This is a genomic window from Streptomyces sp. NPDC006655 (assembly GCF_040703965.1).
Lineage (GTDB): Bacteria > Actinomycetota > Actinomycetes > Streptomycetales > Streptomycetaceae > Streptomyces.
Genome location: NZ_JBEYJU010000005.1, coordinates 1 through 57671 on the forward strand (window position 1 = coordinate 1; position 57671 = coordinate 57671).

43 protein-coding genes, 1 tRNA gene and 1 pseudogene (1 of these 45 running past the window's edge) are annotated in these 57671 nt (G+C 71.5%); 11 read left to right on the forward strand and 34 right to left on the reverse strand.

Going from position 1 to position 57671, the window contains the following annotated elements; genetic code table 11:
- Nucleotides 1-121: 121 nt before the first annotated feature.
- Nucleotides 122-1255 (reverse strand): DUF2786 domain-containing protein, encoded by a 1134-nt coding sequence (locus AB0958_RS03960; RefSeq protein WP_366888708.1) that lies wholly within the window; start codon nt 1253-1255, stop codon nt 122-124.
- A 138-nt stretch (nt 1256-1393) separates the two neighbouring features.
- On the opposite strand from AB0958_RS03960, the gene AB0958_RS03965 reads away from it, so the two are divergent.
- Nucleotides 1394-2173, forward strand: coding sequence for a Clp protease N-terminal domain-containing protein (locus AB0958_RS03965; RefSeq protein WP_366888709.1), 780 nt, complete (start codon nt 1394-1396; stop codon nt 2171-2173).
- A gap of 68 nt (nt 2174-2241) precedes the next feature.
- A complete protein-coding gene (locus AB0958_RS03970) occupies nt 2242-3933 on the forward strand; it encodes a bifunctional 3'-5' exonuclease/DNA polymerase (protein WP_366888710.1) in 1692 nt (563 codons plus the stop codon).
- On the opposite strand, the gene AB0958_RS03975 is transcribed toward AB0958_RS03970, so the two are convergent.
- The 6 genes from AB0958_RS03975 to AB0958_RS04000 form a co-directional block, all read right to left on the reverse strand.
- Nucleotides 3934-7224: a BTAD domain-containing putative transcriptional regulator gene (locus AB0958_RS03975; RefSeq protein ID WP_366888711.1), complete on the reverse strand. Its 3291-nt coding sequence runs from the start codon at nt 7222-7224 to the stop codon at nt 3934-3936.
- A gap of 494 nt (nt 7225-7718) precedes the next feature.
- Nucleotides 7719-8612, reverse strand: a complete 894-nt coding sequence (locus AB0958_RS03980; RefSeq protein WP_366888713.1) for a glycosyltransferase — start codon at nt 8610-8612, stop codon at nt 7719-7721.
- 145 nt (nt 8613-8757) lie between these two features.
- The gene (locus AB0958_RS03985) at nt 8758-9825 is read right to left on the reverse strand and encodes a sugar ABC transporter substrate-binding protein (RefSeq protein ID WP_366888714.1); all 1068 of its coding nucleotides are present in this window, start codon (nt 9823-9825) and stop codon (nt 8758-8760) included.
- A gap of 87 nt (nt 9826-9912) precedes the next feature.
- A complete protein-coding gene (locus tag AB0958_RS03990; protein WP_366888715.1) occupies nt 9913-11175 on the reverse strand; it encodes a sugar ABC transporter permease in 1263 nt (420 codons plus the stop codon).
- Between the two features lie 14 nt (nt 11176-11189).
- On the reverse strand, nt 11190-11969 hold the full coding sequence (locus tag AB0958_RS03995; protein ID WP_366888716.1) for an ATP-binding cassette domain-containing protein: 780 nt from the start codon (nt 11967-11969) through the stop codon (nt 11190-11192).
- A gap of 35 nt (nt 11970-12004) precedes the next feature.
- Nucleotides 12005-13093, reverse strand: a complete 1089-nt coding sequence (locus tag AB0958_RS04000; protein ID WP_366888717.1) for a substrate-binding domain-containing protein — start codon at nt 13091-13093, stop codon at nt 12005-12007.
- Between the two features lie 289 nt (nt 13094-13382).
- Here AB0958_RS04000 and AB0958_RS04005 point away from each other — a divergent pair, with 289 nt between their 5' ends.
- The 4 genes from AB0958_RS04005 (at nt 13383) to AB0958_RS04020 (ending at nt 18868) form a co-directional block, all read left to right on the forward strand.
- Entirely contained in the window at nt 13383-15914 is a 2532-nt protein-coding gene (locus AB0958_RS04005) for a SpoIIE family protein phosphatase (protein WP_366888718.1), read from the forward strand.
- Entirely contained in the window at nt 15911-17014 is a 1104-nt protein-coding gene (locus AB0958_RS04010; protein ID WP_366888719.1) for a substrate-binding domain-containing protein, read from the forward strand. The genes AB0958_RS04005 and AB0958_RS04010 overlap by 4 nt, the downstream gene beginning before the upstream one ends.
- A gap of 521 nt (nt 17015-17535) precedes the next feature.
- On the forward strand, nt 17536-18510 hold the full coding sequence (locus tag AB0958_RS04015; RefSeq protein ID WP_366888720.1) for a DUF1648 domain-containing protein: 975 nt from the start codon (nt 17536-17538) through the stop codon (nt 18508-18510).
- A 1-nt stretch (nt 18511) separates the two neighbouring features.
- Nucleotides 18512-18868, forward strand: coding sequence for a GntR family transcriptional regulator (locus AB0958_RS04020; protein ID WP_366888721.1), 357 nt, complete (start codon nt 18512-18514; stop codon nt 18866-18868).
- On the opposite strand, the gene AB0958_RS04025 is transcribed toward AB0958_RS04020, so the two are convergent.
- The 7 genes from AB0958_RS04025 to AB0958_RS04055 all read right to left on the reverse strand — a co-directional run bounded on the left by AB0958_RS04025 (nt 18781) and on the right by AB0958_RS04055 (nt 24405).
- Nucleotides 18781-19746: a sporulation-delaying protein SdpB family protein gene (locus AB0958_RS04025; protein ID WP_366888722.1), complete on the reverse strand. Its 966-nt coding sequence runs from the start codon at nt 19744-19746 to the stop codon at nt 18781-18783. The two genes, AB0958_RS04020 and AB0958_RS04025, sit on opposite strands and share 88 nt — an antisense overlap.
- Nucleotides 19740-20342, reverse strand: a complete 603-nt coding sequence (locus AB0958_RS04030; protein ID WP_366888723.1) for an SdpA family antimicrobial peptide system protein — start codon at nt 20340-20342, stop codon at nt 19740-19742. The genes AB0958_RS04025 and AB0958_RS04030 overlap by 7 nt, the downstream gene beginning before the upstream one ends.
- A gap of 89 nt (nt 20343-20431) precedes the next feature.
- Entirely contained in the window at nt 20432-21061 is a 630-nt protein-coding gene (locus AB0958_RS04035; protein WP_366888724.1) for a hypothetical protein, read from the reverse strand.
- A 1129-nt stretch (nt 21062-22190) separates the two neighbouring features.
- The gene (locus AB0958_RS04040) at nt 22191-22598 is read right to left on the reverse strand and encodes an ATP-binding protein (protein WP_366888869.1); all 408 of its coding nucleotides are present in this window, start codon (nt 22596-22598) and stop codon (nt 22191-22193) included.
- Between the two features lie 174 nt (nt 22599-22772).
- On the reverse strand, nt 22773-23621 hold the full coding sequence (locus tag AB0958_RS04045; RefSeq protein WP_366888725.1) for a helix-turn-helix transcriptional regulator: 849 nt from the start codon (nt 23619-23621) through the stop codon (nt 22773-22775).
- Nucleotides 23622-23636: 15 nt separating this feature from the next.
- Nucleotides 23637-24170 carry a DUF6879 family protein gene (locus AB0958_RS04050; RefSeq protein ID WP_366888726.1) on the reverse strand — a complete coding sequence of 178 codons (534 nt, stop codon included), beginning with the start codon at nt 24168-24170 and terminating at the stop codon, nt 23637-23639.
- Nucleotides 24139-24405: a hypothetical protein gene (locus AB0958_RS04055; protein WP_366888727.1), complete on the reverse strand. Its 267-nt coding sequence runs from the start codon at nt 24403-24405 to the stop codon at nt 24139-24141. Before AB0958_RS04055 ends, AB0958_RS04050 begins: the two co-directional genes overlap by 32 nt.
- A 177-nt stretch (nt 24406-24582) precedes the next feature.
- On the opposite strand from AB0958_RS04055, the gene AB0958_RS04060 reads away from it, so the two are divergent.
- Nucleotides 24583-26628, forward strand: a complete 2046-nt coding sequence (locus AB0958_RS04060; RefSeq protein WP_366888728.1) for a tyrosine-type recombinase/integrase — start codon at nt 24583-24585, stop codon at nt 26626-26628.
- A gap of 128 nt (nt 26629-26756) precedes the next feature.
- Here AB0958_RS04060 and AB0958_RS04065 read toward each other — a convergent pair.
- The 11 genes and pseudogenes from AB0958_RS04065 to bldG form a co-directional block, all read right to left on the reverse strand.
- Nucleotides 26757-26830, reverse strand: a tRNA-Thr gene (locus AB0958_RS04065).
- A 118-nt stretch (nt 26831-26948) separates the two neighbouring features.
- Entirely contained in the window at nt 26949-28511 is a 1563-nt protein-coding gene (locus AB0958_RS04070; protein ID WP_366888870.1) for an alpha/beta hydrolase, read from the reverse strand.
- 180 nt (nt 28512-28691) lie between these two features.
- A complete protein-coding gene (locus AB0958_RS04075; RefSeq protein ID WP_366888729.1) occupies nt 28692-29897 on the reverse strand; it encodes a DNA polymerase III subunit delta' in 1206 nt (401 codons plus the stop codon).
- Between the two features lie 185 nt (nt 29898-30082).
- Nucleotides 30083-33397 carry a dTMP kinase gene (tmk, locus tag AB0958_RS04080; protein WP_366888730.1) on the reverse strand — a complete coding sequence of 1105 codons (3315 nt, stop codon included), beginning with the start codon at nt 33395-33397 and terminating at the stop codon, nt 30083-30085.
- 157 nt (nt 33398-33554) lie between these two features.
- The gene (topA, locus tag AB0958_RS04085) at nt 33555-36401 is read right to left on the reverse strand and encodes a type I DNA topoisomerase (RefSeq protein WP_366888731.1); all 2847 of its coding nucleotides are present in this window, start codon (nt 36399-36401) and stop codon (nt 33555-33557) included.
- A gap of 254 nt (nt 36402-36655) precedes the next feature.
- Nucleotides 36656-36854, reverse strand: a pseudogene (locus AB0958_RS04090) (hypothetical protein).
- A 250-nt stretch (nt 36855-37104) separates the two neighbouring features.
- Nucleotides 37105-38634: a methyltransferase gene (locus AB0958_RS04095; RefSeq protein WP_366888732.1), complete on the reverse strand. Its 1530-nt coding sequence runs from the start codon at nt 38632-38634 to the stop codon at nt 37105-37107.
- A 90-nt stretch (nt 38635-38724) separates the two neighbouring features.
- Nucleotides 38725-39354 (reverse strand): small secreted protein, encoded by a 630-nt coding sequence (locus tag AB0958_RS04100; protein ID WP_366888733.1) that lies wholly within the window; start codon nt 39352-39354, stop codon nt 38725-38727.
- A gap of 279 nt (nt 39355-39633) precedes the next feature.
- Nucleotides 39634-42039 carry a sodium-translocating pyrophosphatase gene (locus AB0958_RS04105; RefSeq protein ID WP_366888734.1) on the reverse strand — a complete coding sequence of 802 codons (2406 nt, stop codon included), beginning with the start codon at nt 42037-42039 and terminating at the stop codon, nt 39634-39636.
- Between the two features lie 332 nt (nt 42040-42371).
- A complete protein-coding gene (locus AB0958_RS04110; RefSeq protein WP_366888735.1) occupies nt 42372-42806 on the reverse strand; it encodes an ATP-binding protein in 435 nt (144 codons plus the stop codon).
- A gap of 235 nt (nt 42807-43041) precedes the next feature.
- Nucleotides 43042-43383 carry an anti-sigma factor antagonist BldG gene (bldG, locus tag AB0958_RS04115; protein ID WP_010986038.1) on the reverse strand — a complete coding sequence of 114 codons (342 nt, stop codon included), beginning with the start codon at nt 43381-43383 and terminating at the stop codon, nt 43042-43044.
- A gap of 81 nt (nt 43384-43464) precedes the next feature.
- Here bldG and AB0958_RS04120 point away from each other — a divergent pair, with 81 nt between their 5' ends.
- Entirely contained in the window at nt 43465-45915 is a 2451-nt protein-coding gene (locus AB0958_RS04120; protein WP_366888736.1) for a DEAD/DEAH box helicase, read from the forward strand.
- 32 nt (nt 45916-45947) lie between these two features.
- Here the strand turns inward: AB0958_RS04120 and AB0958_RS04125 are convergent, their stop codons facing one another.
- The 7 genes from AB0958_RS04125 to ssd all read right to left on the reverse strand — a co-directional run bounded on the left by AB0958_RS04125 (nt 45948) and on the right by ssd (nt 50880).
- Nucleotides 45948-46295: an Rv3654c family TadE-like protein gene (locus AB0958_RS04125; RefSeq protein WP_366888737.1), complete on the reverse strand. Its 348-nt coding sequence runs from the start codon at nt 46293-46295 to the stop codon at nt 45948-45950.
- Nucleotides 46292-46606, reverse strand: a complete 315-nt coding sequence (locus tag AB0958_RS04130; protein ID WP_366888738.1) for a TadE family type IV pilus minor pilin — start codon at nt 46604-46606, stop codon at nt 46292-46294. Before AB0958_RS04130 ends, AB0958_RS04125 begins: the two co-directional genes overlap by 4 nt.
- 28 nt (nt 46607-46634) lie before the next feature.
- Nucleotides 46635-46814 (reverse strand): DUF4244 domain-containing protein, encoded by a 180-nt coding sequence (locus tag AB0958_RS04135; protein ID WP_366888740.1) that lies wholly within the window; start codon nt 46812-46814, stop codon nt 46635-46637.
- A gap of 115 nt (nt 46815-46929) precedes the next feature.
- Complete coding sequence (locus AB0958_RS04140) at nt 46930-47727, reverse strand: type II secretion system F family protein (RefSeq protein ID WP_366888741.1); 798 nt, start codon at nt 47725-47727, stop codon at nt 46930-46932.
- Complete coding sequence (locus tag AB0958_RS04145) at nt 47724-48584, reverse strand: type II secretion system F family protein (protein WP_366888742.1); 861 nt, start codon at nt 48582-48584, stop codon at nt 47724-47726. The genes AB0958_RS04140 and AB0958_RS04145 overlap by 4 nt, the downstream gene beginning before the upstream one ends.
- On the reverse strand, nt 48584-49786 hold the full coding sequence (locus AB0958_RS04150) for a TadA family conjugal transfer-associated ATPase (protein ID WP_366888743.1): 1203 nt from the start codon (nt 49784-49786) through the stop codon (nt 48584-48586). The genes AB0958_RS04145 and AB0958_RS04150 overlap by 1 nt, the downstream gene beginning before the upstream one ends.
- Nucleotides 49783-50880: a septum site-determining protein Ssd gene (ssd, locus tag AB0958_RS04155; RefSeq protein WP_366888744.1), complete on the reverse strand. Its 1098-nt coding sequence runs from the start codon at nt 50878-50880 to the stop codon at nt 49783-49785. Before ssd ends, AB0958_RS04150 begins: the two co-directional genes overlap by 4 nt.
- A gap of 606 nt (nt 50881-51486) precedes the next feature.
- Between ssd and AB0958_RS04160 the strand changes: the two genes are divergently transcribed.
- Nucleotides 51487-52311 (forward strand): HAD family hydrolase, encoded by an 825-nt coding sequence (locus AB0958_RS04160; protein ID WP_366888745.1) that lies wholly within the window; start codon nt 51487-51489, stop codon nt 52309-52311.
- Nucleotides 52312-52688: 377 nt separating this feature from the next.
- On the opposite strand, the gene AB0958_RS04165 is transcribed toward AB0958_RS04160, so the two are convergent.
- Nucleotides 52689-53513, reverse strand: a complete 825-nt coding sequence (locus AB0958_RS04165; RefSeq protein ID WP_366888746.1) for an oxidoreductase — start codon at nt 53511-53513, stop codon at nt 52689-52691.
- 100 nt (nt 53514-53613) lie between these two features.
- On the opposite strand from AB0958_RS04165, the gene AB0958_RS04170 reads away from it, so the two are divergent.
- Nucleotides 53614-54594, forward strand: coding sequence for an ATP-binding protein (locus AB0958_RS04170; protein ID WP_366888747.1), 981 nt, complete (start codon nt 53614-53616; stop codon nt 54592-54594).
- Here the strand turns inward: AB0958_RS04170 and AB0958_RS04175 are convergent.
- Nucleotides 54584-55855, reverse strand: coding sequence for a hypothetical protein (locus AB0958_RS04175; RefSeq protein WP_366888748.1), 1272 nt, complete (start codon nt 55853-55855; stop codon nt 54584-54586). The genes AB0958_RS04170 and AB0958_RS04175 overlap by 11 nt on opposite strands.
- 617 nt (nt 55856-56472) lie before the next feature.
- On the opposite strand from AB0958_RS04175, the gene acs reads away from it, so the two are divergent.
- On the forward strand, nt 56473-57671 hold the 5' portion of the coding sequence (gene acs / locus AB0958_RS04180) for an acetate--CoA ligase (protein WP_366888749.1). It continues 760 nt past the right edge of the window; only the first 1199 of its 1959 coding nucleotides appear in the window; the start codon lies at nt 56473-56475; its stop codon lies beyond the right edge, outside the window.

Below are 57671 nucleotides of genomic sequence, written 5' to 3' on the forward strand. Positions count from 1 at the left end.
GCCCTGATCCACGTACTGGACGTACGTGGGTCAGGGCCCGGTGCGGCGAGTGGGGCCCCCGGCCGGAGGCTGGGGGAGCGTGCATGGCGTCGCGCGGCAGGCGGGAATTGACAGACAGGCCCTACTGCCCGAGTCGGGGGCGGGACCTGACCTGTGCTCGGTCGGCCGCTCTCGTGCCCTCGGTCCAGCCCGCCTCGTCGGTCACCCCGCGCAGGCGGGTCGTGGTCGTCTCCGGGAACATCTGCTCCATGCGGTCCGTCACGGCCAGCTCCCTGCTCGCCAGGACCGGGAGCAGGTCCGCCGTCGCCGCGGTCCCGGTCACGGCCGACTCCGCGACGGCGGCCAGCCGGTCGCCGACCCGGTGGGCGTAGGCCGCCAGGAAGGACTGCCGGAAGGTCTTCGTGCGCCTGCGGCCGCCCGCCCGCTGTGCCGCCTCCGCCTTCGTCATCGCGTGTGTGGCCTGCACCAGCAGGGAGGTGTAGAGCAGTTCGACCGCCTCCAGGTCCGCCTCGAACCCGACGACCGTGGAGAAGGCCAGCGGCTCGTTCCACACCGCACGGCAGTGGTTGGCGGTGGCGACCGCGTCCAGCAGCACCGCCTTGGCCTGCTCGTACGGCGGCTCCACCCCTATCCGGCAGGCGCCGGGCGCGTGCGGTGCGGGTGCCCCCGCGGCGAGCAACGCCTCGTCGACGCTGTGCCGGGCCATCAGCTCCTGCGCCTTGGCGCTGAGCGCCTCCGCCTCCTCCGGGTAGCCGGTCGCCTCGGCCTTGGCGAGCAGCGCCCGGATCCGGGTGAGCATGCGGGACTCCGGCCGGTGCGGGTCCGCGCGGGAACCCGGCTCGTCGAGCGGCTCCAGGGTGGGCAGCCGCAGCAGCAGCCGGTACAGCTCCAGGACGGCGGTGGCGTGCGAGAAACGGTCGCCCACGCGCGCGGTGCCGTCGGGCAGCGCGTCGAGCTGGGCCTTCCAGCGGGGGCCGCGCGGGCGGTCGTCCGGCACCTGCGCCCTGATCAGCCCGGTGACGAGGCGGACGTGCGGCTCGTCCAGCTCGCGTCGTACGAGTCGTACGACGTCGGCGGGCTGCCAGCCGCGCCGCCAGGCCGCCGCGACGAACTCACGGCCCCGGCGCTCCAGTTCCGCGTCCGCGGCGGAGTCGGCCGCGAGGAGGGACGCGCCCGTGTCGAGGCCGGAGTCGGTGCCGTCGTACAGGGCGGTCTGGAAGGCTCGGTCGACGGTGCTGGGCTCGCTGCTGGTCACGTGTCGATCGTGCCATGCGGCACGGACAGCGGACCGCGGTCGTCCACACCCTGTGGACAACGACGGCCGCACCGCCCCCGGCCCGCGGAATGTCAACTCCGGGTTGACACCCCTCGGGTGTCAACTTACGGTTGACATATGGCGACCAACCCGAACATCACGGCATCCGTACGCCTCGACGACCTCATCGCGGCGATCAAGAAAGTCCACCCGGAACCCCTCGAGCAGCTCCAGGACGCGATGCTCGCCGCCGACCACCTGGGCGACGTGGCCGACCACCTGATCGGCCACTTCGTCGACCAGGCCCGCCGCTCGGGCGCGTCCTGGACCGAGATCGGCAAGAGCATGGGCGTGACCCGGCAGGCGGCCCAGAAGCGCTTCGTCCCCAAGGAGTCGGCCGAGCTCGACCCCAGCCAGGGCTTCAACCGCTACACCCCGCGCGCGCGGAACGTGGTCATGGCGGCGCACAACGAGGCACTCGCGGCCCGCAACCCGGAGGGCCGCCCCGAGCACCTGGTCCTCGGCCTGCTCGCCGAGCCGGACGGCCTCGCGGCCAAGGCGATCCTCGCGCAGGGCGTCCTGCTGGACACCGTGCGCCAGACGGCGACGGCCGCGCTCCCGCCGGCCGCGGACGAGGTCCCCGACCTCGTCCCGTACGGCCCGGAGGCCAAGAAGGCCCTCGAACTCACCTTCCGCGAGGCGCTGCGCCTCGGCCACAACTACATCGGCACCGAACACCTGCTGCTGGCCCTCCTGGAACACGAGAACGGCGAAGGCGTCCTCAGCGGCCTGGGCATCACCAAGCAGGCGACCGAGGCGTACATCGCCCAGGTGCTGGCCCTGGTGGTGGAGCAGCGCGACGGGGCGGCGGAGGCGACGGACGGGGCGGCCGGGCCCCAGGGGGGCGAAACCGGCTGAGAGCCCGCCGAGGACCACCGAACCCGCAGGTCAGGTTCCTTGTCAGTGCCGCCTGCCACACTCTCGGCATGACCGACCGGTGGGCTCTCGCTCCGGCCGAGGACGGTGGCGTGGATCTCGCCCCCCTCGGCCCGGACGGGCTGCCCGCCGGCCCGGTGCGGCGGGAACCCGATCTCGCCGCGGCGGTCAGGGACCGCCCGGAGGTCACACGCTGGGTGTGGCGGTCGACCGCCGAGGTCTACCCGCGCCTGCTCGCCACGGGGGTGCGAGTGGAGCGGTGCTACGACATCGAGGACGCCGAGACACTTCTGCTGGGCCACGAGGGACGGTCGGGTGAGCCACGCTCGGCCGCCGCCGCCCTGGCCCGCCTCCGCGGCGGTCCGGTACCGTCCGATCCGCCCCTGCGTGCGGCCGAGCCCGGCGCCCAGTCCCCGCTGTTCGAGCCGCACGGCACCACGACCCCGCTGACGCTCGGCGACCTTCTCGCCGTCTACGCCGAGCAGCAGCGACGGCACGACCGGGCCGAACACCCGGACCGGATGCGGCTGCTGACCGCCGCCGAGTCGGCGGGGATGCTGGTCGCCGCGGAGATGAACCGCGCGGGCGTGCCCTGGAGCGCCGAGGTCCACCGCGAGGTGCTGCGCGAACTGCTCGGCGAGCGGTACGCGGGCGGCGGCGAACCGCGCCGGCTCGCCGAACTGGCGGCCGAGGTGTCGGCCGCGTTCGGCAGGCGGGTCCGCCCGGACCAGCCCGCCGATGTGGTCAAGGCCTTCGCCCAGGCCGGGATCAAGGTGAGGTCGACCCGCCGCTGGGAGATCTCGTCCGTCGACCACCCGGCGGTGAAACCGCTCCTGGAGTACAAGAAGCTGTACCGGATCTGGGTGGCGCACGGCTGGTCCTGGCTCCAGGACTGGGTGCGCGACGGCCGGTTCCGCCCCGAATTCCACGCGGGCGGCACCGTCACCGGGCGCTGGGTGACCAACGGCGGGGGCGCGTTGCAGATCCCCAAGGTGATCCGGCGGGCGGCGGTCGCCGACCCCGGCTGGCGGCTGGTCGTCGCCGACGCCGACCAGATGGAACCGCGGGTGCTGGCGGCGATCTCCCGCGACCCGGGGCTGATGGAGGTCGCGGGCCGGGAGGCCGACCTCTACCAGGCCGTCTCCGACCGCGCGTTCTCCGGCGACCGCCAGCAGGCCAAGCTCGCCGTCCTGGGCGCGGTCTACGGCCAGACCTCGGGCGACGGCCTGAAGAACCTGGCCGCGCTCAGACGCCGCTTCCCCAGGGCGGTGGCCTACGTCGACGACGCGGCGCGCGCGGGCGAGGAGGGCCGGCTGGTGCGCACCTGGCTGGGCCGGACCTGCCCGCCCGCGGCCGGGGCGGGCGACGGCACGGAAGAGGGCGGTATGCCCCAGGAGGAGACGGAGGAAGCCTCGGCCGACGGCTGGGTGCCCGGCCACACCTCCACCGACTCCCGTGCCAGGGGCCGTTTCGCCCGTAACTTCGTCGTCCAGGGCAGCGCCGCCGACTGGGCCCTGCTGATGCTGGCGGCGCTGCGCCGGGCCTGCGCGGACATGGCGGCCGAGCTGGTCTTCTTCCAGCACGACGAGGTGATGGTGCACTGCCCGCAGGAGGAGACCGAGGCGGTCGTCGCGGCCATCCGGGAGGCGGCGGACCTGGCGGGACGGCTGACGTTCGGGCCGACGCCGGTCAGGTTCCCGTTCACGACGGCGGTGGTGGAGTGCTATGCCGACGCCAAGTGATCAGTCCCGCGCGGCCAGCAGCGTCCTCAGCTCGGCCAGGACATCGGCTTCGTCCGTGCCGTCCAGGGCCGTGAGGGCCTCGCGCCACACCTCGTACGCCTCCCCCGTACGCCCCAGCTCGCGCAGGAGCAGACCGAGTTGGTGGCGGGCGAGACCTCCGGTGTAGCGGTCGGCGCGGACGTCGGCGCGCCGCAGGAGTTCGGTGCACTCCCGGTGGGCGCGGTCCGGACGGCCCAGCCCGCGCAGCGCGCGGACCAGGCCGAGCCGGCTCTGGGACTCGCCGTGCCAGTCGCCGTGCCCGCCGAGGATCCGCAGGCTCTCCTCGAAGTGCACGACGGCCGCGGCCGGTTCGCCGAGGGTGAGATGGGCGAAGCCGATGTTGCAGTGCGCCGAGTGCTGCACGATGACGGCGCCGATCGCGTCCCCGATCGCCAGTGACCGCCGGTGCTCCTCGATGGCGGCCCGCGGGTCGGTGTGCTCGTAGAGGTTGCCGAGGTGGCTGCGGGTGACGGCCTCGCCGTAGGGGTCGTTCAGCAGCCGGGAGTGGTCGAGGCTCTGCCGCAGCGCCTCGCCCGACTCCTCGTACCGGCCCAGCCCTTCGAGGAGCAGGCCCCGGTTGTTCAGGCAGCGGCGGATCCAGGACGTCACGTCCAGCCGCCGCCAGATGGCGAGCGCCCGGTCGGTCAGGGCCAGGGCCTCCCGCTGGCGGCCGGTCAGGAAGCGCAGCCCGGCGAGGTCGCCCAGGGCGTAGGCCTCGGCGGGTTCGTCACCGAGGCGGCGGGCGGCGGCCAGGGCGGCCGTGCCGAGCACCTCCGTCTCGGCGACCCGGCCGCTGCGCAGGACGTACGGGAAGAGCAGCCGGACGAGCGTGGAGAGGTGGGCGCTGATCCGCGCGTCCGGCGTGTCGGCGTACCGGGCCACCAGGGCGACGATGTTCTCCAGCTCCAGATCGCCCCAGGCGAAGGCGTGCTCGGCGCGTTCGAAGGGCGGCAGGGAGGCGGCGTACGGCTGGTGTTCGGGGGGCTGGGCGGTGGTGGGGCGGCGGCGGTCGCCCCGGTCGAGGCCGGGTTCGAGGATGGCGACGAGGACGAGATCGGCGACGGCGGCGAACCAGCGCAGGGCGCGGAGCGCGGTCTCGGTGCGGTCGGTGTCCTCGGCCAGCTCCCGGGCGAAGTCCCGCACCAGGTCGTGCGGGGTGTACCGGCCGTACGCCGTCTCCTCCAGGAGGGCCACGTCCACCAGCCGGTCCAGGGCGGCCTCGGCCCGGCCCTCGTCGGTGCCGGTGAGCTGCGCGATCAGGGGGGCGCCGTAGGTGGACAGGTCGAGGGCGCCGATGTGGCGCAGGGCGTCGGCGGCGTCCCGGTCCGACAACCGGTCGGCGGCGGCGAGGGCGTCATGGGCGACGGCGAGGGACCGCCGGACGCTCAGGTCGTCGTACTCCAGGTGGTGCAGCCTGTCTTCGGTGGCCGCCAGTTGCCCGGCGAGCACGTCGGGGGTGAGGGCGCGGCGGGCGGCCAGCCGGGCGGCGACCACACGCAGGGCGAGCGGCAGCCGGCCGGTGAGTCCGACGAGCGGGTGACCGGCGCCGATCTCGTCCCGCCCGCTGACCGCGCGCAGCAGCGCCGCACTGTCCTCGCCGGTCAGCGGCCCGAGCGGGAAACGGCGGGCGCCGTCGAGCGTGGTGAGCGGCGACCGGCTGGTGACGATCACCGCACAGCCGGGACCCCCCGGCAGCAGCGGCCGTACCTGCGCGGCGCTCGCCGCGTCGTCGAGCAGCAACAGGGTGCGGGTCGGCGCCAGCAGGGAGCGCAGCAAGGCGGCGGCCGCGTCGGGGTGCTCGGGGAGGTGCCGGGGGTCGACGCCGAGGTCCCGCAGCAGCGCGGCGAGCGCCTGACCAGGGGTGAGCGGGGGCACGCCCGGGGTGGCGCCGTGCAGGTGGAGGTGGAGCTGGCCGTCGGGGAAACGTTCCCTCAGCTGATGGGCCACGTACAGGGCGAGCGCGCTCTTCCCGACCCCGGCCATACCGCTGACGACGGCGAGGGCGGGGCCGGGCGGCGAGGCGAGGGCGGCGCACAGCTCCGCACGGACACCGGTGCGCCCGGTGAAGTGCGCCGGGGGCGGCGGGAGTTGGGCGGGCGGGGGCGTCGGGGAGTCGCCGCGCGTAGAACCGGGGCCGGAGTCAGCGGGTGCATCGAGGTCCGCGCCTTCCGGCCGACTGTTCACGGACGCGTCCCAGGGGGGTGCGGGGAACCGCCCGACCGGCCACGACGCACCCGCACCACCGTCGACCCCCACGCCTGCACCGGCGTCACCGACACCACGGTCACGGTCATCGTGGCCGCCGTCGCCGTCGCCGTGGCCGCCGTCGCCGTGGCCGCCGTCGCCGTGGCCGCCGTCGCCGTGGCCGCCATCGCCGTGGCCGCCATCGCCATGGCGGCCATCGCCATGGCCGCCATCGCCATGGCCGCCATCGCCATGGCCGCCGTCGCCGGTCGCGGGCTCCGGTGCGCTCCCGTGCGACGCGTCCTCCCCCACCGCCCCGCTCCCCCGCAACACCTCCACGTGGGCCTCCCGGACCGCCGCCCCCGGCTCGATGCCCAGCTCGTCCCTCAGACGGTTGCGCAGGTCCCGATGGACGGCGAGTGCCTCCGCCTGCCGGCCCGTCCGGTGCAGGGCGAGCATCAGCTGACGGTGGTAGGCCTCCCGGAGCGGATACTCGGCGACGAGCGCCGCCAACTCGGGTACCAGGGCCGCCGGGCGGTCCTCGCCGAGGGCGAGCTCCGCGTCGTAGCGCCACTCCAGCAGGAGCAGCCGGGCCGCCTCCAGACGCTGCACGAAGGCGTAGCCGCCGAAGTCCGCGGGAAGTCCGCTGAGCGGGGTACCGCGCCAGAGCGCGAGCGCGTCGGCGCAGGCACGCAGCACCGGCACCCACTCCTGTCGCCCGTGCGCCGCACGCGCCTGTACGACCAGCGCGTCGAACAGGTCGACGTCCAGCTCCCCCTCGTCCAGCCGCAGCAGGTACCCGGGTGGTACGGCACGCAGCCGCTCCGGGTCGTCGAGGAGCCGGCGCAACCGGGTGACGTGGTTGTGCAGCGAGGCCTGCGCGGACACCGGGGGCGCCCCGCCCCACAGCGCCTCCTTGAGCGACTCGACGGAGACCACCCGCCCGGCGTCGAGGAGCAGCGCGGCGAGCAGCGCACGCACCTTGGGGCTGCCGATGGACCGGACGCCGTCCGCGTCGATGAGAACAGGGGGCCCCAGCAGTCCGAACCGCAGCTCGTACCGCCGCATCGCTCCGCCCCATCGCCTTCCCGCGCGGTCATGGCAGACCGCGCCGCACGGCGGAACCGCCCGCCGGTCCCTGGATCCTGCCCGTGGATCGTGGCGGAATCCCATCCAGTCGGGGTCGGATTCCCGCCATCTTCTCCGTGCCGGTCGGAGCCGGAATCCGCAGGGATTCCGGCTTGCATCCCGGAGTTCTACGGCGGCTTCGCGCCAACTGGTCGGCGACCGCCGGGAGAACCGCTGGCCACATGTTAGCGATCCGTTGGCGAGCCTTGATGTGATCTTCGTATCGGATCGGGCCCGACGGCGCGAGCGCATGGCGCGCTGACTCGGGGGAGTGTCGCCGCAGGCCTGGATCCGGGGACGCGAGAGGGCTCCGGTCGGCGGAGGTGAACGACCGGGGCCCTCGTCCCGCTCTCCGCTCCCCGTTCTGCGTTCTGCGTTCTGCGTTCTGCGTTCTGCGTTCTGCGTTCTGCGTTCTGCGTTCTGCGGAGCGTTTCTCAGATGATCGGTGGGCGTCCGAGTCGCGTGAGGTGCCAGACCGTGCGCCAGCGCATGGGGCGCCGCTCCCCCGCCGGCTCGCGCAGGCCCTCCGCGAAACCCGCGCACCAGGCCTTCAGCCCGCCCGCCGAACGGGTGCGCAGCAGGGTGATGAGTGTCCAGACCCCCAGGTGGACCGGGATCAGCGGGAGCGGCAGCCGACGGCGGGTCAGCCAGACCCGGTTGCGAGCGGTCACCCGGAAGTAGACGGCGTGCCGGGCCGGCGAGGTACGGGGGTGCTGGAGCAGCAGCTCGGGCGCGTAGAGGATCCGCCAGCCGGCGTCGGCGGCCCGCCACGCGAGGTCGGTCTCCTCGTGCGCGAAGAAGAACTCCGCAGGCCAGTCGCCGATCTCGGCCAACATGTCCATGCGCAGGGCATGACCGCCGCCGAGGAACCCGGTGACGTACCCACCGCGCAGGGGGTCGGCGTTGCCGACGCGCGGCACGTGCCGCCGTTGGGTGGCGCCGTGTTCGTCGGCGATCCGGAAACCGACGATGCCGAGGCGGGGGTCGGCCGCGAACAGGTCGCGGACGTGCCGGAACACCTCGACGTCGACGAGCAGTCCGTCGTCGTCCAGTTCGACGACGACGTCCACGTCGCCGAAGGCGCGCAGCCGGGTGAGGGCGACGTTGCGGCCGCCCGGGCAGCCGAGGTTGTCCTCGACCTCGATCAGGGTCACCTCGCCGGGCAGGTCGAGGCGGCGGGCGACGTCGGGGAGCCGGCAGCCGTTGCCGACGATCACGATCCGGGCGGGTGCGAGATCCTGCTTGGCGACGGACCTGAGCAGGGCGTCGAGTTCGTCGGGCCGGTTCCCCATGGTCACCACGGTCACCCCGAGCCTCGGCTCCACCATGCCCCTCACCCCATCCGGCCGACGGCGGTGCCCGTGCCTGACCGCACGCCACTCACCGTTCACCAAGATGTTGCCCCAGGTGCGGTGCCGGTCCTGACTTCGGTCTGATTCACACCTTCTTCTACAGCGTTTTCCCACCCTCAGGTCAGTCGAGATTGTTGCCCCACAGAGACGTGTCGGTGCTCTTGAGGCTGGGGACGCCGCCGTACGTGCCGCCGTCGACGGTGACGAGCGGGGCGGAGAGCTGGTCCTCCAGAAGTCCGTCGCGGACCCGCACGATGGTGCTCTGGTGGTCGGTCCTGCCCGGCTTGAACGTCTTCCCTTCGATCGCGGCCTTCAGGTAGTACAGGGCGTACTTGGCGTAGAGGTCGACCGGCTGGGACACGGTGGCGTCGATGTCGCCGTCGGAGATGTCCTTGAGCTCCCGGGGAATGCCGTCGTTGGAGACGACGAACACGTGCTTCGGGTCCCTCGGGCCGACCAACAGCCCCTGCTGCCTGAGCACGTGGAGCGTGCTGGACAGGGCGAAGCTGGCCTGCATGTAGATGCCCTTGACGTCCGGGTCGGTGGTCAGGTCGGTCTGGAGCTTCTGCGCGGCGACGTCCCCGTCCCAGTTGGTGACCTCTCCGAGCACCTTGATGTCCGGGTAGTTCGCCTTCATGCATGCGTCGAACCCCTCGGTGCGGTCACGACCGTTGACCGATGCGAGGTCGCCCTGGAGCATCACGACCTTGCCCTTGCCGCCCAGCTTGGTGCCCAGGTACCGGCACGCCTTCTCGCCGTAGGCGCGGTTGTCGGCACGGACCACCATGGAGACCTTGCCGGTGTCGGGGCGGGTGTCGATGGTGACGACCGGGATCTTCGCCGCCTGCAACTGCGCCAGGATCGGCGCGATGGCAAAGGTGCTCTGCGGGGCCAGCGCGATGCCCTTGGCGCCCCGGAGGATGAGTGTCTGCGCGTTGGCGGCGAGCTTGGCGACATCGTTCTGCGAGTTGGTGGTCTTCAGCGAGAGGCCGAGTTGCCTGGCGTACTCCGGCGTGTACTTGATGTAGGCGTTCCAGAAGTCCGTGTCGGAGCGCGGGTAGTCGACGCCGACGACCGGCTTGTCGCCGCTCGACGCGGCCGTGCTGCCGGAGCCGCCGTTGCAGGCGCTGAGCAGCACCAGTGCGGAGAGGGCGGAAGCGGTGCAGCGGAGGACGGGTCTGGGCCTCATCGGTACTTCCCTCGCGCCTCCCGGGCCACTCGGACCAAAATGTCCCTTTTGTTCAATATACCCACCCTCTGTTCCCGGCCGTCGCCGTCAGGCGCGCCCGTGCGCCTGCTGGGTGTGCCGGGACAGTGAGTCGAGGACCACCGCGACGAAGAGCACCCCGCCCGTGATCACCAGCTGGACGGCGGTGGGCGTGTCGGTGAGGGCCATGCCGGAGGCGATCGACTGGATGACCAGGATGCCGAGCACCGCGGACCAGGTCGTACCGCGCCCTCCGAACAGACTGGTGCCGCCGATGACGGCGGCGGCGATCGCGTTGAGCAGCAGGACCCCGGAACCGGAGTTCTGGCTCACCGACGTGATGCGCGAGGCCAGGAACAGACCGCCGGTCGCCGCCAGGGTGCCGGAGACCGCCAGCACGGCCGTCTGTACGGCGGTCACGTTGAGGCTGGCGCGACGGGACGCCTCGACACTGCTCCCCAGTGCGTAGACCTGCCGGCCGTAGTGCGTGCGCCGGAGCACGACGTCGAGTCCCGCCACCGTGACGAGGAAGATCAGCAGAGCCAGCGGCAGGCCCTGGAACTGGTTCAGCAGATAGGCGGAGCCGAACGCGATCACCGCCACTGCTCCCGTGCGCACCGCGATGGTGTGCAGCGGACGGTGCGGCATGCCGACGGCCCGGCGGCGGCGCCTGTCCAGGTAGGAGGCGAGGAAGACCAGGGCCGTGGCGAGGGCCGCCACCGCGTAGCCGACGCCGTCGTCGGTGAAGTAGTAGCCGGTGAGGTGAGCGACGAGCCCGTCCTCGTGGAGGTTGATGGTGCCGCTGGTGCCGAGGATGGCGAGCATGAGCCCGTTCCACGTCAGCAGCCCGGCGAGGGTGACCACGAAGGCCGGCACCCGGGTCCTGGCGACGGAGTACCCCTGGACGGTTCCCGCCGCGGTGCCCGTGAGCACGGCGGCGATCAGGGCGAGCCATTCCGGCACGCCGTTGTCGACGTTGAGCACCGCGAAGACCGCGGCGGCGAACCCGCTGACCGAACCGACCGACAGGTCGAGTTCACCGAGCAGCAGCACGAAGACGATGCCGACCGCGATGAACCCCGTGCCCACGATGTCCACACTGAGGTTGGACAGGTTCCGGGGCGAGAGAAAGGTGGAATCCAGGCCCTGGAAGATGATCCAGACCGCGGCGAGGACCAGGGTGACGGGCAGGTAGCCCAGCTCACCGGCGCGCAGCCTGCGCCGCCGGACGGCGATCCAACCCGCCACGGCACGGCTGACGGCCCGCCCGGCACGGCGCTGACGGGCTCTCGCGGTGGCCGCCGTGGGATCGGCCCGCGTCTCGTCCGGCATGTCGCGTATCCCTTTCACCACTCGGCCTCTCGGTGGGCCGGCCGGCGGGGCACGTTGCTCGTGGCACCCGTGATGGAGGAGACGATCTGCTCCTGGGAGGTGGTGCTCACGTCGAAGAAACCGTTGTTGCGGCCGAGCCGCAGCACGGCGGCCCGGTCCGCGAGGGCCTTCACGTCACCCATGTTGTGGCTGATGAGCAGAATCCCCAGGCCTTGGTCGCGGAGGCGGTCGACGAGGTCGAGGACCTCGGTGGTCTGCTCGAACCCCAGCGCCGCGGTCGGTTCGTCCAGCAGGAGGACGCGCGGGTCGCCGAGGAGCGAGCGCGCGATGGCGACGGTCTGCCGCTGCCCGCTGGACAGTGACACCAGGGGACCGCGCAGATCGGGGACGCTCCGGGTCAGGCGCTCCAGCAGCTGCGTGGTGCGGCGCTCCATCTCCACCTCGTCGAGGAAGCCGAACCTGCGGATCTCCCGCCCGAGGAACAGGTTGCCGACGACGTCGAGGCTTCCGCACAGCGCCAGGTCCTGGTAGACGGTGGCGATGCCGAGGTCCCGGGCGTCCTGCGGACGCCTGATGTGAACGGGCCGGCCCTCCCACTCGATGCTCCCCTTGTCGGCGGGAACGACCCCGGAGATCACCTTGACCAGAGTGGACTTGCCGGCTCCGTTGTCGCCGAGCAGGGCGACGACCTCGCCGGCGTGGATCTCCAGCTCGATGTCCCGCAGGACCTCGACGACTCCGAAGCGCCTGCACACGCCGTGCAGGGCGAGCAAGGGGGGCGGCAAGAGAATCATCTCCTTCCGGGGCCTGGGACGGCCGGTCCCGCCTGTCAGGTGAGTCCGACCCGATGACAGTCGCGCGCGAGCGGCGGGGCGCAGATCTGTCCGATCGTGTACACACCGTCCTTCACCAGGGTGTTCTTGACGGTGGCCAGGGTCACGGACACCGGGGTGAGCAGCACGGCCGGAACCTCGGCGCCCCCGCGGGTTCTCACCCGCCCGGTGGCCACCTCGTCGAGGGGCCGGCCGCGCGCGGCGGCCACGGCCATGGCGCCGCCCGCGGCAGCCTCGGGTCCGAAGGGCTTGTAGACCGTCATGTACTGGTCGCCGCCGACAATGCGTCGTACGGCCGCGAGCTCGGCGTCCTGCCCGGTGACGGGCGGCAACGGGCTGACCTTGTCGGCCTTGAGGGCGGCGATACTGCCGGCCGCGAGCTCGTCGTTGGCCGCGTAGACGCCGTCGATGCTGCCGGCGCCCAGGGTGGAGATGGCCGCGGCCATGTTCTGGTCCGCCGTCTCCGCGCTCCACTGCGGGGTGTCGTACTCCTTGGCGATCGTCACCTTGCCCCGGAGTTCGGACAGCGCGCCCTGCTTGAACGACAGCGCGTTGGGGTCGCCGGGGTCGCCGTTCATCATCACGATCCGGCCGCCGTGCGCCTGGGCGCCCAGGGCCGTCAGCAGCGCCTTGCCCTGCAACCTGCCCACCTCCTCGGCGTCGAAGGAGACATAGCCCGCGATCGGGCCCTCGGCGAGGCGGTCGTAGGCGATGACGGGGATGTGCGCGGCGGCCGCTCTTCCCACCGCGGCGGCCATGGCCCTGGCGTCGACGGCCGCCAGCACGATGGCATCGACCCCGTGGGCGATCGTCGAGTCCATCTGTTCCTGCTGGATGGCCACGTCACCTTTGGCGTCGGCGTGCTCGATCCTGCAGTCGGCGCACAGCTGCCGGATCTTCTGTTCCAGCAGGGGCCTGTCCTGCTCCTCCCAGCGGGGGGTGGTGGAGTCCGGCAGCAGCAGGCCGATCGTCCGGGTGCTCCCCGAGCCGGGGGTGTCCCCGGCGCCCGATCCGCAGGCGGTGAGGGTCACGGCCGTCGAGACCACGGCCAGGGCAAGGGCGGTGTCCCGGACGCAGGTGTTCATGCGCGAGGCCTCCCTCCTCCCCAAGGCCGTGCGGCTGCGCCCGCGGTGCAGCGGCGTGGCCCGCCGGAGCGAGGCGAGGTCTCGGCCCGCGCTCGCCCGTATCGGGTGAAAGCGGCAAAACCACCGCCTCGCCAGTCTGACACCGGCCACGGTGAACTGCGAACGCGGTGCCACGCGACCGACCTGACGGCAATCTGTACCTTCTGTCCCTCTATGCGATTCTGGGGAGAAGGAGTGCGCAGTGGCAGCAGGTCGGCACCCCCGGCACGGACGGGAGGTGGATGCGGACATGCCTCAGCACGGCAGCGCCCGGGCCGGGCTCTCGCGGCCGGGTACGTCCGGGCCCGGCGTCGCGGGCACCGGCCCGCCGCCGGAGCCGGGGACCCCCGCGGGCATCCGCGCCCTGGCCTTCGCCGGAGCGGCGCTGGTCGTGCTCTACGTGCCCGACGCGGGAGCCGACGCCCTGCGCTCGGTGGACACGGCCGGCTGCGCCCCTGCCGAGTACGGACTGCCGGAGCGCCTGGCCCTGTCCGGCGGCTCGCCTGCGGCCCGCGCCTTGCGCGACTCGCGTCCCGTGTGGCTGACCCCCTCGGCACTCGCCTCCTGCCCCGAGGGGTGTCCGGCGCCGCCGCGCGCCCGGACATCCCTCGGGGCGTTGCCGCTGGGCACCGGGGACGGACGCCTCGGCTGCCTCGTCGTCGTGAGCGCCGGCGAGAACGGTTTCGAAGCCGAGCAGCAGCGCTTCCTGGAGCGCTACGCCACCGTGGTCGCCGGTGTACTGGAGGCGGGGGCCGCGGGAGGGCCGTCGTCGGCACCCCTGGCGTACGCCCTGCGCCGCATGCGCGTCGGCTCCTTCGTCCTGGTACCGGAAACCGGCGTCATCGACGCGGACGAGACGCTGCGCGAACTGGTCGGCATCGAGCCGGACGACTTCGACGGCAAGGCGGACTCCCTGCTCGCGTACGCACTGCCGGAAGACCTGCCCGCCCTGATGTCGGTGCTGGAGCCGTCCACCCGGACGTTCGGCCGACGCGAACTGGACTTCCGCGTCCGCTGTCCCACCGGTGAGATGCGCTGGCTGAGCCTGAGGTGCCGCGTGGCCGCGGGTGCCGACGGCAGGCCGGAGCAGGTGCTGGGTGTGGTGACGGCGACCTCGGTCCTGCACCGGGGCGCCGACGACGTCTCCCGGATCCAGTGGCTGACCGCCGCGCTCGACAAGGCCACCACCGTGCGCGACGTCAGCCAGGTGGCCGTCACCGCCCTGCGCGAACCCCTGGGCGCCGACCGGGTGGCACTCGCCGAGTTGCAGGACGAACGGCTCCAGGTCACGCTGCTCGACCCGCCGCAGCCCGCCGCCTGGCCGCGGACATGGCGCCCCCAGTGGCGTTCGGAGTGGCCCGACGCACCCCTCAGCGCCCTGCCCACCCTGCGGGCGGCTCTGCGTGACGGACGTGTGGACCTGCGGCCGGCAGGCGCCGCCTGCGAGCCGGGCCTCGACGGCATCGGCCCAGGAGGCCTCGCCGTCCTGCCGCTGCCCGCCAAGGGCCGGGCCGTCGGCGTGTGCCTGATCGGCTGGGACCGGCCGCACGAGTTCCTCCCCGAGGAACGTTCACTGCTCACCGCCACCTCCTCACTGGCCGGCCAGGCCCTCACCCGCGCCCACGCCCACGACGCGGAACAGGAACTCGCGACGATGCTGCAGCGCAGCCTCCTGCCGCGGCGTCTGCCCGAGCTCCCCGGCGGGATCGCCGTCGCCCGCTACCTGCCCGCCCGTCGGGGACTGCAGGTGGGCGGCGACTGGTACGACGTGATCGCCCTCTCCGAGGACCGGGTGGCGCTGGTCATCGGCGACGTGCAGGGCCACAGTGCCGCAGCCGCGACGATCATGGGACAGATGCGTACCGCGGTCAGGGCGTACGCGGTGGAAGGCCACCCGCCCGACGTGGTCGTCTCCCATGCCAACCGCCTCCTCGTCGGCATGGAGACGGATCTGTTCGCCACCTGCTGCTACGCCGAACTGGACATGGACGAGGGCGACGTCCTGTTCGTCCGGGCCGGGCACGTCGCACCGCTGCTGCGCCATCCCGACGGCGGCACCGAGGAGGTCGAGGTCGAGGGCAGCCTTCCGCTGGGCATCTCCATGGACGCCGAATTCCCGATGACCGCGGTGGCGCTGACGCCCGGAATGCTGCTCGCCCTGGTCACCGACGGGCTGGTCGAGGCCGCCGACCTGTCCCTGGACGAGGGCATGCGCCGCGCCCTCGCCACCCTCGCCGCGACCGATCCGTCGGATCCCGGACGGGTGGCCGACGAACTGCTGGGCGACCACGGTCGTCGTGAGGACGACGTGGCGCTGCTGCTGCTGCGCTACGACGGCATGAAGACCCGGCCGATCCGCTCGGGCTGGGCGGTGTGGCGGCTGCCCGACGCCGTCATGCACGCCCGCCGCTTCACCGCGCGCACCCTGCGCCGCTGGAAGGTCGAGGACGCCACCGACCCGGTGCTGCTGGTGGTGTCGGAACTCGTCACCAACGCGCTGGTGCACACCCAAGGACCGGTCCGGCTCGACCTGACGCTCCGCGGCGGCCGGGTGCGCGTCTGCGTGAGCGACTCCTCTCCCCGGGCGCCCGCCAGGCCCGTGATCGTGGACTGGGAGTCGACCGGCGGCCGGGGGCTGCTCCTGGTCGAGGCGGTGTCGGAGTCCTTCGGCACCGTGCCGATGGCCGGCGGCAAGCAGGTGTGCAGCGAGATAGCGGTACCGCGCCGTGAACCCGCTTCCGTGGGCGCGGACCCGGGCGCCGAGGACGGTGACCGATCATGACGTATCGCAGGCAACGCGTGGCGTCTCGTGCGCGGTATGTCGCCGGCGCGCTGGTCGCCGGCGTGCTGGCCGTGCCCTCGGCCGCCTGTACCGGGGACGGAGCAGCCACCACGGACAGCTTCACCGTCGGTCTGCTGCTGCCGAGCCGGGTGGTGCCCCGCTGGGAGAACTCCGACAAGCCGCTGATCGAGCAACGGATCAAACAGCTCTGCCCGCACTGCGACGTCGCCTACGCGAACGCGAACGACGACTCGACGGCCCAGCGGCAACAGATGATCGCCATGATCACCAAGGGGGCCAGGGTCATCGTCCTCGGCGCCGCGGACAACAGGGCGCTGCGCTCCACCGTCCAGGAGGCGCACGACGCGGGCGTCCCCGTCGTCGCCTACGACAGGCTCGCCGACGGCCCGGTCTCGGGCTACGTCAGCTTCGACGGCGTACAGGTCGGCACGTTGCAGGGCCGGGTTCTCCTCAAGGCCATGCCCGCCCCGACCAAGAACAGGACCATCGTCATGATGAACGGCGACCCGACCAGCACCAACGCCGCGACGTACAAGAGGGCCGCACTGTCCGTCCTGCGGGGCAAGGTGAGGATCGGCCGCTCCTACGACACCTCGGGCTGGAGCACGGACAACGCGAACGCCAACATGTCCGCCGCCATCTCGGCCCTGGGCCCGGGCCGGATCGACGGCGTCCTGGCCGCCAACGACGCCATGGCCGCAGGCGTCATCTCCGCGCTCAAGACCGCCCACGTCCGGCGCCTTCCCCCGGTCACCGGCCAGGACGCCGACCTCGACGCGGTCCAGCGCATCGTCGACGGCGAGCAGTCCATGACGGTGTACAAGTCCTTCCGCGCCGAAGCCGAAGCGGCCGCGGCCATGGCCGTCGCCCTGGGCCGCGGCGAGAAGCTGCACACCATCGCCACGACGACGACGGACAGCCCCACCACCCGCCACATCCCGTCCGTGCTTCTCAACCCGGTCGCCGTGACCACCGCCAACATCAAGCAGACCCTCGTCAAGGACGGCGTGTACACCATCGCCCAGATCTGCACACCGCAACTGCGGGCCGCCTGCGCGAAGGCGGGGCTGACGCGGTGAAGAGGCCGACCGAACCGCACACCGATCAAGAAAACGACAAAGGCCCAGATCAGATAACGTGACCTGGGCCTTTCCGAGAGAGCCGCTTTCGGGATTCGAACCCGAGACCTACGCATGACGAGGGCCTGCAAGATCGTGCCGGGTGGTGCTCACTGATCGCGTTCGGTCCTGTTCTCCCTGGTCAGAGACTTGCTGGCCGCCCGTACATGACGTCACATTAACTGGCTGCTTCCCCGTCCGCTCACGCATCGCTCACGCAACCCGGCTGCTCTCAGCTTCAGGACCCGGCTCCGAGTTGCTTCTGCATCTCGGCGATACGGCGACGCGTCGCCTCAGCCTCCCGCTCTTCGCGCCGGAGCTTCTCCTGAGCAGCCAGCCCGGGCGACCGGCGGCTGCCGTCTCACACAGCGCAGCCAGGCCCTCGCTGCGGATGTGGCCAGAACACGGCGGACAATGTCGAGGCGATCGACCTATCATCTAATTGTTCTAGTCCTAATCGAATAACTACATGAGGAGGCGGAATGGATCGCCCCTACCGGAGTTCCCATGGCCAGCAGCCGGGTCCGTTGCAGTGGTTCGCCGGGCTGCCCTGTCTGGTGGCCGCGTTGGTGGTTGCCGTGGTGTTCGCCGTGTCTTGGTCGGACCTGCCGGATCCCATGGCCGTGCACTTCGGCGAGGGGGGAGATGCCAACCGCTCCGCGTCCCCGGTGGAGATGCTGCTGATCTCCGAGCTGACCTTGCTCACCCTCGGCTTGGGGCTGTCCCGGGGTGCGGTACGGGGATCGCTCGCTCTGCGGTCGATCTACGCCACTTCTGCGGCTGCGGCCGTCTCCCTGGGGTATCTCTTCACGGTGGCGGTGCTGGTGAACGCCGATGCCAGCACCTCTGACGAGGTGCGCATGCCGTTGTGGCACCTGGCCGTTGCCGCGGCCCTGGCCGTGGCCGCTGCTGGCGGGGTGCGGGTGCTGATGTCTCGGGAGCACCCCACTGACACAGGTCAGTCGGCAGCCTCTGGAACCGTGGGCCTGCGGCCGGGTGAGAAGGCCGTATGGGTCCGTAGTGTCGGTCCACAGTGGCTGATAGCCGCTGGGGTGCTCGGCTCGGTCGTCGCCGTGGCCGCGGGTGTTCTCAGCTGGGTACTTGGTTTCTGGCTGTGGCCGGTAGGGCTGTTGTTCGCGGCGCTGGCCGGCGCCCGGGTCATTGTCGACGGCGGCGGGCTGACCATCCGGCCGCCACTGCTTCCCGTGCCCCGGATCCACATCCCGCTTCAGCGGATCGACAAGGCATGGGCCTCCCAGGTCCGGCCGTTGCCGGACCTGGGAGGCTGGGGATACCGGATTACCAAGAGCAGGCGCGGACTTGCGCTGCGGTCCGGACAGGCGCTGTGGCTGGAGCTGGATGACGGCCGGGAGTTCGTGGTGGCTGTGGATGACGCCGCGACGGCGGCCGGGCTGCTGAGCGACCTGCTGGCCAGGGACGCTCGACGGGACCGCTGAGATGCTGATTCGTATCGACGCCGGCTCTGCCGTCCCACTGGGGGAACAGATCGCCACCGCCGTACGGCGGGCGCTGGCCGAGGGCGGCCTGGGCCCCGGCGACCGGCTGCCCGCCGCCCGGGAGGTGGCCCGGCTACTAGAGGTCAACATTCACACCGTCCTGCGTGGTTATCAGCAGCTGCGTGACGAGGGATTGATCGACCTCCGTCGCGGCCGGGGTGCCGTGGTGATCGCCGTCCCGGCGCAGGCGCGACTGCGTGAAGCCGCGTTTCAGCTGGTGGCCGCGGCTCGTGAGGCCGGTTTCTCCGAGTCCAGGGCAGTCGCCTTGCTGCGTTCTTGCTGGTCGGAGGATTCGTGACCGGCGGGCCGCTTGCGCATGCGCAACTCCCCGCCCAGCGGCAGGCACAGGAGCAGCAGGCCCGCCCACATCGCCAGCGCGAAGCTCCACAGGCCCATCATCACGGCGATGCACAGATGGAAGCTCATGCCAGCCGCAAGGAGCACGTATCGGACGCGCTGCGGTACCAGCAGTGCAGCTGACAGGGAGATCTCGATGAACAGCGGCGTCCAGGTCAGCGCGGCGACGCCGACGGGGTTGGCGAGCACCGGGCCGACCAGTGGATGCAGCCATCCAGGTGCCCCGAAAGCCAGGCTGTTTCCCCAATACCACATGCCGGTGCCGTCCGCCCACTCTGCGTGCGGAAGTTTCGACACACAGGCTTGGAAGTACGCGACCGACATCTGCAGCCGCACGACGATCAGCGCGCTCGCACCGGCCAGCAGCAGCCAGCGCGGGTGCTCGGCGGCGGAGTCGGCAGTGCTCCAGTGCCATCGCCGACGGTCACCGAGAGCGGGGAGTATCAGCAGCAGGGTCAGGACGGCGGTCATCTGGTCGCCGCCGTCACCGATCGCGATGCCGGTGAAGACGCTGAAGCTGATGTAGGCGTGGGGAAGTGCGGTCAGCTGCGGCCGCCAACCGCTGGCCACGACGAGCAGGACCGCCACGCAGGCCCATCGCATGACGTCCAGATCATCGCGGGGGATGAGGCAGAAGGCACCGCCGGCCTCGACCCCGTGGCACGTGGGGTGGTTGCCCTGGAAGGCCACCGGGCGGAACAGCGTCGCGGAGTCGCTGAAGGCCAGGGTGAGGAGGGTGCCGAGCGCGAGGAGGGTGCGGGTGAGGCCGTAGATGTTCGTCCAGGGGGAGGGGGCATGCACTGGCGTGCGGCTCAGCATGTGACGTCCAGGACGGTGAGGCGGTCAGGGGTGTGGGTGGTGTGCATGATGTCGCGCCAGGCGAAGGGCACTGGCTTCTGCTCCACAAGCGCCACCCGGCCGCAAAGGGTCGGTTCGGGAACCCGGTTGGCGACCTTGCCCGGCCCCTTCGCCTGGCCCAGGCACGCCGCCAGGTCGCGGTCGCATTTCGTCCAGCGCAGCCCGTGAGCCTCCGCGAGGACCAGCGCCATCTCGATGCCCTGGGAGCGCGAGCGGCGGTTGAGCCCAAAGGCGTTGTGCGGGGCACCGTGCGGGGCCAGCAGCCGATCCTCCCAGGCACCGTCACGTAGAACGTAGGGCTGCAGTTCGCTGTCGCGAGGCGACTTGGTGAAGAAGCTCCAGCCCTGGGGAACCAGCCGGCTGACGGTGGGCGCAACAGTGGTCTGCCCAGGGAAGGTAAGGGTGTTGCCCGGGAGGTGAATCTGAATCACGTACAGCGCGGGCAGCAGCCAGGCCACGGTGGTCAGCATCACCCAGCGCCGGGAGAAGCCGACGCTGGAACGCGGCTGTTCCACCGTCAGCGGTAGTCGGTCTTGCCAGTCCTTCTGCCTCGGCATACCCCATGTGTCCTTCCAACTTCGCCCGGGGTGGGCGTGGCGTGCGGCAGGCAGCCGGGAAGCCGCCTGCCGCACGGTGGTGAAGTGGGTCAGATCGTGCGCAGTTGCTTGGTGAAGGCGGCGATCTGCTCATCGCTCTTCACCGGGGCGAGGTCACCGGCTCGCGCCGACCACCAGAAGTTCAGCTCGAGCACCACGTTGGCCTGGGAGGCCACGTTGATTCCTCCCACGACGTTGACGAACGCCACGACGTTCACGGTGACCGCGCAGGTGCCGGTGCCCGTACCGTCGTCCGACTGCACCTTGGCGATCTTCTCGATCTGGGCCGTGCCGGCGTCGACGGCGTCCTTGACCCGGAAGGGATTGCCGCTACGGACGTCTGCCGAGAACTGGGAGAAGAAGCTGGGAGAAGCCTTGTCGATCGCAGCCGCCAGCTTTGTGATCGCATTCCGCGCCTCGGGGGTTCCGTTCTTCTTCAGCTGACCGGTGCGGTCCCCGATGAAGGCGTCGCTCTTCAGCAGTTTCTCGCCGACCGTCCCTTGGCCGAAGTACAGGCCGGTGAACAGCGCCTTGCCGTCTGCGCGCGCTTCGGCCACGTGCACCGGAGCCGACGCTCTCACCGCCGGGCTGGCGGGTGCGTCAGCCGCATGGGCGGCCGTGATGGCACCGCCAGCCAGCAGTGCCCCTGTGGCTAAGGAGACCAGAATGGCTCTCTTCACTTTGCATACCTTTCTCCGCGTATGTCCGTCAGTTACTCAGCCCGGCCTCCGCCTTCAACTCCGGAGGCTTCCTCACGCCCCTCGCCGTCGCGCAGACTCAATCTCCGGCAGCACCGTCAGCGGACTTTGACCTGGGCCGTTCTGGTTTCGGAGCCTCCACCAGGCCGGGTGCCGTCGCAACCATCACGGCGACCGTGGCAGTAGTGACGACGAAGGCGGTTTCGCATTCTCCGGGCATGCCGAAAACCCCGCGCCCGGGTAGCCGAATGCATCAACTTCCCCTCGGCCGGAAGACAAGCAAGCTGACCCCAGCGGTTGCTGAGGTCTCACAAGTTGTCATGCGGACGTCATATGCACACGGGCGGGAATCAGTCCCACCGGTTTCCAGGGATGAAAGCAGACATCAACACGCAATTCGCCGCGCCCGGCGGGCGGAATTATCCATTCTGTTACCGCTTTTTGGTGTCGCACCGGCTGGAACGATTCGATCTGCCGTCTCCCCGGACGGCCCCGCGGACCTGCCGTACCTTTTCAGTCACGTTCGAACATCGTTCGATACCGTGGATAGAGAGCGATTACCCTCGCTCACCTGCGGGCTTGGCGAAGAAATGCCTCGTGACAAGTTGTCTCAGAGGTTGTACCCGCCTTGTGAGGAGCGCGTGCATCCTCTTTGCTCACTGCACACTTGTGGCTTTCCGGCGTCGCAAGAATGCAGAGGCCATCCATTACGGACGCCCAGGCGTCGCTGTCACTGCCCTCGCGTCCTCGCGCTCGGCGGATCCTGGCCGCACCCGCAGTGACCCACTCCGGCGCGCCCTTGGCGCCGGCCGTCATGGCCTGGTGGCGGAGGAGCTTTCCGACTTGGGCAAGCCCGTGGATCTCGTGGCGTCGCCCCTCGGCATGCCGCGCACCGTGTTGTCCTCGCCATGCGGTCTTGGCGCGCATGACTTCGGTGCGGACAACCGCCAGCGCAGGTCGGCTTCCGTGCGGAGCCGTACGAGGTAGGCGGGTGTCAGGCGCGGGACGCGGACCTCGATGGTGCCCTCGGTGCGGCGGGGTACGGCCAGCTCCACGCATTACTCCGGATCGGCGATGCCCACCGGTTCGCCTTCCGGCAGCGGCAGTCAGGTCAGCACGCCGCGACCGCCAGCTCCGCCCAGACGGTCTTGCCCCAGCGCATCTGGTCGTAGCCCCAGCGGTGTGACAGCCCGTCGACGAGTGCGAGGCCGCGCCCCGTCTCATCGCCGTCGGCGACCCGATCCATAGTCGGCAGAGCGTGGGATTTGTCGGTGACGCCGATCCGTACGAGATCGTCTGTGACGCGCCGGACGGAGACCCGGATCAGACGGCAGGAGGTGTGGCGGATCGCGTTGCTCACCAGCTCAGAGACGATCAGCGTGCCAGCATCGGTCAACTCGCCTATGCCCCAGGTGTTCAGCGCGACCGTGACAAGGCGTCGGGCACGACGGGCCATCTCGGGCTCGCACGAGAGAGTTTCGGTATAGCCGGGCGGGCCCACTGCGGCGGGTCTGGTCATGACGCTCACGGGGGTCGTCTCCTTTGAGCCGGGACGTCCCGCCCGCAACGGGGGAATACGGGCGGGACTCTCCTCCACTGTCGCCGAGGGGAGCCTGGACTTGCCCGGCGACGCCAACGACCGTACGGAGGGCCGGAGTTTCACCTCAACGAAATTGCGGAGAATTGCGCGACGTCATCCGAGGAAGGTGATCGCCGTCTCGATCAAGGCGCGGGCGGCGTTGCCGTGGACGGCCATTTTCGTCAGTTCCCCGAACGCTTTGCGGTAGTCGGCGAGTTCGCGTGGTTGCACCACGTTGACCTCGGCCGTGAGGGTCTCCACGACGCTGTGGGCGCCGTCGTGGAGGTAGAACGCCTCCAGCGGCCACATCGTCCTTTGCGCGGTGAAGGGAATGACGCCTAGCGAGACAGAAGGAAGCGGCATCACTGTCAGCAGGTGCCTGAGCTGTCCGGCCATCGTGTCGGCATCGCCGACGCGGTAGCGCAGAACGCACTCCTCCATGAGCACGACGAACCTGTGACCGCCCTCGTACAGGAACCGGCTCCGGGCGACACGGGCCGCGACGGCCTCGGAGACATCGTTGGGAGTGCCCTGGAAGTCGGTGATGGCCTCCATCAAGGCCGTGGCGTAGGCGGGGGTCTGGAAGAAGCCGGGCACGACGTTGGAGACGTACGCGCGGGTGACGCCGCTGTGCGCGTAGCGGTCGTAGATGTCCTCCTGGGTCTTGCGCATGCCGGTCCGGTGGCTCCTGCGCCACTCCACGTACATCGAGTCGACGGCGCGGGCGGTGGCGTTCAGGTCGTCGGCCTGGTCTGCGGCACCACAGGCGGTGCACCAGGCGCGGATGTCCCCGTCGGTTGGCTGCACCTCGGCTTTTTGGATGCGGGTGGTTTTCGCAGGGTGCCAGCCGCACCGGGCGGAGAGTTCTTTTCCGGTGAGGCCGGCGTCCTTGCGCAGGTGCGTCAGGCGTACGGCGAGCGCTTCACGGGCTGCCTGGGCGCTGGAGGAAGGGGAGGCGGGCATGGAGTGAGGTGCGGATCAGACGGTGTACTTCTCGTGGTCGACGGCGCGCTCCCATACAGCCTCGAAGGCGTCGGAGCAGAGCTTGACCACGGCGGGGTCCTCACTGAATTCCTTGGGCGGATCCGCCCAGTCGCCGTCCCCGGTGAAGATGTTGAACTGAACCAGGCGGTCGTCGAAGAGCCAGAAGTCGGCCCCCGGCAGGGCAATGTCCACGGCCCGCCGGCGAGGCAGCCAGCGCACCAGCTCTCCCGCCTCGACGTTCAGCGGGGTGGCGGCGTGCTCCCAGCGGATGTAGTCCGTCACAGGCTCGGACACGATCCGGGCCCGGCGCATCACCACTCCACGACCGACAGCCTCCCGTACGGTGCCCAGCCATCCGGGCCACCACCGTGCCGTCGGATCGAGATCGACGTGACCGGTGCGCTTGAACTGCTCGAACTCATCAGCCTCGTCACCGACGCCGTACGCGTCACGCATCTCCAGATGCACCGCGCTGCGGCGCGTACCAGCCAGCAGCTCAGCGAAGACCGGCACGCCGTTCTGCGACATCGCACGCCTCCCTCAGAATCGGCACCAGGCGGGCGGGGATACGGATCACCGTCTCATGGGCGGGGATTCCCACCGCGTGACCGGCGACCCACTCCGTACCACTGACCAGTGCCTCCAGCGCTTCCTCGGCCTTGATGCCCTGGAGGACCAGGTCGGCCGTCTCCTCCTCCACCCACACCGTCGGCGACCCTTCGCCCCCGGTGTTGGGGTCGATCCCAATGAACTGTAGGTCCACGATGCCCTCCCGGATCAAGCGGGTTGCGTGTTCTTGCGTGCGACGTTTCCGAAGGGTGCGAGGGTCGTCAAGGGCGCGGGGTGGGTTCGAGGCGACGTTGGCTTGAAGCCGCCAACTCGCCGCCGCGAAGCCGCGGGGTGCGGGACGCACCCCGCGCGACGGCCACCGGCTCGGTCGGTGCTGCCCTTGGGGAGGCAACGTAGTGACCGCTGCAGGCTGATCGTTTCGGGTCGGCTGGGCAGGGATCGAGCCCACCATGGTCGACTGCATGCGGGCAGCCTCGGCAAGGCGGTTGCGTGCCGGGTTTCGGCCGGTGTGCTGGATGCGAGTGATCAGCACGCGCGCGGGCTGGCGGGCAGTGGTCAACTCTCGCTGAGCAGCGGCCTCCTTGAGGAGCTGGTGGGGTTGATGGCCGCGGGCTTCGGCGTCGGCGAGGACGGTGGCGAGCGCCGGCCAGGCCGGGTCGGTCAGGACGCGCTCGGCGTGGTCGGGGATGGCTGCTCGTACGTCATTCGCGAGAACGCGGCGGGCTTGATCCTTGGGCTGCCTGGCTGTCAGGTCGGCGAGTGCCGGGGCAAGGGCGCGGTCGGCGGCCGTCTGGAGGTGCTGGACGGCCTGGCCCCCGGCGTCGGCCTGGTGGGCCTGGTTCTTCGCTTCGTGCCAGCGTGCGGCGATGATGGTCGCCCAGACGAGGGCGGCGGCCAGGGCGGCCAGTGCGCTGCCGTCGGGGCCGGTGGCGGTGTGGACGATGTCGCGCGCCGCGCTGCGCAGGGCGTGGGCGGCGCTGTCTTCGGCGCGGACCCGGGAACGCTGGGCTCAGGCAAACGCCTTGGCAGCGGACTGGAGTTCCGCACGCAGATGATCCGGAGCCTTCTGAGCGGTGGCTTCGATCAGTTCGCCGAGGGCGGTGATGTGGGCCTGGGCGTGGGCGTCGTCGGTGCCCGGCGGCGCCTGAAGTCCGGTCAGGACCTGATCGGCCGTCTGACCGTCAGCGAGTGGCTCGATCGGTGGCTCGACGGCAAGCGCATCCGCAAGTCGGGGCTCACCCGCTACGAGACCGATATCCGGTTCCATCTGAAGCCCCGGATCGGCCACCACCGTCTCGACCGCCTGCGTGTGAGCCATCTCAGCGAGATGTTCACGGCCATAGCCGACGGTAATGCCGAGATCCTGGAGCAGAACGCCCAGCGCCGGGCCGCGGTGGAGGAGTTGGCCACCGTGCCGTGGAAGGGTGCGGGCAACCGCGCCCACCGCAAGGTGATGAAGACGGCGATCGATGCCATGCCGCCGTTCCGGCGTGTGACCGGTCCGGCTACCCGGCTGCGCGTCAAGGCGACGCTGCGGTCCGCGTTGAGCGACGCGATCGGCCAGCAGATCCTCACCTTCAACCCGGCGGCGCACGTCGAGCTCGATCCTGTGCGCAAGCCGAAGGCTCTGGTGTGGACGGACGCGCGGGTCGCCAGGTGGGAGCAGACGGGCGAGAAGCCCTCCCCCGTCATGGTCTGGACGCCCGAACAGACAGACGCGTTCCTCGACTTCCTCGCGGAGGACCGGCTGTACGCGATGTGTCACCTGATCGCCTTCCGCGGCCTGCGGCGGGGCGAGGCATGCGCGCAGCCCTGGTCGGAGACCAACCTCGATGACCACTCCCTGACCGTCTCCGCTCAGCTCGTCCAGGACGGGTGGGAGGTCGAGACCTCGGAGCCCAAGACGGACAGCGGCTTCCGTGTGGTCGCGCTCGACGACGACACCGTCAGCGTCCTGAAGCGGCACCGCGAACAGCAGGACGCGCACCGTGAGGAGTGGGGATCAGCCTGGGGCGAGACCGGCATGGTCTTCACCCAGGAGGACGGCTCCTGGCTCCATCCCGGCAAGGTGACCGACCTCTTCGAGCGCCTCGTCGCCGCCTCCGGACTCCCGCCGATCCGGCTGCACGACCTCCGCCATGGGGCAGCCACGCTCATGCTCGCCGCCGGCATCGACGTGAAGATCGTGTCGGACACACTCGGGCACAGCGACACCCGCATTACGCGGGACATTTATCAGAGCGTTCTGCCGCAGGTCGGCAAGAACGCAGCCGAGGCCACCGCCAAGCTGGTCCCGCTCCAGCGGAAGACCGAGGCGGAGGAGGCCGCCCGCAAGGCCGCCAAGAAGGCCAAGGACAAGGCGAAAGCTGAGGCCAGGGCCAAGAGGAAGGGCAAGCGGAAGAAGCCCAAGAAGTAGGGCACCGGACCACTCCGCTCACGCATCGCTCACACAAGCCATCTCGCGGCACCCCGGCCGTGTGACGCGTCATGTCCCGAGCAACACAAAAGGCCAGGTCACGAGCTATGTGACCTGGCCTTTGCCGGAGCCGCTTTCGGGATTCGAACCCGAGACCTACGCATTACGAGTGCGTTGCTCTGGCCATCTGAGCTAAAGCGGCGCGTCGCCCGCACTATGGTGCGATCAGCGACGTCGGTAAGTCTACACAGTTTCCGGGGGTGCTCCGTACACGCCCCGGAGCGGGCGCTCCGGGGCCGGCCGTGGCCGCTACGTGGCCGCTACGAGCAGCGCTTTCCCTTCGCCGGCGGGGTGCCCTTGAGGAGGTAGGTGTCGATCGCCGAGTCGATGCAGGCGCTGCCTCGGCCGAAGGCGGTGTGGCCGTCGCCGACGTAGGTGAGGAGGTGGGCCGAGGCCAGCTGGCGGGCCAGGGACTGGGCCCAGGGGTAGGGGGTCGCCGGGTCCCGGGTGGTGCCGACCACGACGATCGGCGCGGCGCCCTTCGCCTCGATCCGGTGCGGCTGCCCCGTGGCCTTCACCGGCCAGTACGCGCAGTTCAGCGAGGCCCACGCCAGGTTCGGCCCGAACACGGGGGAGGCCTTCTCGAACTCGGGCAGCGCCTTCTCGACCTGCTCGGGGGTGGTGAAGGCGGGCGGCAGGTCCAGGCAGTTCACCGCCGCGTTGGCGGACATCAGGTTCGAGTAGTCGCCGTCGGAGTCCCGCTCGTAGTAGCTGTCGGAGAGGGCGAGCAGACCCGCGCCGTCGTTCTCCTTCATCGCCGCGTGCAGCGCGTCCCGCAGTTGTTCCCACTCCGCCTGGTCGTACATCGCCGCGATCACACCGGTCGTGGCGAGGGACTCGGTGAGCTTGCGGCCGTCCGCGTCGCCGGTCGGCACGGGGTGCGCGTCGAGCTTCCGGAAGAACGTCTTCATGGTGTCGGCGATCTGCTCCGGCGTACTGCCCTTGGCGCCGAGCGGGCAGTCGGTGCGCTTCGCGCAGTCCTTCGCGAAGGACTGGAACGCCGTCTCGAACCCCGCCGTCTGCTCCAGGTTCAGCCGGCGCGCGGTCAGCGAGGGGTCCATCGCACCGTCCAGCACCATCCGGCCCACCCGGTCCGGGAAGAGCCCCGCGTAGGTGGCGCCGAGGAACGTGCCGTACGACGCCCCCACGTAGTTCAGCTTCCGGTCGCCCAGCACCCCCCGCAGGATGTCCATGTCGCGTGCCGAGTCGACGGTGGAGACATGCCGCAGCAGCTGCGCCGCATGCGTTCCGCAGGCCTCCGCGAACTTGTTGTACGCCCCGACCAGCTGGTCCGTCTCCTTCTGGTCGTCGGGCGTCATGTCGGTCTCGGTGAACGCGTCCATCTGTCGACCGTTCAGGCACCGCACGGGCTCGCTGCGGGCGACTCCCCGCGGGTCGACCGCGACCATGTCGTAGCGGGCCCGGACCTCGGCGGGGTAGCCGATGCCGGCGTACTGCTGGAGGTAGTCGACCGCCGAGCCGCCCGGCCCGCCCGGGTTGACCAGCAGCGAACCGAGCGGCTCCGCCCTGCCGGTCGCCTTCTTCCGGGCCACCGCCAGCCGGACGTCACCCGCGCCGGGCCTGGCGTAGTCCAGCGGGGCCTTCATCGTGGCGCACTGGAAGCCGGGGACTCCGCAGTCGCGCCAGCTGAGCTTCTGGTCGTAGTACGGCGCCAGCGCGGGCGGCGTCGCACGGGGCAGCGCGGCCAGCTCGGCGGTACCGGCCGAGGTCGCCGCCGACGGCGCCGCCGCCGTCGCCGCGCTCCCCGGGGCGGAGCACCCGGAGGCGAGCAGGGCGGCGGCCGAGAGCAGGGCGGCCGCCATGGTCCGGGTGCGGGGGGCCGGGGTGTGGGGGGTCCGGGGCCGATTTCGGTTCTGGCGGGGCATTCGCCTGATGTGCATCAATCGAGCGTAACGCCGAGGAATGATCTCTGTGCAGTGCGTGCCGCGCGTGGCTCGTACGGGTGACCCCGGTCAACGACGGACCAGAGGCCCGTACGGCGTTCAGCCCGCTCTCAGGGCCATCGTCATCGCCTCCACCGCCAGCAGCGGCGCCACGTTGCGGTCCAGGGCGTCCCGGCAGGCGGCGATCGCCTCGATCCGGCGCAGCGTCGCCTCGGGCGAGCCGGCCCGTGCCAGCCGCTCCAGGGCGTCCTCGGCGTCCGCGTTGGCGATCGCGACCCGGGAGCCGAGCTGGAGGGCGAGGACGTCCCGGTAGAAGCCGGTCAGGTCGGTGAGGGCGACGTCGAGGCTGTCGCGCTGGGTCCTGGTGCGGCGGCGTTTCTGCATGTCCTCCAGGTCTTTCAGCACACCTGCCGTGCCGCGCGGCAGCCGACCGCCCTGGGTCGCGCCGAGCGCCGCCTTCAGCTCCTCGGTCTCCTTGCCGTCCATCTCCTCGGCGAGCTGCTTGGCGTCCTCGGCCGCCGCGTCCACCAGCTCCTGGGCGGCCTTCAGGCACGCGCCGACCTCGTCCAGCCGCAACGGCAGCTTCAGCACGGCCGCGCGGCGGGCACGGGCCGCCGGATCGGTGGCCAGGCGGCGGGCCCGGTCGACGTGCCCCTGGGTGGCGCGGGCCGCGTTCGCCGCGGTCTCCGGATCGACGCCCTCGCGCCGGACGAGCATGTCGGCGACCGCCTGGACCGACGGCGTGCTCAGGTTCAGGTGGCGGCAGCGGGAGCGGATCGTGGGCAGCACGTCCTCGAGCGAGGGGGCGCACAGCAGCCAGACCGTGCGGGGGGCGGGCTCCTCGACGGCCTTGAGGACGGCGTTGGCCGATTTCTCGTTCAGCCGCTCGGCGTCCTCGACCAGGATGATCTGCCAGCGGCCGGTCGCCGGGGACGTGTAGGACTTGCGGACCGTGTCGCGCATGTCCTTGACCAGGATCTCGGCGCCGACGGCGGCGACGGTCGTGACATCCGCGTGGGTGCCGACCAGCGCGGTGTGGCAGCCGTCGCAGAAGCCGCAGCCGGGGGCGCCGCCGAGGGCGCGGTCGGGACTGACGCACTGCAGCGCGGCGGCGAAGGCCCGCGCCGTCTGGTTGCGACCGGCGCCGGGCGGGCCCGTGAACAGCCAGGCGTGGGTCATCTTCGACGACTCCGGCAGCGGCTGGTCGGCCGCCGCCGCGGTGACGAGGGCGTCGGCGTCCCGGGCGGCGGCGGTGAGCACCTCGCTCACCCGCTCCTGCCCGACGATGTCGTCCCATACGGTCATGGGTCACGCCGCCCTTTCCCCACACATTCCCGGCACGGCCGGTACACACGTCCCGGCCCGGCACTCACGTCCCGGCCCGGCTTCCATTGTGCGGGCGCCCACTGACAACGGGGCGGCACCGGTCGGCACCGCCCCCGCACGCTCGCGCCCCGACCCCGCGGCCCGCGCCCGCGGCCGGCCGCGTTTCAGCCGCGTCGCCCGCGACCCCGGCGGCCACGCTCGTCGTCGGGCCCCTGCTCCTCGTACGAGCCGAGCAGCTCGTCCGCCAGCGACGGCAGGTCGTCCAGCGGGGTCTCCTCCGCCCAGTCGGGCCGGGGGCGCCGTCGCCGGGCCGGAACGTCGGCACCGGTACCCGTTTCGGCGTCGGCGTCGATCTGCGGCAGCTCGCGCGTGCGGTCCTCGGAACCGTCGGGGTCCCCGTCCGTCCGCTCGTCCCGGAAGAAGCCGCGCGGCATCCGGTCCGCCGGGCCGTCCGCGGCCGCCGAGGCGTCCTCGCGCACCGGAGGCAGTACTGCGGTCTCGTCGGCCGCGCCGGACCGCACCGGAGGCAGCACGGCCGTCTCGTCGGCGGCTCCTCCCGGCGTCACGGGCGGCAGCACCGCCGTCTCGTCAGCCGCGCCCGGCGGCACCGGCGGCAGCACCGCCGTCTCGTCCGCGGCGCCCCGGGGCTGCTCGCCCGGCACCGGCGGCTGCGGCAGCTTCGCCGTGACCTCGGACTCGGACTCGGGCTGTCGCGCCGCCGGCGCCGGCTCGTCCCGTACCGGACGCAGCACCTTCGTCTCGTCGTCCCGGCCCTCCGGCTTCACCACCGGCGTCGGCATGGTCGTCGCCTCCGGGGTGACACCGGGCGCCTTCGGCTGCGGGACCGCCGACCGGTGGGCGACCACGTCCGCCGCTGCCGCCGCCTCCGCCGCGGCGCGCCGCGCCTGCTCGGCCTTGACCAGGGCCTCCTCGGCCTTGCGCTGCTTCTCCAGGCGCCGCTGCTCGGCCTCGGCACGCAGCCGGGCCTCCTCCTCGGCCTGCTTGCGGCGCCGCTCTTCCTCGGCCTTGCGGCGGGCCTCGGCCTCCGCGCGGGCCTTCTCCTCGGCGAGCAGCCTGGCCTGCTCCTCCTCGGCACGCTTGCGCGCCTCCTCGGCCCGCAGCCGGGCCTCCTCCGCCTGCCGTTCGGCCTCGCGGCGCTGCGCCTCCTCCAGCTCGCGGCGCTTGCGCTCCTCCTCCTCGGCGCGCAGCTTGGCGAGCTGCTCCTGGCGCTCGCGCTCCAGGCGCTCCTCCTCGGCCTTGCGGGCGGCCTCCTCCTCGGCCTTGCGCCGGGCTTCCTCCTCGGCCTTCCTACGGGCCTCCTCGGCGGCCTTGATCTCGGCCTCCGACATCGGCAGCACGGTGTCCAGGCGGGCCCGGACGACGGTGGTGACGGCCTCGGCCTCCTGGCCGGCGTCGACCACCAGGTAGCGGCCGGGATCGGAGGCGGCCAGGGTGAGGAAACCGGCCCGCACGCGCGCGTGGAACTCGGCGGGCTCCGACTCCAGCCGGTCGGGCGCCTCGGTGAACCGCTCGCGGGCGATCTCCGGCGGCACGTCCAGCAGGACGGTGAGGTGCGGCACGAGGCCGTCGGTCGCCCAGCGGTTGATGCGGGCCACCTCGGTCGGGGACAGGTCGCGGCCCGCGCCCTGGTAGGCGACGGACGAGTCGATGTACCGGTCGGAGATGACGATCGCGCCGCGCTCCAGGGCGGGCCGGACGACGGTGTCGACGTGCTCCGCGCGGTCGGCGGCGTACAGCAGCGCCTCCGCGCGGTGCGACAGACCGGCGGACGACACGTCGAGGAGGATGGAGCGCAGCCGCTTGCCGACCGGGGTGGCGCCCGGCTCGCGGGTGAGGACGACCTCGTGGCCCTTGGCGCGGATCCACTCGGCGAGGGCCTCGGCCTGGGTGGACTTGCCCGCGCCGTCGCCGCCCTCCAGGGCGATGAAGAAACCGTTGGCGGTGGGCGCCTCGGCCGGGTCGTCACCGCCGAGCAGCGCGTCCCGCAGGTCGTGGCGCAGCGGTACGCCCGCACGGTCGTCGACCTTGGCCAGCACGAGCGCGGCCACCGGCAGGAGCAGCGCGCCGACCAGCATCAGGGTGAACGCGGCGCCGCCGTGCGCGAACACGAACTTGCCGTTCTCCAGCCGGTGCGGCCCGATCAGCGCGGCCACCAGGGGCGCGATCAGCACGCCGAGCGCTATGGCGACCCGGACCACCGCGTGCAGGTGCTCGGTCGTGCGCGCCCGCCGGAAGTCCTCGGTCTCCTGGTCGAGCAGGGTGTGGCCGGTGTTGGCGGCGACGCCCGCGCCGATCCCGGCCAGCGCGACGACCAGCACGACCGTGGTGACGTCCGGGACCAGGCCCGCGACCAGCAGCGCGATGCCGGTGAAAGCGATGGCCAGCGACAGCAGCCGGCGGCGCGAGAGCGTCGGCAGCAGCTGGGGCGCGGTGCGGATGCCGACGGCTACGCCACCGGTCAGGGCGAGCACCAGCAGGCCGTACAGGACCGGGCCGCCGCCCAGGTCCTTGGCGTGCAGCACGCAGACGGCGACGGCCGCGGAGATCGCCCCGGCGACGGCCGCGCAGGCCAGCACGAGCAGCGGGATGGCGCCGGTGCGGCCCGTGTCGGTGCCGGTGCCGGTCCTGGGGCGGCGCAGGCCCTCCAGCGGGGACCGCGCGCGGGGGGTGCGGGTGCCGGGCACCTCCAGGTAGACCAGCACGGAGAGCGACCCGGCGAACAGGCCGGCCGCCACGTACGAGCCGAGGGCCGCCTGGTGCTGGGCGAACCAGGCGATGCCCGTGCCCAGGAGGTTGTTGACCAGCGAGGCGGCGACGAGCGTGGCCGCGGCGAGCGGGACGGCCAGGAAGGTGGTGCGCAGCGACAGCCGGCGCAGGGCGTCCAGGTGGTCGGGCAGCGGTCGTACCGTCGCGCCCTCCAGGGGCGGGGCGGGCAGCAGCGCGGGGGCCGCGCTCTCCCGGCAGACGGTCCAGAAGCGCTCGGCGATCCCGGTGACGAAGGCGGTCACCAGGAGCAGGGCCGGGGCGTTGCGGGGTGTCCAGTCGATCCACAGGGGCGCGATGATCAGCAGGACGGCGCGCAGTCCGTCGGCGCCGACCATGGTCCAGCGGCGGTCGAGCGGGCCGTCGGTCGCGGTCAGGGAGGTGAGCGGGCCCAGCAGGACCGCGCCGAAGAGGAGAGTGGCGAGAATGCGCACCCCGAAGACGATCGCCACCGCGAACGCCACGCCCCGGTAGCCGCCGCCGAACGAGCCCTCGGCGACGGCCGCCTGGAGCGTCAGCACGACGAGCACGAGCAGTGCCAGGCTGTCGCCCACTCCGCTCACCAGCTGGGCGCTCCACAACCGCCTCAGCTCGGGTCGGCGCAGCAGGGAGCGGACGGCGCGCTCGCGGGAATCCGCTACCAGCGCGTCGTCCGGGTCTGTCTGGGGGGCCGTTGGCTGATCGGCTCGCGTCATGCTTTCAGCCTATCGGCAGCCACCGACAGCCCGCGGCGACCGTCCGGACGTACGCGCGCCCCGACACCAAGTTGATGCCGGGGCGTTCGCAATGCGAAGCCGATGTGACTGATGTGACCGTTGTGAGCCGACGGTTCACGTCGACTCGGTGCCGGGCTCAGTCCTCCGCGGTCGCCGTCCGAGAGGCGGCCGTCGTCTTCTTCGCCGCGGCGGTCGTCTTCTTGGCGGCCGCCGCGGCGGTCGTGGTCTTCTTCGCCGCGGTCTTCTTGGCGGCCGTCTTCTTCGCGGGCGCGGCCTTCTTGGCGGTCGCGGTCTTCTTCGCGGGCGCCTTCTTCGCCGTCTTCTTGGCGGGCCCCTTCGCCCGCTTCTCGGCGAGCAGTTCGAAACCGCGCTCGGGGGTGATCGTCTCGACGCTGTCGCCGGAGCGCAGGGTCGCGTTGGTCTCCCCGTCGGTGACGTAGGGACCGAAACGGCCGTCCTTCACCACGACCGGCTTCTCGCTGACCGGGTCGGTGCCCAGCTCCTTCAGCGGCGGCTTGGCGGCGGCCCGGCCGCGCTGCTTGGGCTGGGAGTAGATCTGCAGCGCCTCTTCGAGGGTGATCGTGAAGAGCTGGTCCTCGGAGGTGAGCGAACGCGAGTCCGTGCCCTTCTTCAGGTACGGCCCGTAGCGCCCGTTCTGCGCGGTGATCTCCTGGCCCTCGGCGTCGGTGCCGACGACGCGCGGCAGCGACATCAGCTTCAGCGCGTCCGCCAGCGTGACCGTGTCCAGGGACATGGTCTTGAAGAGCGACGCCGTGCGCGGCTTGACCGCGTTCTTGCCGGTCTTCGGGGTGCCCTCGGGGAGCACCTCGGTGACGTACGGGCCGTAGCGGCCGTCGCGGGCGATGATCTGGTGGCCGGTCTCCGGGTCGGCGCCCAGCTCGAAGTCGCCGCTCGGCTTGGCGAGCAGTTCCTCCGCGAGCTCGACGGACAGCTCGTCCGGGGCCAGGTCCTCGGGGACGTCCGCCCGCTGGTGGCCCTCGGCGTCCTTCTCGCCGCGCTCGATGTACGGGCCGTAGCGCCCGACTCGCAGCACGATGCCGTTGCCCACCGGGAACGAGGACACCTCGCGCGCGTCGATCGCACCGAGGTCGGTCACCAGCTCCTTGAGGCCGCCGAGGTGGTCCCCGTCGCCGTTGCCGGCGTCGGCCGCGCCGCCGACGGCTGTGCCCTCGCCGAAGTAGAAGCGCTTGAGCCACGGCACGGCCTGGGCCTGGCCTGCGGCGATGCGGTCGAGGTCGTCCTCCATGCGGGCGGTGAAGTCGTAGTCGACCAGCCGGCCGAAGTGCTTCTCCAGGAGGTTGACCACGGCGAAGGACAGGAAGGACGGCACGAGGGCCGTGCCCTTCTTGAAGACGTAGCCGCGGTCGAGGATGGTGCCGATGATCGACGCGTACGTCGACGGGCGGCCGATCTCGCGCTCTTCCAGCTCCTTGACCAGCGAGGCCTCGGTGTAGCGGGCCGGGGGCTTGGTGGCGTGCCCGTCGACCGTGATCTCCTCGGCGGACAGCGCGTCGCCCTCGTTGACCTGGGGCAGCCGGCGCTCGCGGTCGTCCAGCTCGGCGTTCGGGTCGTCGGCGCCCTCGACGTAGGCCTTGAGGAAGCCGTGGAAGGTGATGGTCTTGCCGGAGGCGCTGAACTCGGCGTCCCGGCCGTCGGAGGCGGTGCCGCCGATCTTCACGGTGACGGAGTTACCGGTCGCGTCCTTCATCTGGGAGGCGACGGTCCGCTTCCAGATCAGTTCGTAGAGCTTGAACTGGTCGCCGGTCAGGCCGGTCTCCGCCGGGGTGCGGAAACGATCACCCGAGGGGCGGATCGCCTCGTGCGCCTCCTGCGCGTTCTTGACCTTGGCGGCGTACGTCCGCGGGGCCGGGGGCAGGTAGTCGGCACCGTACAACTGCGTGACCTGGGCGCGGGCGGCCGCGATGGCGGTGTCGCTCAGCGTCGTGGAGTCGGTACGCATGTAGGTGATGTAGCCGTTCTCGTACAGCTTCTGGGCCACCTGCATGGTGGCCTTCGCGCCGAAGCCGAGCTTGCGCGAGGCCTCCTGCTGGAGGGTCGTCGTACGGAACGGGGCGTACGGCGAGCGGCGATACGGCTTGGACTCGACCGAGCGGACCGCGAACCGGGTGTTCTCCAGCGCGGCGGCGAGGGCGCGGGCGTTCGCCTCGTCGAGGTGGAGGGTGTTCGCGCTCTTGAGCTGCCCGAGCGAGTCGAAGTCACGGCCCTGGGCGACACGCCTGCCGTCGACGGCCTGGAGGCGGGCGACCAGCGAGGACGGGTCGGACGGGTCGCCCGCGCGGCCGGTCGCGAAGGTGCCCGTCAGGTCCCAGTACTCGGCGGACCGGAACGCGATGCGCTCGCGCTCCCGCTCGACCACGAGCCGGGTGGCCACGGACTGGACGCGGCCGGCCGACAGTCGCGGCATGACCTTCTTCCACAGGACCGGCGAGACCTCGTAGCCGTAGAGGCGGTCGAGGATGCGGCGGGTCTCCTGGGCGTCGACGAGCTTCTGGTTGAGCTGGCGCGGGTTGGCGACGGCGGCCCGGATCGCGTCCTTGGTGATCTCGTGGAAGACCATCCGCTTGACGGGGATCTTCGGCTTGAGGACCTCCTGGAGGTGCCAGGCGATCGCCTCGCCCTCGCGGTCCTCATCGGTGGCGAGGTAGAGCTCGTCGGAGTCCTTCAGCAGGTCCTTGAGCTTCTTGACCTGGGCCCGCTTGTCGGCGTTGACCACATAGATCGGCTCGAAGTCGTGCTCGACGTCCACGCCGAGGCGCCGGACCTCGCCGGTGTACTTCTCGGGCACCTCCGCGGCGCCGTTGGGAAGGTCACGGATGTGCCCGACGCTCGCTTCGACGACGTATCCGGGGCCCAGATAGCCCTTGATCGTCTTCGCCTTGGCAGGCGACTCGACGATGACGAGTCGGCGGCCGCCCTGTGCGGTCTCGCTGGTCGGGGACAACTTCGCTCTTCTCTCCGGTCGACGCTGTGGCCTCCCCAGGCCTTGCTCCCGGGGTCGTGGCACGGACACGGATGCCCGCTCACTTGGTGACGCTGCGGAGTGTGACGGTACATCCCGCCCCCGTGTCAAACGGGAAAAGCTCACAACGGCCACTCGAACGGTAACCCGACTACCGCCATTCCTGCCGCCCGGAGTCCTCGCCCGCCCTCCGGCGCCACCCGGAGCGTGACGCTCCCCTTACTCCCACGGCATCCTCACGAACGGGTCAGGCAGTACGGCCCCGAGGGCCAGCGCGACCACCGCGACGAGGCTCGCGAGGGTCGCCGACGCGCCCTGGCCCACCCCCTGGGCGACGGGTTCGCCGCGCCGGACCCGGGTGCCCGTCCACGCCAGCAGTGCGCCTCCGAACAGGGCGAACACCACCCCTGCGAAGATCGCAGGTCCGCTCTCCATGGCCCGCGCACCCCTTCCCGTCCGTCCGTGCGTGTCCAGCCTGCGGAGACTGGCACGCGGGGACGGCGAGCGGGCGGCGGGCGCAAGAAATCGAGGTGAACGAGGAGGCGTAACTCACTCGAACGTGCGATCGACTGGCTACCCGGCGAACGCGCGGGCCACATTTTTCCGGCCCTTTTCCATTCCCGGCGTGTCCCGAGCCCGCCCCCGGCCGGTCCCGCACCGGCCGGGCCGTGCGCCAGAGCCGCCGTCAGCCGGTCGGCTCCAGGAACCCCTGTTCCACCAGCAGCCGGATCTGCGCGGGGGTGCGGTCGCGCAGCAGCACCGGGTCCTCGCCGACCAGCTGGGCGATGGCGTCGAGAATCCGCCCCGCACTCAGCGTGCCGTCGCACACCCCTGCGAACCCGGCGCCCACCGTGTCCACCTTGGTCGCGCGGCGCATCCCGCGGTGCTGGCGCAGCACCACGTGCTCGGGGTCCTCGGCGCCGGGCAGCCCGACCTGCTCCTGGACCACCTCGACGGCGAGCTTGAAGTGTCCTTCGAGGAGTCCCGCGTCGTCGTGGTCACGGAGATAGTCGAGCCGTTCGAAGTGGGCGTGGATCGTGTCGCCGAGCGGTTGTTCGATCGAATGCGGCCACTCCTCGACGGTCACGGAGGGCACGGCGGCGCCCGTCCTGCGCAGCGTGATCCAGCCGAATCCCACCCCCTTCACCTTGAGCGCCTCGAACTCGTCGAGCCACGCGTCGTACCGCGCCTGGTAGTCCGCCGGGTCGCCGCGGTGGTCGCCGGAGTCCCTGAGCCACAGCTCGGCGTACTGGTTGACGTCCTGCACCTCGCGCTGCACGATCCACGCGTCGCAGTCGCGCGGCACCCACGACCTGACCCTGTCCTGCCAGTCCTCCCCCTCGACGTGCTGCCAGTTGGCGAGGAACTGCGCGAACCCGCCCTCGGTCAGCCGCTCCCCGGCCTGTTGAACGACCGAGCGGCACAGATCGTCCCCGCTCATCCCGCCGTCCCGGTAGGTGAGCCGGGCTCCGGGCGAGATCACGAACGGCGGGTTGGAGACGATGAGGTCGTACGTCTCCCCGTCCTTCACCGGCTCGTAGAGCGAGCCCTCGCGCAGGTCGGCCGCGGGTGCGCCGGACAGCGCCAGGGTGAGCGCCGTGATGTGCAGCGCGCGCGGGTTGAGGTCGGTCGCCGTCACGCGCGTGGCGTGCCGGGAGGCGTGCAGGGCCTGGATCCCGGAGCCCGTACCGAGGTCGAGGGCGGCGGCGACGGGCCTGCGGACGGTGATGCCGGCGAGCGTCGTGGACGCGCCGCCGACCCCGAGAACGACCTCTTCGTTCCGCTGCCCGACACCGCCGGCGCCGCCGACCGCGCAGCCGAGGTCGGACACGATGAACCAGTCCTCGCCGTCGGGTCCGCCGTACGGCCGGACGTCCACGGTGGCGGCGACCTCGGCACCGCCGACGGCAGTCAGCCAGCCGGCCTCCAGGAGGTCGTCGACGGGCAGGAAGCGGGCCACGCGCGCGTGCGGCACGGGTTGCTGGAGCAGGAACAGCCGCACGAGCGTCTCCAGCGGCGCGTCCCCGCGGGTCGCCCGGAGCGCGGGCACGGTCTCACTGCGGGCCAGCGCCGCGTACGCGGGCGCGCCGAGCAGTTCCAGGAGCCCGTCGGCGGTGAAGGAGGCGCCCAGCAGGGCGGTGCGCAGCCGGGCGGCGACGTCGGGGCGGTCGGAGGCGGGCAGGGTGGCGAGGCCGGAGTCAGTCACGCCCTCCATTGTGGCCCGCGCGCGCCATGGCAGGCGGGCCCAGCACGCCCTCACGAATCCGCCGGCCGGCCCACGGCCGACCGGAGTGCCGCGCCCCCGTCAGCCCGCCGTCGACGAGGCCGACGCCGAGGCTCCGGACGTCGTGGTGACCTTCTTGCAGCTGGCCTGTTCGGCGATCGCGTTCTTGACGTCGCCCTGCTCCAGGGCCTCCAGGGCCTGGGTGCCGCTCTTGTTCTGCGTCTCCAGGTCGGCCATCTGGGAGGCGACGTCGTGCAGCCCGGAGGCGAACTTCGCCTGGTCCTTGGTGTTCAGCGCGTCGACCTTCTTCTTCAGGCCGACGTAGGACGCGGAGAGGCTGTCGAGGTTCTTGACGACGTCCTGCTGACGCTTGGCGCCGTCGTCGACCCCGGGGGGCGCCCCCGCACCGCTGATGGCCGCCGCGAGCGCCTTGTAGCCGTCGGACATGTCCTGGAAGGCCTGGGAGTCGGTCTTCTGGATGGTCGCGGGCGAACTCGTGGTGTTCGAGGCCGTCTGCGCGATCGCCTCGTTGGCCGCCTTGATCTTCGCGTCCTGCGCGGGCACCGCGTCGCACACGGTCTTGGCCCAGGCGATCAGTTTCGGGTCGGGGCCCTTGTCACCGCTGCTGCACCCGGACAGCGCACCTACCAGTACCGCACCGCCGGACAGTGCGGCCGCGAGCTTCTTGTTCACCGGATCGGTCCCTTCCATGGCTCTCGGCCCCCGGAATCTACACGGCGGACGGCCGCCACCCTCACGATCGGCGCCTTTTAGTCCGCTTTTATGCCGATTCACTCAGGGGAGAGAAGGCTCACGACGAAACCACGCACACGGGTCTGTTTCCCTACGAATCCGGCGCTGACCGCGCAGGACGGGCACCCGGTGCGGGCGCGGGAGCGCGCAACGGGCGGACAGCGCGTCAACACGCGCCGTCCGCCCGCTCCTTGGCCGGGACCTTCGTGAGCGCCCCGGTGGGCGTCGCAGGACCGCCTACGAAACCACCGCCGGATCGGCCGACTTGGCCACCCGTTCGGAGCTCTCGTCGTCACCGACGGCGATACCGCGCCGCTTGGAGACGTACACCGCGCCGACGATCACGAGCAGGGCGAACACCGCAATGAGGATCCGGACGCCGATGCTCTTGTCATGGCCGTAGGAGAACTTGATCACCGCGGGCGCGATGAGCAGCGACACCAGGTTCATGACCTTGAGCAGCGGGTTGATCGCGGGACCCGCGGTGTCCTTGAAGGGATCGCCGACCGTGTCGCCGATCACCGTGGCGGCGTGGGCCTCACTGCCCTTGCCGCCGTGGTGGCCGTCCTCGACGAGCTTCTTCGCGTTGTCCCAGGCGCCACCGGAGTTGGCCAGGAAGACGGCCATCAGGGTGCCCGCGCCGATCGCCCCCGCGAGATAGGAGCCGAGCGCGCCGACGCCGAGCGTGAACCCGACGAAGATGGGCGCCATCACGGCGAGCAGTCCCGGCGTGGCCAGCTCCCGCAGGGCGTCCTTGGTGCAGATGTCGACGACCTTGCCGTACTCGGGCGTCTCCGTGTAGTCCATGATCCCGGGGTGCTCGCGGAACTGCCGCCGCACCTCGAAGACCACCGAACCGGCCGACCGCGACACCGCGTTGATGGCGAGTCCGGAGAAGAGGAAGACGACCGCCGCGCCCGCGATGAGGCCGACGAGGTTGTTGGGCTGCGAGATGTCCATCGACAGGCTGAGCGGCGAGCCCGCACCGGTCAGTCTCGCCCCCACGTCCTGCACGTTGGTGGTGATCGCGTCCCGGTACGACCCGAAGAGCGCCGACGCCGCGAGGACGGCGGTGGCGATCGCGATGCCCTTGGTGATGGCCTTGGTGGTGTTGCCGACGGCGTCCAGGTTGGTGAGCACCTGCGCGCCCGCGCCCACGACGTCACCGGACATCTCGGCGATGCCCTGGGCGTTGTCGGAGACCGGCCCGAAAGTGTCCATGGCGACGATCACACCGACCGTGGTGAGCAGGCCGGTGCCGGCCAGCGCCACCGCGAACAGCGCGAGCATGATCGACGTGCCGCCGAGCAGGAACGCGCCGTAGACGGCGAGACCGATCAGCAGAGCGGTGTAGACGGCCGATTCGAGACCGACCGAGATACCGGCGAGGACCACGGTGGCCGGACCGGTCAGCGAGGTCTTGCCGATGTCCCTGACGGGACGCCGGTTGGTCTCGGTGAAGTAGCCGGTCAGCTGCTGGATGACGGCCGCCAGCAGGATGCCGATGGCGACCGCGACGAGCGCGAGGATCCGCGGGTCGCCGTCCTTGGCCCGGATGGCCGCGTCGCTGATCCCGTGAAGGTCGGAGTACTTCCCCGGCAGGTAGACGAAGACCGCGACCGCGACCAGGACGAGCGAGATCACCGCGGAGATGAAGAAGCCGCGGTTGATGGCGGTCATGCCGCTGCGGTCGCTGCGCCGCGGCGCGACCGCGAAGATGCCGATCATCGCGGTGAGCACACCGATGGCCGGCACCAGGAGCGGGAAGGCGAGACCGGAGTCGCCGAAGGCCGCCTTGCCGAGGATCAGCGCGGCGACCAGGGTCACCGCGTACGACTCGAAGAGGTCGGCCGCCATGCCCGCGCAGTCGCCGACGTTGTCGCCCACGTTGTCGGCGATGGTCGCGGCATTGCGCGGGTCGTCCTCCGGAATGCCCTGTTCGACCTTGCCGACCAGGTCGGCGCCGACGTCGGCGGCCTTGGTGAAGATGCCGCCGCCGACACGCATGAACATGGCGATCAGGGCGGCGCCGAGGCCGAAGCCTTCGAGCACCTTCGGCGCGTCGGCCGCGTACACCAGCACCACACAGGAGGCGCCGAGCAGGCCGAGCCCCACGGTGAACATGCCGACCACGCCGCCCGTGCGGAAAGCGATCTTCATGGCTTTGTGCGAGACGGCGGTGAGATCCTTTTCCGGTTCGCCTTCCGCCGGTGTTGCTTCGCGGGCCGCTGCGGCGACCCGCACATTGCTGCGCACGGCGAGCCACATGCCGATATAACCGGTGGTCGCCGAGAAGGCCGCGCCGATCAGGAAGAAGATCGACCGGCCCGCGCGCTGATTCCAGTCGTCCGCGGGCAGCAGCAGAAGCAGGAAGAAGACCACGACGGCGAATACGCCGAGCGTGCGCAACTGTCGGCCCAGATAGGCGTTCGCGCCTTCCTGGACCGCCGCCGCGATCTTCTTCATGCTGTCGGTGCCCTCGCCCGCAGCGAGTACCTGACGGACCAGGATCCAGGCGACCACGAGCGCGGCCAGCGCCACGGCGGCGATGACCGCCACCAGGACCCGGTTGTCGTCGGTCAGGACCGCGGCCGCGAGGGTTGTGGGGTGGCCCAACTGATGAGGGGTAGAAAGCCCCGCCATTCGTCCTCCTTGACGCTTGGGCTGAGCTCAAGATGTGGACGGATTCTAGGTACCCGGGAGTGATCTAAACAGGGGCCGGTAAACGGAATTGGCCTTCTTGTGCTCTTCAGCAAATGATCGAGGTCAGGCCATCGAACCCGAAAGCGGTAACGCCCTAAAAGCATTGACGATCACCAGTGGAGCAATCGGCGCTTGATCGAATTATCCGGCGATCTGCCGGGTACCCCGATCGTGAATTGTTTCACGAATTCGGCCAAGCGGGTGACACCCGAGGGAAAATAACAAGAAGGGCCCTGCTCGCAGGGCCCTTCTTGTCTTCGATCAGGTGGCTCTCAGGTGAGCGCGACCCCCGGCGGGACGGTCGGCCAGGTCATGCGGATCAACCCGCCGTTCTCCCCGGTGGTGACCTCCACGTCGTCGACGAGACCGCTGATGACCGCGAGGCCCATCTCGTCCTCCTCGGCCTCCACGTCCGCCTCCGCCGAAGCACCGGATGTCCGGTCACCGGGAGCGGAGTGGGGCGCGTCGTCGCCGACCTCGATGGAGAACTGTTTCTCCTCCTCGATCAGCGCGACCCGCACGGGTTCGGTTATGCCGGAGCTCTGGTGCAGACCCACCGCTCGGGAACAGGCCTCGCCGACGGCCAGCCGGACCTCGTCCAGGACGGCCTCGTCCACTCCGGCCCTGCGAGCCACCGCCGCCGCCACCAGTCGGGCGGTGCGGACGTGCTCGGGCAGCGCGCTGAAGCGGAGTTCAACGGTGGCCATACGTCCCCCTCGGAAACGGGCGTGCGGTGGGGGGCCGGGCCGCCGAGAACCCGGACCCCCGATGAATTGCGTCCGTCGTGGGCACTGCGGCCCGTGCACGGCTGCCGGCACGGGCACGCGGGCCCGAACGGGCTGGGGTGGCAGGCGGGCGCGTACGGGACGTACGCGCCCGTGCCGGAGACCGGCCGGACGCCACGGACCGATGGGCGGTCCGGGACGCGTCGGCCGGTCCGGGTCAGTCGGTGGCCGCCACCGCTTCCTCGACCGAGGTGTGGATCGGGAACACCTTGGTGAGGCCGGTGATGCGGAAGATCTTCAGAATGCGCTCCTGGTTGCACACCAGGCGCAGCGAACCCTCATGGGCACGCACCCGCTTCAGGCCGCCGACCAGCACGCCGAGCCCGGTGGAGTCGAGGAAGTCGACGCCCTCCATGTCAACGACGAGGTGGAAATTCCCGTCGTTCACCAGCTCGACCAGCTGCTCGCGCAACTTGGGCGCGGTATATACGTCGATTTCGCCACCGACCTCGACGACCGTACGATCGCCGACTGTACGGGTCGACAGGGACAGGTCCACGGATCCTCCAGCACCTTGCTATCGAGCGGTCGCCCCTCGGGACACCTCGGCTTGCGGCCCCTGGGACGTTCGCCAGCCGCGATGGCATTCAATCACTTACCGGCAGGCGTGCACGACGCCTTGGCCCCATTGTCCGTCACGCCGGTGACACACTCGGTCCCGATGGCCATAAATCACCGATCCGATCGACCGCCGGTTCCGGCCGTGTCCGGGTTCTCTCCGGGCACGGTCCTGGACCGGCTCGCCTCCGGGCCGAGCCGGGCTTCGCGCATCACTCATACGGAGCACTTGCCCCCGCGTGCCGGTCGGCATGCCGTCTGGCCTGACCGGATTCGCGCGGAGGTGATCGCGGCCGTGCGGGAGTGCGGCATCGAGCACCCCTGGGAGCACCAGGCGCTGGCCGCCGAGCACGCCCTGGACGGCGACTCCGTGGTGGTCGCCACCGGCACCGCCTCCGGCAAGTCCCTGGCGTACCTCGTGCCCGTCCTGTCCACCCTCCTGGAGGGTTCCGAGGCACCGAACGGCCGCGGGGCCACCGCCCTCTACCTGGCGCCCACCAAGGCTCTCGCGGCCGATCAGTGCAGAGCGGTGAAGGAACTTTCACAACCGCTCGGCAACGCCGTGCGCCCCGCGGTCTACGACGGCGACACGCCGTACGAGGAACGCGAGTGGGTCCGCCAGTACGCCAACTACGTGCTCACCAACCCGGACATGCTGCACCGCGGGATACTCCCCGGGCACCCGCGCTGGTCCTCCTTCCTGAAGTCGCTGAAGTACGTCGTCATCGACGAGTGCCACACCTACCGGGGCGTCTTCGGCTCGCACGTCGCCCAGGTACTGCGCCGGCTGCGCCGCCTGTGCGCCCGCTACGGCGCCTCCCCGGTCTTCCTGCTGGCCTCCGCGACCGCCGCCGAACCGGCCGTCGCCGCCCGCCGGCTCACCGGACTGCCGGTCGTGGCGGTCGCCGACGACACATCCCCGCGCGGCGAACTGGTCTTCGCCCTGTGGGAGCCGCCACTGACCGAGCTGCACGGCGAGAAGGGCGCCCCCGTCCGGCGTACCGCCACCGCGGAGACCGCCGACCTGCTGACCGACCTCGCCGTGCAGGGCGTGCGCTCCGTCGCCTTCGTGCGCTCCAGACGCGGCGCGGAGCTGATCTCCGTCATCGCCCAGGAACGGCTGGCCGAGGTCGACCGTTCCCTCGCCCGGCGTGTCGCGGCCTATCGCGGCGGCTACCTTCCCGAGGAGCGGCGCGCCCTGGAACGCGCGCTGCACTCCGGGGAGCTGCTCGGACTTGCCGCCACGACGGCCCTGGAGCTGGGTGTGGACGTCTCCGGCCTGGACGCCGTACTGATCGCCGGGTACCCCGGTACGAGGGCCTCTGTGTGGCAGCAGGCGGGTCGCGCGGGCCGCTCCGGTCAGGGCGCCCTCGCCGTGCTGGTCGCCCGCGACGACCCGCTGGACACCTTCCTCGTCCATCATCCCGAGGCACTGTTCGACCAACCGGTGGAATCGACCGTCCTCGACCCCGACAACCCCTACGTCCTCGCCCCGCACCTGTGTGCCGCCGCGGCCGAGATCCCCCTCACCGACGACGACCTCGACCTCTTCGGACCCGCCTGCGCGGAACTGCTGCCGCAGCTGGAGGCCGCGAAGCTGCTGCGCCGCCGCACCAGGGCCTGGCACTGGACCCGACGGGAGCGGGCCGCCGACCTCACCGACATCCGCGGCGAGGGCGGCCGCCCGGTGCAGATCGTCGAGGCGGGCACCGGACGCCTGCTCGGCACGGTCGACGCGAGCGCCGCGCACTCCACCGTCCACGAGGGCGCCGTCCACCTCCACCAGGGCCGCACCTACCTCGTGCGGTCCCTGGACCTGGAGGACTCGGTGGCCCTGGTCGAACAGGCCGACCCGCCGTACTCCACGGTCGCCCGGGACACCACGGCCATCTCCGTCCTGGAGACCGACGTCGAGGTCCCCTGGGGCGACGGCCGTCTCTGCTACGGCTCCGTCGAGGTCACCAACCAGGTGGTCTCCTTCCTCCGGCGCCGGCTCATCACCGGCGAGGTCCTGGGCGAGACGAAACTCGACCTCCCTCCTCGTACGCTGCGCACCCGCGCGGTGTGGTGGACCGTCACCGAGGACCAGCTCGACGAGGCCCGGATCGACCCGGAGATCCTCGGCGGCGCCCTGCACGCCGCCGAGCACGCCTCCATCGGCCTGCTCCCGCTCTTCGCGACCTGCGACCGCTGGGACATCGGCGGCGTGTCGATCCCGCTGCACCCCGACACGCTCCTGCCGACGGTCTTCGTCTACGACGGCCACCCGGGCGGCGCGGGCTTCGCGGAGCGCGCCTTCCACACGGCCCGCACCTGGCTCACGGCCACCCGGGAGGCGATCGCCGCGTGCGAGTGCGACGCCGGGTGCCCCTCCTGCATCCAGTCCCCCAAGTGCGGCAACGGGAACGAGCCGTTGCACAAGCGGGGGGCGGTACGGCTCCTCACGGTGCTGCTGAAGGGGGCGCCGGACTAGAAGACCCATGAAGATCTTGGGGTTCTGGCCCCTCATGGGCGCGTCGCGGGCGGGCCCGCTCTGGCCCTGACCTCCGCCGCGAACGGTCCCGCTCCCGACGCCGCCGTCACGTCCGAGACGTCCCCCGTGAGCGCGCACCGCGTCAGCCGGGTGCCCTGTGCCCGTGCCACCCGGTCGGCCCGGGCACAGGCCACCGCCGTCCCCTCGGCCCAGTGGTCCGCCGCCGCGAGCGCGGCCATGTCGGCGCCGCCGGCCGCGCGATGCCGTGCGACCACGGCCTGCCCGAGTGCGAGCACGACGCCGAACACGACGCACAGCACGGCGATCGCCCCCACGCTCCACACGGTGGCGGATCCCTGATCCGAGTACCGGCGCTTCACGGTCCCTCCGCCGACGCCACCGCCGACTCGCGCACCTCGAACGGCAGCGCACCCAGCACCGGTGGTCTCGCCACCACCGTCACCCGGACCCGGTCGCCCTCTCTGCCCACGGTCACCGTCGCCCCGTCCGGCGCCGCCTCCTTCGTCACCGCGACCACCGCGTCCTCGGCGTCCTGCCGCGCGGCGGCCCGCGCCCCGGTGCGGGCGGCGTCCAGGCACCGGATCTGGGCGGCCACCACCAGCAGCCCCCACACCAGCGCCATCGTGAACGCCACCAGCACCGGCAGCACCACGGCCGCCTCCGCGGTCACGAACCCCCGGTCGGCCCGGCGCCCCCGCTCACATCCGCGCACTGAGGGCTCGTTTCACGATGTCCTGCAGTTCATGGCTGACCTGCCCGCTCGTCACCACCGCGTACAGGACCGCCGCGAACCCGACGGCGGCGATGATCCCCATCGCGTACTCGGACGTGACCATTCCGGCGTCCCGACGCAGCAGCATCCGCATCTTCTGGTACATCTCGACTCCCTTTGTTCGTTTAACCCGTTGAATCCCTTGAACCGTCGAACCGTCGAACGGGGTTGCATCCCCTGAACTCACGGCTCAGTTCCGTCGCCCGCCCGCCCGCGAGCCGTCATCCGCCACCTCCTCGCAGCACTCCGCCCGCCAGCCCGATCACCACGGGCAGCACCCCGACGCAGACGAACGCGGGCAGGAAGCAGAGCCCCACCGGCGCCGAGATCAGCACGGCCGCCCGTCGTGCCCGGGTGGTCGCGGCCCGCGCCCACTCCGCGCGGGCGTCCGAGGCGAGCCGGGCGACGGGGACCGCGGCCGGCAGCCCGGACTCGTCGGCCCGCTCCAGCAGCCGGGCCAGGGTGGCGGCACCCGGCAGCGCCGCCAACCGCCGCCAGGCGTCCGCCGGTTCACCGCCCAGCCGCACCTCGGCCGCGCCCCGCGCGAGCCCGTCCCCGACGGGTCCGCCGAGGGCCTCGCCGACGGCCTGGGCGGCGACCACCGGCCCGGCGCCGGCCGCGATGCAGGCCGCCAGGAGGTCGGCGGCGAGCGGGAGTTGACGCACGGCCTCGGCCGACTCCGCCCGCACCCCCCGCTCCCCGTCGGCCTCCCGTCGCCGCCGGCGCCACAGCCCCACGGCGACGCCCAGCCCCAGCAGCGCCCCGGTGATCCCGCCGATCAGCACCCAGCCGCCGCACACCACCCCGGCCACCGGCAGCCACCTGCGGAGGGCACCGCCCACGTCGGGGTGGAACTCCGCCGTCTCCAGGGCCAGCAGCGTGGCCATCCGGCGCCTTGCCCGGCGCCCGTGCCTGGCCCGCTCCAGCCGCCACGCCGACCAGCCCAGGGCCAGCAGCACCGCGGTCGCCGCCCCCAGCCTGTGGACGGCCTCCAGCTTGTGGAGGGCCTCCGCGCTCACAGCGCCTCAGCTCCCCGCACGATCCGGACCGCCCACCACATACCGGCGCCTTCGAAAACGGTGCCTGCGGCCAGGCAGCCCAGCCCGGCGCCGGTGTGCAGCAGCACCCGCAGCGGCTCGGCACCCATGGCCGAACCGAGCAACAGGCCGAGGGCGGGCAGGGCGGCGAGCATCAGGGCGGTGGCCCGGGCGCCCGACAACTGGGCGCGCAGGTCGGCCCGCTGGTCCCGGTCGGCGCGCAGGGCGGCGTCCAGGCGGTCCAGGCCCGCAGCCAGTCCCGCGCCCTGGTCGACCGCCACCCGCCAGCAGGCCCCGAGCCCCGACAGGCCGTCGGCACCCGGCTGCCGGGCCGCCACCGCGAGGGCGCCCGGCACATCCCCGCCGAAGCGGGCCGCCGCCACCACCGCAGCCTGCGCCTCGCCCAGTCCGCCGGAGTCCCGCGCGGCCCGCAGCAGCGCCTCGGCGGGCTGTCGTCCGGCACGCACCTCGCCGGCGAGCGCCCCGCACAGCGCGATCACCGCGTCCGCGCGCACGTCCCGGGCACGCCGCTCCTGCCGGGCCAGCCGCAGCCGGCGCAGCACCGGGACCCCGGCCGCCCCCATGAGGACCGGAAGGGCCGAACCGGCGAGGAACGCGAGCACCAGCCCGAGGACGAGGGCCCACCACTCCGCTCGCAGGCGGCCGTGCAGCCGCCGCAGTTCCCCGGCCGCACGCTCCCAGGAGGGCGGTCCGGTGGTCACCGCCCCGCCCCCGGCGAGCAGCAGCCGGGCCCGCTGCACCTCGCGCTGCCGCTCGGCCAGCAGCCAGGCCATGACCCCACCGCACACCACGACAGCACCCACCGTCGTCTCGCCCATCACAGGCACCCTTTCTCGGAATTCCGGTCACTCACGTCGCTTCGAAGCAGCTCCCGCAACCGCTCCCACCCCCGCTCGCGTGCGAACGCGTCCGTGCCCCAGCGCAGGGCCGGTACCGTCCGCACCAGACCCGAGGGGTCCCGTTCCAGCACGTGCACCTCGGTGATCCGGCGTCGGCCCGCGCGGTCCCGTGCGAGGTGCAGCACCACCGCCAGGGCGGCCGCCACCTGGCTGTGCAGGGCCGCCCGGTCGAGTCCCGCGGCCGTACCGAGCGCCTCCAGGCGGGCCGGTACGTCGGCCGCCGCATTGGCGTGCACGGTGCCGCAGCCGCCCTCGTGGCCGGTGTTGAGCGCGGCCAGCAGGTGCACCACCTCGGGCCCGCGCACCTCGCCGACCACGAGCCGGTCGGGGCGCATCCGCAGGGCCTGCCGGACCAGGTCCTCCAGGGTCACCAGGCCGGCGCCCTCCTGGTTGGCTGGTCTGGTCTCCAGCCGTACGACGTGGGGATGTTCGGGCCGCAGCTCCGCCGAGTCCTCGGCGAGCACGATCCGCTCCCCCGGGCCGACCAGCCCGAGCAGGGCGCTGAGCAGGGTCGTCTTGCCGGTGCCGGTGCCGCCGCTGACCAGGAAGGACAGCCGGGCCGCCAGCAGGGCGCGCAGGATCCGGTCACCGCCGGGCGGAACGGTGCCCGCCGCGACCAGTTCGTCCAGCGTGAACGCCCGGGGCCGTACCACCCGCAGGGACAGGCAGGTGCAGCCGACCGCCACCGGGGGCAGGACCGCGTGCAGGCGGGTGCCGTCGGGCAGCCGGGCGTCCGCCCAGGGACGCGCGTCGTCGAGGCGGCGGCCGGCCACCGCGGCCAGTCGCTGCGCGAGGCGTCGTACCGCCGCCGCGTCCGGGAAGGCGACCGGGGTCAGTTCCAGGCCGCCGCCGCGGTCCACCCAGACCCGGTCGGGGGCGGTCACCAGGACGTCGGTGACCGTGGGGTCGGCCAGCAGCGGCTCCAGGGGGCCGCTGCCGACCAGTTCGGAGCGGAGTCGTTCGGCCGCGCCGAGTACTTCGGCGTCGCCGAGCACCCGGCCCTGCGCGCGCAGCGCCTGCGCCACCCGCGCGGGCGTGGGTTCGGCGCCGCTCTCGGCGAGCCAGCGCCGCACCCCGTCGAGCAGGGCCGGGCCGTCACCGTCCGGGGTGCCGGGCCTCATACGCCACCTGCCTCGACCAGCGTCCGCTCCCAGAAGTCCTTGCAGAAGCGGGCCAGCGGCCCGCGTGCGACGGCGCCCGGGGGCTTGCGGTCGGGACGGGACAGGCCGGGTTCGGCGGGCACTTCGCCGGCCAGGGGCAGGCCGAGCAGGTGGGCCACCTCCCGGTCGTCCAGACCCGGCGCGTACGGCCCTCGCACCGCCACCCGCAGGTCGCGCACGACCATGCCGACGGTGGCCGCCACCCGTCCGGCGGCGGCGATCGCGCGCAGTTCGGCCGGAACCACCAGGACGGCCAGGTCGAGTTGGGTGAGGACTTCGGCGATCCCGTCGTCCAGGCGGCGCGGCAGGTCGACGACGACCGTGCCGCCGCGCCGCCGGGCGGCCGCGAGCACCGCGCGGACGGCGGGCGGCGGGATCGCCACGCAGTCGCCGCGGTCCCAGCTGAGGATGCGCAGCGAGTGCAGTTCGGGCAGCGACTCCTCCAGGGCGCCGCTGCCGAGCCGGCCGCGCGAGGCGGCGAAGGCGGGCCAGCGCAGGCCTTCGGCCGTCTCGCCGCCGAGGAGTACGTCGATTCCGCCGCCCAGTGGATCCGCGTCCACGAGGAGGGTGCGCAGTCCCTCACGCGCAGAGGTGACGGCGAGCGCGCAGGCGAGCGTGGAGGCACCGGCCCCGCCCCGGCCGCCGATCACTCCGACGGTGAGGGCCGGGCGGCCCACCCCCTCGACGACGTCGGCGATCCGGTCCACGAGCCACTGCTCGCCGTCCGGCAGCATCAGGACGTGGTCGGCGCCGATCTCCACGGCCCGTTTCCACACGTCGGGGTCGTCCTGGTCCTGGCCGACCAGCACCACTCCGCGTCGGCGTGTGGCCCCGCGCACCCGCCGTGCCGCGTCGTCGCCGACCAGGACGAGCGGGGCGGACTCCCAGCCGCCGCCGCGTTCCGGTACGCCGTGGTGGACCTCTGGTTTGGCGCCGGCCGCGGCGCACAGCCGCAAGAGGTCGTCGAGGAGTTCGGCGTCCTCGGTGACGATCATCGGGCGTCCGGGCCGTCCCGCGGCGGCGGGCGGTGGGTCCTGGGTGACGGTTTTGGCCATGTGAGCTTCCCCCTTGGCTGAGTGGTCGCTGAGTGGTCGCTGAGTGGTGGCGCGGGGCCACTGCGGTCCCGCGATTCCCAAACGTGTGAAGAACCGGCAATCGGCCTTCATATGCACGGCTGGTAGAAACCGGCCATTGACGCCCGGCAATGGGAACCGGCCATGAAGTGGCCGCTGCCGGATCGCGCTGGAATCACGGTGCAGCGAACCGGGAAATCGTGTGGATCTTGGTCGAAAACCGTGGACGGCCCGGGGGTTGTGAATATCTCCGTCACCCATACCGGTGAGCCCCGTTCCGAGGTCCGCGCGGCTTCCGCAGCGCAGCGTCTCGACTACTCGGAGTGACGGATCATGGGCATGCGAAAGGGGCGGCTGAAGCCGCCCGACCAGGCCTCGCGGCCCATGAAAAAGGGGGGAGAAACCCACCCGGACATGCGACGACCCCCACCGGGGGGGAGAGTGGGGGTCGTCTCCACGGCCGACTCGGGGGGGGAGGAGTCGGACCGGGTTAGCACGGTCGCGAACGATCCGTGACTTCCATGGTGTACCCGAGAGCCCTCTCAGGCAAACCCACGCGCCCCACCTTACGCCGAATGGTGGGCGCCTATGCTCAGGGTCGTGGAAAACCACTCCTCGCCCCGCACAGCGGCGTTCTTCGACCTGGACAAGACGGTCATTGCGAAGTCGAGCACGCTCACCTTCAGCAAGTCGTTCTACCAAGGCGGTCTGATCAACCGCAGGGCGGCACTGCGCACCGCTTACTCCCAGTTCGTGTTCCTGGTCGGCGGTATGGACCACGACCAGATGGAGCGCACCCGCGCGTACCTGTCCGGCCTCGTCCGCGGCTGGAACGTCCAGCAGGTCAAGGAGATCGTCGCCGAGACCCTGCACGACCTGATCGACCCGATCATCTACGACGAGGCCGCCTCCCTCATCGAGGAGCACCACCGGGCCGGCCGGGACGTCGTCATCGTGTCCACGTCGGGCGCGGAGGTGGTCGAGCCCATCGGCGAACTCCTCGGGGCGGACCGGGTGGTCGCCACCCGGATGGTCGTCGGCGAGGACGGCTGCTACACGGGCGAGGTGGAGTACTACGCGTACGGTCCGACGAAGGCGGAGGCCGTCCGCGAACTGGCCGCCTCCGAGGGGTACGACCTGGAGCGCTGCTACGCGTACAGCGACTCGGCGACCGATGTGCCGATGCTCCGTGCGGTCGGGCACCCGCACGCCGTGAACCCGGACCGCGCGCTGCGCCGCGAGGCTCTCGCGCACGGCTGGCCGATCCTCGACTTCCACCGCCCGGTGCGGCTCAAGCAGCGGCTCTCCGCGCCCCCGCGGCCGGCCCTGGTCGCCGCGGCCGCCATAGGCGCGGCAGCCGCCACCGCCGGTCTGGTCTGGTACGCGAGCCGGCGCCGGAGCACCGTCGCCTGAAGTGGGCGACCCCGGCCCTCATTCACCCGTTCGGCCCATCGGGTGACCTATTAGTACGTCTTTGAACCTAAAAGTAAAGAACTGCAGGCAGGGCTTCCGCTTGCTCCGGGCTTGCAGTACAAAGGGGTTAGCGGCCCGCGAGACCAAAGGACATCCGAGAGGATCACCTTTAATACGCATTTGGCCCCACGGACCGAGCATGGCCACCGAGCACCCACGCGACGTCGACCCGTCGATTACGGGCCAGCCGCACCAGGTGACGGGCAAAGCACCCGACCTGATGGGCGACACATCGAGGACGCTTGGTAACCCGGTGAACATGCCAGCGGCGGTACGAGTCCTCGTACCGCCGCAACCCTTTCCCGGCCCCCTCGGCCCTATGCTGCACCGCGCTGCAGCGCCTCACAGACCGCCGTCGACTCGCGCACGCCCAGTTCGACCGCGCGTCCGCAGTGCGCGATCCAGGCCGCCATCCCCTCCGGGGTTCCCGAGACGTAGCCGTCCAGGGCCGCCAGATAGGAGGCGCGGCCCAGCTCCGCATGGCCGACCTCGGCGGGGCAGATCGCCTTGGGGTCGAGACCGCTGCCGATCAGCACGATCCGCTCGGCCGCCCGCGCGACCAGTCCGTTGCACGTGGTGAAGGGCCGCAGGGCGAGCAGTTCGCCGTGCACCACGGCGGCCGTCACCAGTGCGGGCGCCTGGCTCCCCGCGAGGACCAGCTGGGCGAGGCCGTCCAGGCGTCCCGCCACCTCGTCCGCGTCCGGCTGCGGCAGCTCGATCAGCGGCTCGTCGGCACGCTCGCCGGCCTGCCGCGGCCTGCCGACCTCGTCGCCACCGGCGGCCGCCGCCACCAGGTGCAGCCGGGCCAGCACCCGCAGCGGCGACTGCCGCCAGATGGACAGCAGCTGCCCCGCCTCCGCGGTCAGCCGCAGCGCCGCTCCGACCACGCGCGCCTCGTCGTCCGCCCCGAAGTCGGAGCGCCGGCGCACCTCCTCAAGCGCCCAGTCGGCACCGGAGAGCGCGGCACTTCCCCGGGCGCCGCGCAGCGCGGCCTCGGAGGTGACGGCGTTGCTGCGGCGCCGCATGACCCGGTGGCCGTAGACCCGGTCCACGGCCTTGCGCACCGACTCCACGGACTCGGCCACCCCGGGCAGCGCGCCCAGGGCCGCGAGCGGGTCGGCGGTCGCACCTGTCGTACTCATGAGTACGACCCTACGCACCCCGGCCGCGTACTCCACGAAGGAGTGGTCTTCTTCACTCCACCTGACACCGTCAGCTACCGTTCGACTACTCTTCGTGAACATGAAAATTGCTTTCGTCGGGAAGGGCGGCAGCGGCAAGACCACGCTCTCCTCCCTGTTCATCCGCCACCTCGCGGCGGGCGGCGCGCCGGTGGTCGCCGTCGACGCCGACATCAACCAGCACCTCGGCCCCGCGCTCGGCCTCGACGAGTCGGAGGCGGCGGCACTGCCCGCGATGGGCGAGCGGCTGTCCCTGATCAAGGACTACCTGCGCGGCAACAACCCGCGCATCGCCTCCGCCGCGACGATGATCAAGACCACCCCGCCCGGCGAGGGCTCGCGGCTGGTCCGGGTGCGGGAGCCCAACCCGGTGTACGACGCGTGCGCACGGCCGGTGGAACTCGACGGCGGCGCCATCCGTTTGATGGTCACCGGGCCCTTCACGGACGCCGACCTGGGCGTCTCCTGCTACCACTCCAAGACCGGTGCGGTGGAGCTGTTCCTGAACCACCTCGTCGACGGCCCCGACGAATACGTCGTGGTCGACATGACGGCGGGTTCGGACTCCTTCGCCTCCGGCATGTTCACCCGCTTCGACATCACGTTCCTCGTCGCCGAGCCGACCCGGAAGGGGGTCTCCGTCTACCGCCAGTACAAGGAGTACGCCCGGGACTTCGGCGTCGCGCTCAAGGTCGTCGGCAACAAGGTGCAGGGGCAGGACGACATCGACTTCCTCCGCTCGGAGGTCGGGGACGACCTGCTGGTCACCGTCGGGCACTCGGACTGGGTACGCGCCATGGAGAAGGGCCGTCCACCCCGGTTCGAGCTCCTTGAGGACGCCAACCGCGACGCCCTGCGCAGTCTCAAGGCCGCCGCCGACGCGACGCACGAGCTGCGGGACTGGGAGCGTTACACCCGGCAGATGGTCCACTTCCACCTGAAGAACGCCCTGTCGTGGGGCAACGAACGCACCGGGGCCGACCTGGCCGCGCAGATCGACCCCGGCTTCGTGCTCGGTGAGCAAGTGGCGGCTACTGCCTGACCGCCGGCGCCCCGGGCACCCCCTTCGGTGCCGGGGCCGGGTGACCGGACAGGAAGGACGCCCAGCCCTGCCGCGGGGCCTCACCCACGCTCAGGCTCCGCAGCCGTGCCAGGACCTGCGGGTCCTGGGCGTCCAGCCAGTCGGCCAGCTGACGGAAGGAGACACAGCGCACGTCGGGCTTGTTGCAGACGTTCTGGACGACGTCGTCGAGGGCACGCATGTACGTGCCGCCGTTCCAGGACTCGAAGTGGTTGCCGATCACGAGCGGTGCTCGGTTGCCGTTGTAGGCCCGGTTGAAGCCCTGGATCAGCCCGTCACGCATCTGGTCGCCCCAGTAGTCGAACTTGTCGGGGTCCCCCTGGGTCTGGGTGCCGGACTGGTTGACCATGAAGTTGTAGTCCATGGTCAACTGCTCGTAGGAGTGGCCGGGGAAGGGCACGAGCTGCATGGACAGGTCCCACAGCCCTTCCCTCTTCTTCGGCCAGACCTGGTCGTTGACGCCGCTGGTGTCGTAGCGGAAGCCCAGCTGGCTCGCCGCCTTCACGAAGTTCTTCTGGCCCTCCAGGCAGGGGGTGCGGGCGCCGATGAGTTCCTTGTCGTAGTCGAAGGGCAGTGGCGCGGCGTCCTTCATGCCGGTGTTGGTCTTCCAGGTCTTCACGAACTGCTTGGCCTGGGCGATCTCGCTCTTCCACTCGGCCACCGACCACTGGCCGACCCCACCGTCCGGGCCGCAGAAGTGCCCGTTGAAGTGGGTGCCGATCTCGTTGCCCTCCAGCCAGGCCAGCCGTAGTTGCTTGACGGTGTCGGCGATGCCCTGTTCGTCGTTGAAGCCGATCTCGGAACGGCCGGGTGAGTGCTGCGGGGGGTGATAGAGGTCCTTCTTGTCCTCCGGCAGCATGTAGACGCCGCTGAGGAAGAACGTCATGTTCGCGTGGTTCTCCTTGGCGACCTTGCGGAAGTGCGAGAACAGCTTCTGGCTGTCCTCGCCGGCGCCGTCCCAGGAGAACACCACGAACTGCGGGGGCTTCTCACCGGGCTTGAGCTTCTCCGGCCGGGGCAGATGCGGCTGCGCCCCGGTGTACGCGGTGGAGCCGTCGCCGATCAGACGGACCACGCTCTCGGGCGCCGGCGCTCCCTTCCGCGGCCCGGACGCCCCTTTCTCGGAGTTGGTGCCGGTCGCGCAACCGGCCAGCGACGCGGCACAGGCCGCGGCGGCCACGGCGCCGACGGCGCCGACGGCGATCCTCTGGGTGGCGGCCAATTCCGCCCACCTTCTTCCTTCTCTCGGCGGACGCCCATGACGGCGTTTTATGGCGGTGTGCCGGGTATGTGCCGACAGCGCGGCCAAGGTCGCATAGGACCGAGAGAGGGATTAATACGACAAGCCGATGAACTGCCCACTTCACCCAAGGGGGCGAATCGATGACCCATTTGCCCAGGAAATCCGCACCCGGTTTTTACTCCGCATTGCGATTCATCTGCTGATCGCTGATCCATCCCGCCGCCGAACGCCGTGCCCCACGGCCGCGACGGAACACCCGCGCCGCCGCCCGCCCGTGGCGGCGGCCGACCCGCTCCAGGCGGGACTGGTCGCGGCGGCCGTCGGCGGCCTGGTCACCGTGCTCCGGCTCCGACTCCGACTCCGGCTCCGGCTCCGGCTCCGGCTCCCAGGAGGGCGCGACCCCGCTCGGGCGGTGGCTGTTGCATCGGCCGCCGAGCCCGGCAGGGCCGGCCGGCGGCAGCCGCGCCCCGAGGGCGCCCCACCCGATAGGTCTAAACCAATTGTCGGACGGCTCTTGTCACCGGACCCCCGGGTCTGATGAGCTGTGTGGCTTGGGACACAACGGACACCGGGACACCCTTCGAAAGGGAGATGTCGTGAGCAACGAGAGCCTGGCCAACCTCTTGAGGGAGGAGCGACGCTTCGCGCCGCCCGCCGACCTGGCCGAGAACGCCAATGTCGGGGCCGAGGCGTACGAAGAGGCCAAGGCTGACAGGCTCGGCTTCTGGGCCGCCCAGGCCCGCAGGCTGACCTGGGCCAAGGAGCCGACCGAGACGCTGGACTGGTCGAACCCGCCGTTCGCGAAGTGGTTCAAGGACGGCGAGCTCAACGTCGCGTACAACTGCGTGGACCGGCACGTGGAGGCCGGCCACGGCGACCGGGTCGCCATCCACTTCGAGGGCGAGCCCGGCGACAGCCGCGCGATCACCTACGCCGAGCTCAAGGACGAGGTCTCCAGGGCCGCGAACGCCCTGCTGGAGCTGGGAGTCCAGGCCGGCGACCGGGTCGCGATCTACATGCCGATGATCCCCGAGACGGCCGTCGCGATGCTCGCCTGCGCCCGGATCGGCGCCGCGCACTCCGTCGTCTTCGGCGGCTTCTCCGCCGACGCGCTCGCCACCCGCATCCAGGACGCGGACGCCCGGGTCGTCATCACGTCCGACGGCGGTTACCGGCGCGGCAAGCCGTCCGCGCTCAAGCCCGCCGTGGACGAGGCGGTCGGCAAGGCGGGCAACGTCGAGCACGTCCTGGTCGTCCGCCGTACCGGGCAGGAAGTGGCCTGGGACGACAGCCGGGACGTGTGGTGGCACGAGCTCGTCGACCGGCAGCCGGCCGAGCACACCCCGCAGGCCTTCCACGCCGAGCACCCGCTGTTCATCCTCTACACGTCCGGCACCACGGGGAAGCCGAAGGGCATCCTGCACACCTCGGGCGGTTACCTCACCCAGACGTCGTACACGCACTGGGCGGTCTTCGACCTCAAGCCGGAGACCGACGTCTACTGGTGCACGGCCGACGTCGGCTGGGTCACCGGCCACTCCTACATCGTCTACGGCCCGCTGGCCAACGGCGCGACCCAGGTGATGTACGAGGGCACCCCGGACACCCCGCACCAGGGCCGGTTCTGGGAGATCGTGCAGAAGTACGGGGTGACGATCCTGTACACGGCGCCCACCGCGATCCGCACGTTCATGAAGTGGGGCGACGACATCCCCGCGAAGTTCGACCTGAGCAGCCTGCGGGTGCTCGGCTCGGTCGGTGAGCCGATCAACCCCGAGGCCTGGATCTGGTACCG

Excerpts from the sequence above, each read along its gene's own strand:
- AB0958_RS03965 (WP_366888709.1), top strand. The coding sequence starts at position 1,394 with ATGGCGACCAACCCGAACATCACGGCATCCGTACGCCTCGACGACCTC.
- AB0958_RS03970 (WP_366888710.1), top strand. The coding sequence starts at position 2,242 with ATGACCGACCGGTGGGCTCTCGCTCCGGCCGAGGACGGTGGCGTGGAT.
- AB0958_RS03975 (WP_366888711.1), bottom strand. The coding sequence starts at position 7,224 with ATGCGGCGGTACGAGCTGCGGTTCGGACTGCTGGGGCCCCCTGTTCTC.
- AB0958_RS03980 (WP_366888713.1), bottom strand. The coding sequence starts at position 8,612 with ATGGTGGAGCCGAGGCTCGGGGTGACCGTGGTGACCATGGGGAACCGG.
- AB0958_RS03985 (WP_366888714.1), bottom strand. The coding sequence starts at position 9,825 with ATGAGGCCCAGACCCGTCCTCCGCTGCACCGCTTCCGCCCTCTCCGCA.
- AB0958_RS03990 (WP_366888715.1), bottom strand. The coding sequence starts at position 11,175 with ATGCCGGACGAGACGCGGGCCGATCCCACGGCGGCCACCGCGAGAGCC.
- AB0958_RS03995 (WP_366888716.1), bottom strand. The coding sequence starts at position 11,969 with ATGATTCTCTTGCCGCCCCCCTTGCTCGCCCTGCACGGCGTGTGCAGG.
- AB0958_RS04000 (WP_366888717.1), bottom strand. The coding sequence starts at position 13,093 with ATGAACACCTGCGTCCGGGACACCGCCCTTGCCCTGGCCGTGGTCTCG.
- AB0958_RS04005 (WP_366888718.1), top strand. The coding sequence starts at position 13,383 with ATGCCTCAGCACGGCAGCGCCCGGGCCGGGCTCTCGCGGCCGGGTACG.
- AB0958_RS04010 (WP_366888719.1), top strand. The coding sequence starts at position 15,911 with ATGACGTATCGCAGGCAACGCGTGGCGTCTCGTGCGCGGTATGTCGCC.
- AB0958_RS04015 (WP_366888720.1), top strand. The coding sequence starts at position 17,536 with ATGGATCGCCCCTACCGGAGTTCCCATGGCCAGCAGCCGGGTCCGTTG.
- AB0958_RS04020 (WP_366888721.1), top strand. The coding sequence starts at position 18,512 with ATGCTGATTCGTATCGACGCCGGCTCTGCCGTCCCACTGGGGGAACAG.
- AB0958_RS04025 (WP_366888722.1), bottom strand. The coding sequence starts at position 19,746 with ATGCTGAGCCGCACGCCAGTGCATGCCCCCTCCCCCTGGACGAACATC.
- AB0958_RS04030 (WP_366888723.1), bottom strand. The coding sequence starts at position 20,342 with ATGCCGAGGCAGAAGGACTGGCAAGACCGACTACCGCTGACGGTGGAA.
- AB0958_RS04040 (WP_366888869.1), bottom strand. The coding sequence starts at position 22,598 with ATGACCAGACCCGCCGCAGTGGGCCCGCCCGGCTATACCGAAACTCTC.
- AB0958_RS04045 (WP_366888725.1), bottom strand. The coding sequence starts at position 23,621 with ATGCCCGCCTCCCCTTCCTCCAGCGCCCAGGCAGCCCGTGAAGCGCTC.
- AB0958_RS04050 (WP_366888726.1), bottom strand. The coding sequence starts at position 24,170 with ATGTCGCAGAACGGCGTGCCGGTCTTCGCTGAGCTGCTGGCTGGTACG.
- AB0958_RS04070 (WP_366888870.1), bottom strand. The coding sequence starts at position 28,511 with ATGGCGGCCGCCCTGCTCTCGGCCGCCGCCCTGCTCGCCTCCGGGTGC.
- AB0958_RS04075 (WP_366888729.1), bottom strand. The coding sequence starts at position 29,897 with ATGACCGTATGGGACGACATCGTCGGGCAGGAGCGGGTGAGCGAGGTG.
- tmk (WP_366888730.1), bottom strand. The coding sequence starts at position 33,397 with ATGACGCGAGCCGATCAGCCAACGGCCCCCCAGACAGACCCGGACGAC.
- AB0958_RS04095 (WP_366888732.1), bottom strand. The coding sequence starts at position 38,634 with ATGGAGGGCGTGACTGACTCCGGCCTCGCCACCCTGCCCGCCTCCGAC.
- AB0958_RS04100 (WP_366888733.1), bottom strand. The coding sequence starts at position 39,354 with ATGGAAGGGACCGATCCGGTGAACAAGAAGCTCGCGGCCGCACTGTCC.
- AB0958_RS04105 (WP_366888734.1), bottom strand. The coding sequence starts at position 42,039 with ATGGCGGGGCTTTCTACCCCTCATCAGTTGGGCCACCCCACAACCCTC.
- AB0958_RS04110 (WP_366888735.1), bottom strand. The coding sequence starts at position 42,806 with ATGGCCACCGTTGAACTCCGCTTCAGCGCGCTGCCCGAGCACGTCCGC.
- AB0958_RS04120 (WP_366888736.1), top strand. The coding sequence starts at position 43,465 with ATGGCATTCAATCACTTACCGGCAGGCGTGCACGACGCCTTGGCCCCA.
- AB0958_RS04135 (WP_366888740.1), bottom strand. The coding sequence starts at position 46,814 with ATGTACCAGAAGATGCGGATGCTGCTGCGTCGGGACGCCGGAATGGTC.
- AB0958_RS04145 (WP_366888742.1), bottom strand. The coding sequence starts at position 48,584 with ATGGGCGAGACGACGGTGGGTGCTGTCGTGGTGTGCGGTGGGGTCATG.
- AB0958_RS04150 (WP_366888743.1), bottom strand. The coding sequence starts at position 49,786 with ATGAGGCCCGGCACCCCGGACGGTGACGGCCCGGCCCTGCTCGACGGG.
- ssd (WP_366888744.1), bottom strand. The coding sequence starts at position 50,880 with ATGGCCAAAACCGTCACCCAGGACCCACCGCCCGCCGCCGCGGGACGG.
- AB0958_RS04160 (WP_366888745.1), top strand. The coding sequence starts at position 51,487 with ATGCTCAGGGTCGTGGAAAACCACTCCTCGCCCCGCACAGCGGCGTTC.
- AB0958_RS04165 (WP_366888746.1), bottom strand. The coding sequence starts at position 53,513 with ATGAGTACGACAGGTGCGACCGCCGACCCGCTCGCGGCCCTGGGCGCG.
- AB0958_RS04170 (WP_366888747.1), top strand. The coding sequence starts at position 53,614 with ATGAAAATTGCTTTCGTCGGGAAGGGCGGCAGCGGCAAGACCACGCTC.